The 57,671-nt window shown below is 58.3% G+C and carries 44 protein-coding genes and 1 pseudogene (1 of these 45 running past the window's edge); 27 read left to right on the top strand and 18 right to left on the bottom strand.

Annotated features, from left to right (window positions below; all coding sequences use genetic code 11):
* The 13 genes from AO242_RS05850 to AO242_RS05790 all read left to right on the top strand — a co-directional run.
* Nucleotides 1–913, top strand: partial view of an HAL/PAL/TAL family ammonia-lyase gene (locus AO242_RS05850; protein WP_099268026.1) — the 3' portion only. It extends 635 nt beyond the left edge of the window; the window shows 913 of its 1,548 coding nt (coding positions 636–1,548); the start codon falls outside the window, past its left edge; it ends in the stop codon at nt 911–913.
* Entirely contained in the window at nt 903–1,328 is a 426-nt protein-coding gene (locus AO242_RS05845) for an acyl-CoA thioesterase (RefSeq protein ID WP_099268025.1), read from the top strand. Before AO242_RS05850 ends, AO242_RS05845 begins: the two co-directional genes overlap by 11 nt.
* 188 nt (nt 1,329–1,516) lie before the next feature.
* Entirely contained in the window at nt 1,517–2,110 is a 594-nt protein-coding gene (locus AO242_RS05840; RefSeq protein WP_099268024.1) for an outer membrane lipoprotein carrier protein LolA, read from the top strand.
* Nucleotides 2,100–4,436 carry an MMPL family transporter gene (locus tag AO242_RS05835; RefSeq protein WP_176560579.1) on the top strand — a complete coding sequence of 779 codons (2,337 nt, stop codon included), beginning with the start codon at nt 2,100–2,102 and terminating at the stop codon, nt 4,434–4,436. The genes AO242_RS05840 and AO242_RS05835 overlap by 11 nt, the downstream gene beginning before the upstream one ends.
* Nucleotides 4,433–5,605, top strand: coding sequence for a sodium:proton antiporter (locus AO242_RS05830; protein ID WP_099268022.1), 1,173 nt, complete (start codon nt 4,433–4,435; stop codon nt 5,603–5,605). Before AO242_RS05835 ends, AO242_RS05830 begins: the two co-directional genes overlap by 4 nt.
* Nucleotides 5,592–6,836 (top strand): NAD(P)/FAD-dependent oxidoreductase, encoded by a 1,245-nt coding sequence (locus tag AO242_RS05825; protein ID WP_099268021.1) that lies wholly within the window; start codon nt 5,592–5,594, stop codon nt 6,834–6,836. Before AO242_RS05830 ends, AO242_RS05825 begins: the two co-directional genes overlap by 14 nt.
* The gene (locus AO242_RS05820) at nt 6,833–7,567 is read left to right on the top strand and encodes a class I SAM-dependent methyltransferase (RefSeq protein WP_099268020.1); all 735 of its coding nucleotides are present in this window, start codon (nt 6,833–6,835) and stop codon (nt 7,565–7,567) included. Before AO242_RS05825 ends, AO242_RS05820 begins: the two co-directional genes overlap by 4 nt.
* Complete coding sequence (locus AO242_RS05815; protein WP_099268019.1) at nt 7,564–8,061, top strand: DUF3261 domain-containing protein; 498 nt, start codon at nt 7,564–7,566, stop codon at nt 8,059–8,061. Before AO242_RS05820 ends, AO242_RS05815 begins: the two co-directional genes overlap by 4 nt.
* Nucleotides 8,058–9,254, top strand: a complete 1,197-nt coding sequence (locus AO242_RS05810; RefSeq protein ID WP_099268018.1) for a beta-ketoacyl-[acyl-carrier-protein] synthase family protein — start codon at nt 8,058–8,060, stop codon at nt 9,252–9,254. The genes AO242_RS05815 and AO242_RS05810 overlap by 4 nt, the downstream gene beginning before the upstream one ends.
* Nucleotides 9,251–9,706 (top strand): hotdog family protein, encoded by a 456-nt coding sequence (locus tag AO242_RS05805; protein WP_099268017.1) that lies wholly within the window; start codon nt 9,251–9,253, stop codon nt 9,704–9,706. Before AO242_RS05810 ends, AO242_RS05805 begins: the two co-directional genes overlap by 4 nt.
* The gene (gene fabG / locus AO242_RS05800) at nt 9,703–10,431 is read left to right on the top strand and encodes a 3-oxoacyl-ACP reductase FabG (protein ID WP_027901970.1); all 729 of its coding nucleotides are present in this window, start codon (nt 9,703–9,705) and stop codon (nt 10,429–10,431) included. The genes AO242_RS05805 and fabG overlap by 4 nt, the downstream gene beginning before the upstream one ends.
* Nucleotides 10,431–11,657 (top strand): beta-ketoacyl-ACP synthase, encoded by a 1,227-nt coding sequence (locus tag AO242_RS05795; protein WP_099268016.1) that lies wholly within the window; start codon nt 10,431–10,433, stop codon nt 11,655–11,657. The genes fabG and AO242_RS05795 overlap by 1 nt, the downstream gene beginning before the upstream one ends.
* 31 nt (nt 11,658–11,688) lie before the next feature.
* Complete coding sequence (locus AO242_RS05790) at nt 11,689–12,135, top strand: hypothetical protein (RefSeq protein ID WP_027901972.1); 447 nt, start codon at nt 11,689–11,691, stop codon at nt 12,133–12,135.
* Between the two features lie 236 nt (nt 12,136–12,371).
* Here AO242_RS05790 and AO242_RS30055 read toward each other — a convergent pair whose 3' ends face one another.
* The 3 genes and pseudogenes from AO242_RS30055 to AO242_RS05780 all read right to left on the bottom strand — a co-directional run bounded on the left by AO242_RS30055 (nt 12,372) and on the right by AO242_RS05780 (nt 14,971).
* Nucleotides 12,372–13,160 (bottom strand): methyl-accepting chemotaxis protein, encoded by a 789-nt coding sequence (locus AO242_RS30055; protein WP_373562196.1) that lies wholly within the window; start codon nt 13,158–13,160, stop codon nt 12,372–12,374.
* A 72-nt stretch (nt 13,161–13,232) separates the two neighbouring features.
* Nucleotides 13,233–13,994 (bottom strand): annotated as a pseudogene (locus AO242_RS30050) (MCP four helix bundle domain-containing protein); the annotation flags it as partial.
* 80 nt (nt 13,995–14,074) lie between these two features.
* Nucleotides 14,075–14,971, bottom strand: coding sequence for a LysR family transcriptional regulator (locus tag AO242_RS05780; RefSeq protein ID WP_099268014.1), 897 nt, complete (start codon nt 14,969–14,971; stop codon nt 14,075–14,077).
* A 164-nt stretch (nt 14,972–15,135) separates the two neighbouring features.
* On the opposite strand from AO242_RS05780, the gene AO242_RS05775 reads away from it, so the two are divergent.
* The 3 genes from AO242_RS05775 (at nt 15,136) to AO242_RS05765 (ending at nt 18,353) form a co-directional block, all read left to right on the top strand.
* Complete coding sequence (locus AO242_RS05775; protein ID WP_176560578.1) at nt 15,136–16,362, top strand: MFS transporter; 1,227 nt, start codon at nt 15,136–15,138, stop codon at nt 16,360–16,362.
* A gap of 78 nt (nt 16,363–16,440) precedes the next feature.
* Nucleotides 16,441–17,712, top strand: coding sequence for an AAA family ATPase (locus tag AO242_RS05770; RefSeq protein WP_099268013.1), 1,272 nt, complete (start codon nt 16,441–16,443; stop codon nt 17,710–17,712).
* Nucleotides 17,709–18,353 carry a retron system putative HNH endonuclease gene (locus AO242_RS05765; protein WP_099268012.1) on the top strand — a complete coding sequence of 215 codons (645 nt, stop codon included), beginning with the start codon at nt 17,709–17,711 and terminating at the stop codon, nt 18,351–18,353. Before AO242_RS05770 ends, AO242_RS05765 begins: the two co-directional genes overlap by 4 nt.
* A 57-nt stretch (nt 18,354–18,410) precedes the next feature.
* Here the strand turns inward: AO242_RS05765 and hemE are convergent, their stop codons facing one another.
* From hemE to AO242_RS05700, 12 genes are all read right to left on the bottom strand, one after another.
* Nucleotides 18,411–19,475: a uroporphyrinogen decarboxylase gene (hemE, locus tag AO242_RS05760; RefSeq protein WP_099268011.1), complete on the bottom strand. Its 1,065-nt coding sequence runs from the start codon at nt 19,473–19,475 to the stop codon at nt 18,411–18,413.
* 245 nt (nt 19,476–19,720) lie between these two features.
* A complete protein-coding gene (locus AO242_RS05755) occupies nt 19,721–22,873 on the bottom strand; it encodes a dermonecrotic toxin domain-containing protein (protein WP_099268010.1) in 3,153 nt (1,050 codons plus the stop codon).
* Between the two features lie 668 nt (nt 22,874–23,541).
* Nucleotides 23,542–24,960 (bottom strand): FAD-dependent oxidoreductase, encoded by a 1,419-nt coding sequence (locus AO242_RS05750; protein ID WP_027901976.1) that lies wholly within the window; start codon nt 24,958–24,960, stop codon nt 23,542–23,544.
* A gap of 121 nt (nt 24,961–25,081) precedes the next feature.
* Complete coding sequence (gene gltB, locus AO242_RS05745; RefSeq protein ID WP_099268009.1) at nt 25,082–29,530, bottom strand: glutamate synthase large subunit; 4,449 nt, start codon at nt 29,528–29,530, stop codon at nt 25,082–25,084.
* Nucleotides 29,531–29,887: 357 nt separating this feature from the next.
* A complete protein-coding gene (locus AO242_RS05735; RefSeq protein WP_099268008.1) occupies nt 29,888–31,507 on the bottom strand; it encodes an AAA family ATPase in 1,620 nt (539 codons plus the stop codon).
* Between the two features lie 9 nt (nt 31,508–31,516).
* Nucleotides 31,517–32,620, bottom strand: a complete 1,104-nt coding sequence (aroB, locus tag AO242_RS05730; protein ID WP_099268007.1) for a 3-dehydroquinate synthase — start codon at nt 32,618–32,620, stop codon at nt 31,517–31,519.
* 128 nt (nt 32,621–32,748) lie between these two features.
* Nucleotides 32,749–33,267 carry a shikimate kinase AroK gene (gene aroK, locus AO242_RS05725; protein WP_027901980.1) on the bottom strand — a complete coding sequence of 173 codons (519 nt, stop codon included), beginning with the start codon at nt 33,265–33,267 and terminating at the stop codon, nt 32,749–32,751.
* Nucleotides 33,268–33,271: 4 nt separating this feature from the next.
* Complete coding sequence (pilQ, locus tag AO242_RS05720; RefSeq protein WP_176560575.1) at nt 33,272–35,374, bottom strand: type IV pilus secretin PilQ; 2,103 nt, start codon at nt 35,372–35,374, stop codon at nt 33,272–33,274.
* Between the two features lie 56 nt (nt 35,375–35,430).
* Nucleotides 35,431–35,958 carry a type 4a pilus biogenesis lipoprotein PilP gene (pilP, locus tag AO242_RS05715; RefSeq protein ID WP_099268005.1) on the bottom strand — a complete coding sequence of 176 codons (528 nt, stop codon included), beginning with the start codon at nt 35,956–35,958 and terminating at the stop codon, nt 35,431–35,433.
* The gene (pilO, locus tag AO242_RS05710; RefSeq protein WP_099268004.1) at nt 35,955–36,578 is read right to left on the bottom strand and encodes a type 4a pilus biogenesis protein PilO; all 624 of its coding nucleotides are present in this window, start codon (nt 36,576–36,578) and stop codon (nt 35,955–35,957) included. Before pilO ends, pilP begins: the two co-directional genes overlap by 4 nt.
* A complete protein-coding gene (locus AO242_RS05705) occupies nt 36,575–37,141 on the bottom strand; it encodes a PilN domain-containing protein (RefSeq protein WP_027901984.1) in 567 nt (188 codons plus the stop codon). The genes pilO and AO242_RS05705 overlap by 4 nt, the downstream gene beginning before the upstream one ends.
* On the bottom strand, nt 37,141–38,205 hold the full coding sequence (locus tag AO242_RS05700) for a pilus assembly protein PilM (protein WP_099268003.1): 1,065 nt from the start codon (nt 38,203–38,205) through the stop codon (nt 37,141–37,143). Before AO242_RS05700 ends, AO242_RS05705 begins: the two co-directional genes overlap by 1 nt.
* Nucleotides 38,206–38,413: 208 nt before the next feature.
* Between AO242_RS05700 and AO242_RS05695 the strand changes: the two genes are divergently transcribed.
* Nucleotides 38,414–40,873, top strand: coding sequence for a penicillin-binding protein 1A (locus AO242_RS05695; RefSeq protein ID WP_099268002.1), 2,460 nt, complete (start codon nt 38,414–38,416; stop codon nt 40,871–40,873).
* 153 nt (nt 40,874–41,026) lie between these two features.
* Here AO242_RS05695 and AO242_RS05690 read toward each other — a convergent pair whose 3' ends face one another.
* The 3 genes from AO242_RS05690 to rpmE all read right to left on the bottom strand — a co-directional run bounded on the left by AO242_RS05690 (nt 41,027) and on the right by rpmE (nt 43,700).
* Complete coding sequence (locus AO242_RS05690) at nt 41,027–42,295, bottom strand: malic enzyme-like NAD(P)-binding protein (protein ID WP_099268001.1); 1,269 nt, start codon at nt 42,293–42,295, stop codon at nt 41,027–41,029.
* Nucleotides 42,296–42,639: 344 nt separating this feature from the next.
* The gene (locus AO242_RS05680) at nt 42,640–43,455 is read right to left on the bottom strand and encodes a thermonuclease family protein (protein WP_099268084.1); all 816 of its coding nucleotides are present in this window, start codon (nt 43,453–43,455) and stop codon (nt 42,640–42,642) included.
* An 11-nt stretch (nt 43,456–43,466) separates the two neighbouring features.
* Nucleotides 43,467–43,700, bottom strand: a complete 234-nt coding sequence (gene rpmE / locus AO242_RS05675) for a 50S ribosomal protein L31 (RefSeq protein ID WP_020293533.1) — start codon at nt 43,698–43,700, stop codon at nt 43,467–43,469.
* A 166-nt stretch (nt 43,701–43,866) separates the two neighbouring features.
* On the opposite strand from rpmE, the gene AO242_RS05670 reads away from it, so the two are divergent.
* From AO242_RS05670 to AO242_RS05625, 10 genes are all read left to right on the top strand, one after another.
* Nucleotides 43,867–46,086, top strand: a complete 2,220-nt coding sequence (locus AO242_RS05670) for a primosomal protein N' (protein ID WP_027901989.1) — start codon at nt 43,867–43,869, stop codon at nt 46,084–46,086.
* 295 nt (nt 46,087–46,381) lie between these two features.
* Nucleotides 46,382–48,118: an arginine--tRNA ligase gene (argS, locus tag AO242_RS05665; RefSeq protein WP_099268000.1), complete on the top strand. Its 1,737-nt coding sequence runs from the start codon at nt 46,382–46,384 to the stop codon at nt 48,116–48,118.
* Between the two features lies 1 nt (nt 48,119).
* Nucleotides 48,120–48,800, top strand: a complete 681-nt coding sequence (locus tag AO242_RS05660; RefSeq protein ID WP_099267999.1) for an SPOR domain-containing protein — start codon at nt 48,120–48,122, stop codon at nt 48,798–48,800.
* A 386-nt stretch (nt 48,801–49,186) separates the two neighbouring features.
* Nucleotides 49,187–49,717: an ATP-dependent protease subunit HslV gene (gene hslV, locus AO242_RS05655; protein WP_027901992.1), complete on the top strand. Its 531-nt coding sequence runs from the start codon at nt 49,187–49,189 to the stop codon at nt 49,715–49,717.
* A 68-nt stretch (nt 49,718–49,785) separates the two neighbouring features.
* Nucleotides 49,786–51,123: an HslU--HslV peptidase ATPase subunit gene (hslU, locus tag AO242_RS05650; RefSeq protein WP_099268083.1), complete on the top strand. Its 1,338-nt coding sequence runs from the start codon at nt 49,786–49,788 to the stop codon at nt 51,121–51,123.
* A 110-nt stretch (nt 51,124–51,233) separates the two neighbouring features.
* The gene (locus AO242_RS05645; protein WP_099267998.1) at nt 51,234–51,611 is read left to right on the top strand and encodes a gamma-butyrobetaine hydroxylase-like domain-containing protein; all 378 of its coding nucleotides are present in this window, start codon (nt 51,234–51,236) and stop codon (nt 51,609–51,611) included.
* Between the two features lie 333 nt (nt 51,612–51,944).
* On the top strand, nt 51,945–53,624 hold the full coding sequence (gene phaC, locus AO242_RS05640; RefSeq protein WP_099267997.1) for a class II poly(R)-hydroxyalkanoic acid synthase: 1,680 nt from the start codon (nt 51,945–51,947) through the stop codon (nt 53,622–53,624).
* A 243-nt stretch (nt 53,625–53,867) separates the two neighbouring features.
* Nucleotides 53,868–54,722, top strand: coding sequence for a poly(3-hydroxyalkanoate) depolymerase (gene phaZ / locus AO242_RS05635; RefSeq protein WP_099267996.1), 855 nt, complete (start codon nt 53,868–53,870; stop codon nt 54,720–54,722).
* A 151-nt stretch (nt 54,723–54,873) separates the two neighbouring features.
* Complete coding sequence (phaC, locus tag AO242_RS05630; RefSeq protein ID WP_099267995.1) at nt 54,874–56,559, top strand: class II poly(R)-hydroxyalkanoic acid synthase; 1,686 nt, start codon at nt 54,874–54,876, stop codon at nt 56,557–56,559.
* Nucleotides 56,560–56,698: 139 nt separating this feature from the next.
* A complete protein-coding gene (locus AO242_RS05625) occupies nt 56,699–57,313 on the top strand; it encodes a TetR/AcrR family transcriptional regulator (protein ID WP_099268082.1) in 615 nt (204 codons plus the stop codon).
* The last annotated feature ends 358 nt before the right edge of the window (nt 57,314–57,671 follow it).

Genomic DNA, 57,671 nt, shown 5'->3' with positions numbered 1-57,671 from the left:
GTGCCTGGCCTTCGCTCGTGCTGATTACCTACTGCAACTGGCGACGCGTATCACCGCAATGAACGTGGTCGCGCTGCAAGGCAATCCGGAGCATTTCGACGAGCGTCTGTTTGCGGCCAAGCCTCACCCGGGCCAGATGCAAGTCGCGGCCTGGCTGCGCAAGGATCTGGCCATCGATGCACCGACCGCGCCATTGCATCGTTTGCAGGATCGCTACTCGCTGCGTTGCGCGCCCCATGTGCTGGGCGTGCTGGCTGACAGCCTGAACTGGCTGCGTTCGTTCATCGAAATCGAACTGAACAGCGCCAACGACAACCCGATCATCGACGCCGAAGCCGAACGCGTGCTGCACGGTGGGCACTTCTACGGCGGCCATATCGCCTTCGCCATGGACAGCCTGAAGAACCTCGTCGCCAACGTCGCCGACCTGCTGGATCGCCAGCTCGCGCTATTGGTGGATGAGCGCTACAACCACGGCTTACCGAGCAATCTGTCGGGCGCGCCAGCGGATCGCGCAATGATCAACCATGGCTTCAAGGCCGTGCAGATCGGCACCAGCGCCTGGACTGCCGAAGCATTGAAAAACACCATGCCCGCCAGCGTGTTCTCGCGCTCGACCGAATGCCACAACCAGGACAAGGTCAGCATGGGCACCATCGCTGCCCGGGACGCCATTCGGGTTTTGGAACTGACGGAGCAAGTGGCAGCTGCCACGCTGATCGCCGCGAACCAAGGGGTCTGGCTGCGCAGCAAAGCCGCCGATGCGCGTCCACTGCCGCCCGCGCTGGCCGCCATGCACGAGCAACTGGCCGTTGATTTCCCGCCTGTGATCGAAGACCGTGCGCTGGAGGGCGAACTGCGCCTGTGCCTGCAACGTATCGCTGATCGCCATTGGAGGTTGCATGCGCAGTAAAGGCGTCATTGATGTCGACACCGAAGTCCTGGTGCCCTTTTTCGACGTCGACTCGATGAACGTCGTCTGGCACGGGCATTACGTCAAGTACCTGGAAGTCGCTCGCTGCGCATTGCTGGACCACATCGGCCACAACTACACGCACATGCTCGAATCCGGTTATGGCTGGCCGGTGATCGACATCCAGTTGCGCTACGTGCGCGGCGCGGTGTTCGGCCAACGGCTGATTGTGCGCGCCAGTCTCGTGGAGTGGGAGAATCGCTTGAAGATCAACTACCTGATTACCGACGCGGAAACCGGCGAACGCATGACCCGCGCCAGCTCGATTCAAGTCGCGGTGCACATCGAAACCCGGGAAATGCAGCTGGCTTCGCCGAAAGCCTTCACTGATGCGGTTGAGAGGGTGTTGCCATGAATAGAGCAAACCCGACACTTGTAGGAGCTCACGAGCACCGCGAGGCAGCGATAGCGGTCTGCCTGACCCTCCGTTTTACGCAACCCCAAACCACGTCCGTTGGAGCGAGGCTTGCCCGCGAACCAAGCAATTCGGTCCGTCAGGCAAACTCAGTTATCGTTCTTCGCGGGCAAGCCTCGCTCCAACTGATGAAGCGATTTTGCCTCATGGCCCTGCTCTGCCTGTCGCCATTGGCCCAGGCCTTCGACCTGCAACAGCTCAGCGATCAACTGGCAAAACCGGTCGTGGTACGTGGCAATTTCATTCAGGAAAAACACCTGCGTGCCTTGCCAACACCGCTGGTCAGTAAAGGCCGCTTTGTATTGGCGAAAGAGTTCGGCCTGTTGTGGCTGTTGAACACGCCGCTCAAACAGGACTACCGCATCAGCCCGGCCGGCATTGCCCGCCGTGACGCGGCCAACGGCTGGCAATTACTGCCGAACAAGAGCGCCGGAGCTGAACAGAACCGCCTGTTCCTGGCCGTGCTACAAGGTGACAGCAGCGGCCTGCAGCGCGACTTCGAATTGCAGCTCAAAGGCGATGCCAAAGCCTGGCAGTTGACGCTGACCCCGCGTTCGCTGTTGCTGCAACAGGTGTTCAAGCAGATCAATATCGACGGCGGCGAACTGGTACAGCGCATCGAGCTGCTGGAAACCCAGGGTGACAGTACGTTGCTGAAGATGGTCGATAGCCAGAGTGTGCCTGCCTTGAGCGATGCGGAGCGTGCTGATTTTGCGAATTGAACGTCTGTTGCCGCGCCTGTTCCTGATCATCCTGTTGGCGGTGCTGGCCCTCGCTGGCTGGCAATGGCGCGATGGTGCGCCACTGTCAGCCAACCTGATGGAACTGGTCCCCGGCAGTAGCCCCGATCCTCTGGAATTGCGCGCTGAACAGCGTATGCAAGAACCGCTGAACCGCGAAATGCTGGTGCTGGTCGGCCACGCCGATCAACAACAAGCCATCGCGCTGGCAAAGCAATTGGGCGAGCAGTGGCAAGCCAGCGGCTTGTTCGACAAGGTCCAATGGAGCCTTCAGGCCGATCTGCCTGCGCTGCGCACCCAGTTACTCCAAGGTCGACTGGCGATGCTGCCAAAGGCAGACCGGACTCAGTTGATCGACAACCCGCAGGCCTTTATTCAGCAACGCGTGCAAAGCCTGTTCGACCCGTTCAGCGGCTTCAGTCTGGTGCCGAGCCAGGATGACTGGCTGGGCCTGACCGGACGCATCCAGAACGGCATGCCGCAGCATGGCTCGGTGCAACCGGACATCGGCAGCGGTGCGTTGATCGCCAATGCTGACGGCAAAAGCTGGGTACTGCTGCGAGCCCGCACAAACGGCAATGCGTTCGACATGCATCTACCGCTGCGCGTCGCCGACTTGCTCAGCGCATCCCGCCAAAAGGCCGCGCAGGATAACGGACAGTTACTGGCAGCCAGTGGCCTGCTGTATGCCGCCGACGGCCAACGTCAGGCCAGCCGGGAAATCACCTGGGTAGGCGGCGGCGCAACAGCGGGCATTCTGCTCTTGCTGCTGTTGGCTTTCCGCCGCTGGCGCGTGTTGCTGGCGTTCGTGCCGGTGCTGGTGGGCATGCTGTTTGGCGCTGTCGCCTGCGTCGCATTCTTCGGCCATATGCACGTGATGACGCTGGTACTGGGTTCAAGTCTGATCGGCGTGGCGGTGGATTACCCACTGCATTACCTGTCCAAAAGCTGGAGCCTGAAGCCCTGGCGCAGCTGGCCCGCCTTGCGCCTGACGCTGCCAGGCCTGAGCCTCAGCCTCGCAACCAGTTGCATCGGTTATCTGGCCCTGGCCTGGACACCCTTTCCGGCGTTGACGCAAATCGCGGTGTTCTCTGCTGCTGGCCTGATCGGCGCTTATCTGACTGCCGTTTGCCTGTTGCCCGCCTTGCTCAACAATACCGAGCTGAAACCGGCTCGATGGCCGCTGCGTCTGGCCGAACGTTTGCTCGGTTGGCGCGAAGCGTTGCTGCGCCGGGTCGGCACGCCGATCCTGCTGGCTCTGTTGATGCTGTTCTGCGCTGCCGGGCTTTGGCAACTGACTACCAAAAATGACATCCGCCAATGGATCTCAGCGCCACCGCAACTGACCGAAGAAGCAAAGGCGATTGCCAAAATCACCGGTTACCAGCCCACCAGCCAGTTCTTTCTGGTGGAAGGCAAGGACCAGCAGGAATTACTGGAGCGCCAGACGGCACTGACCCAACGTCTCGATCAGCTGGTGAATCTGGAAGAGTTGAATGGCTATCTGGCGTTGAATCAGCTGGTCGCGTCGCCCTCCGAACAGGACGCCGTGCGCAAAGCTCTGAGCTCGTTGCCAGAGCACTGGCAGACACTGATCGATCTCGGTGTTCCGGCCGGCGCCCTGCAAGCGGAACTGACCCAACTGCAAGCGTCACCGATCACTGATATCGACACGGCGCTGGCCGGACCGCTCGGCGAACCCTGGCGGGTGCTGTGGCTGGGCGCCAGCAAAAACGGCGTCGCTGGCATGGTCAGCCTTCAGGGGTTGAACAACGCCGCCCTGCTGCGTTTGCAGGCTCAGGACTTGCCGGGCGTGCGGTTGGTGGATCGTCTGGGGCAACTCAACACTGTTTTTGCTGCCACTCAGATCAGCGCCGCTGAATTGAAACTAGCGTCCTGCGTGCTGATCGTACTGTTGCTGATTGCTCCGTTCGGGTTTGGCGGCGCGCTGCGCATCGTGGCCCTGCCTTTGCTTGCGGCGTTGTGCAGTCTGGCCAGCCTCGGTTGGCTCGGTCAGCCGCTGACCCTGTTCAGCCTGTTTGGCTTGCTGCTGGTCACTGCAATCAGCGTTGATTACGCGATTCTGATGCGGGAACAGATTGGCGGTGCCGCCGTGAGTTTGCTGGGTACCTTGCTGGCCGCCGTCACCACTTGGTTGTCGTTTGGCTTGCTGGCGGTTTCCAGTACGCCCGCCATCAGCAACTTTGGCCTGTCGGTAAGCCTCGGGCTGGCGTTCAGCTTCATGCTGGCGCCTTGGGCTGCCAGTCGACGCGCCAAGCCAACAGCAGAAAGCGAGGCTCATCGATGATGATTGCGCTGTTCTGGCTGATGGCCCTGCTGATGTTTGCTGGTGCAACGGGTCTTGGACGCTATTTCGGCTTGATTCCCATCGTCAGTCAGTTGCTGCTGGCAACCTTTGCTCTGCCACTGATCATGCTGTTCTGGATTGAACCGGGCTGGCAGTTGAGCGGCGCGCAACTGGTAGCGCCCGTCTGGTTGAAGACGCTGTACGGCCTGAGTTTCGCCATCGTTCTGGGGCACATTCTCAGCGACGTCATAGACGTGAAGATGGATCGCCAAAGCCTGAAAGTTGCGCTGCCGAGTTTCGCGGTGCCATTCCTCGCAGGGCTGGCCTGCGCCACCTGGTTTTTGCCCGCGCAACCGTGGATCAGCTCGCTGGCACTGGGTCTGGTGTTTGCGATTACCGCGATCCCTGTGCTCTATCTGTACCTGCGCCACATCGACTATCCGCCAGAGGCGACCCGGCGTCTGGTGCAGACCGCAATCCTCATCGACCTGATGTGCTGGAGCCTGTTCGGCATTGCCCAAGGCAGCCTGAACATCAACAGCCTTCTACTGCCGCTGCTCGGCGCCTGCGTGCCGTTGTTGCTACGGGCCCTGCAACTGCGCCAGCCGCTGGTTTACAGCGTCACGTTCTTCGCACTGCTGATGGTGGCCGAGCACTACAGGCTCAATGCGCTGATTTTCGGCATCGGATATCTGCTGTGTATGGCCCGAATCAAACAGCCATGGGTACTGCCGATCAGACGCGAATGGTTCATGGGCCTGCAAACCTGGCTGGCAATCCCGCTGATCCTGACCTCCGGCATCGTGCAGATCAACGTTCACAGCGCCATGGGCAGCCTCGGTTGGGTGCAGCTCGGAGCACTGATTCTGCTGCCGATTGCCAGCAAAATGCTCGGCAACTGGCTTGGCCTGAGCTGGGCAACACCCTCCTTCGTCGGTGCCCGTCGTTGGCGTGAAAGCGTCCTGCTGAATATTCGCGGCCTGAGCGAAATTGTCTTTCTCAATATGCTGCTGCAACAACACCTGATCAACCCGGCGCTGTACTTTGCGTTGATGTTGATGAGCCTGCTCGCGACCCTGATGCCAGCCTTGCTGGGCATGGGCCGCGCACCGATGCAGCCACCCGTAAACGCTGTCGATCCAGTAAGGAAGTCGTATGCCAGTAACTGATAGGGAAAGCCGGACAGTCGTGGTGATTGGTGCAGGTCCTGCCGGTGCAATCGCCGCAGCCTTGCTCAAGCGCAACGGGCACGATGTACTGATCATTGAGCGCCAGCAGTTCCCGCGCTTCTCCATCGGTGAAAGCCTGCTGTCGCACTGCCTGGACTTCGTCGAAGAAGCAGGCATGCTCGACGCCGTAAAGGCCGCTGGCTTCCAGAAGAAAAATGGCGCTGCGTTTGCGTGGCGCGATCAGTACAGCGCATTCGACTTCGGCGACACCTTCAGCGAAGGCCAGCCATCGACTTTCCAGGTACAGCGCGGTGAGTTCGACAAACTGTTGGCCGACCAGGCCGAATTGCAGGGCGTGGAAATCCGCTATCAGCAAGAGATCATCGCGGGCGACTTCGCCAGCCCACAGCCAGTCCTGAACGTGCGTCGCGAAGACGGCAGCGAGTATCAGGTGCAGGCGCAGTTCGTGCTCGATGCCAGCGGTTATGGCCGCGTGTTACCGCGTTTGCTGGATCTGGAAGCGCCGTCGAATTTCCCGGTACGTCAGGCTGTGTTCACCCATGTGGAAGACCATTTTCCGGCATCCTTTGACCGCGAGAAAATCCTCGTCAGCATTCATCCTGAAATGCGCGACGTGTGGTTCTGGTCGATCCCGTTCAGCAACGGCCGCTGCTCCATGGGCGTCGTCGCTGCGTCCGAGCGCTTCAAGGACAAACCCGAGGACCTCGACGCCTGCCTGCGTGAGTTCGTTGGCGAAACGCCGCACCTCAAGGAACTGCTCAAGAACGCAGTATGGGACACACCAGCGCGCACCATCGGTGGTTACTCGGCTAACGTCAAAACCCTGCACGGTCCGGGCTTTGCGCTGCTGGGCAATGCGGCTGAATTCCTCGACCCGGTGTTCTCCTCCGGCGTGACCATCGCCATGCGCTCGGCGAGCATGGCGGCAGGCGTTCTGCATCGACAGTTGCAAGGTGAGGCGGTCGATTGGCAGACCGAGTTCGCGATACCGCTCAAGCGAGGCGTGGACACCTTCCGCGCTTACGTCGAAGGCTGGTACGAAGGCACTTTCCAGGACGTGATTTTCTACCCGGAAAGCACGCGTGATATCCGCCGCATGATCAGCGCGATTCTGGCTGGATACGCCTGGGATCAGCGCAACCCGTTTGTTGCTGAACCCAAGCGCCGCCTGCGCATGTTGTCTGAAATCTGCGCGAGTCCAGCACAATGAGCGGGCCTTTCCTGAGCGACAAATACGTCGAAGAAACCCGTTTCGGCTTGTGGTTCCTGCGCAGCCACACGTGGCAACACCGCGTGCTGCGAGTGGCAATCAACGATCTGCGCAGCCTGTTTGACGGCGAGCCGCCGAGCCAGCCGGTGCTGCTCGATGCGGGTTGTGGTCAGGGCAAGTCATTCAAGCGGTTGTGCGAAGTGTTTGCGCCATCACGCCTGCTGGGTGTGGACGCTGACCCGGAAAGCCTGACCATGAGCCGCACTGAAGCCCGGGTTCAAGGCATCGACGTCGAGCTGATCGGCAGCGACTGCGCCGCATTGAAACTGACCGACGCCAGCGTCGATATCGTGTTCTGCCACCAGACCTTCCATCACCTGGTCGAACAGGAACAGGCCCTCGCCGAGTTCTATCGAGTGCTCAAGCCCGGCGGCTATCTGTTGTTCGCTGAATCCACCGAAGCCTATATCGACACCTGGGTGATCCGCTGGCTGTTCCGTCACCCGATGCATGTACAAAAGAGCGCTGAACAATATCTGCAAATGCTCCGCGATCAGGGCTTTCAGTTTGGTGCACAGAACGTGTCTTACCCGTATCTTTGGTGGAGCCGCTCCAGTGATTTCGGTTTGCTGGAACGTCTGAAACTGCGCAAGCCCGCGCTTTTTGGCCAACGCGAAGAAACCCTGGTCAACGTGGTTGCGCGCAAGCCTTTCGAGGGTGAACGAACATGATTCGCGCATTGCTGATCGCCTGCGTCCTGCTGCTGGCGGCGTGTGCCAGTAAAGCCCCGCTGCCTGTTTCGGTTCCCGAGCTACAGTTGCCGATGCAATTGCATATCCAACGCCAGCAGGCTGAACAGCGCCAGGACTGGCTGCTGGTGATTCAGCAGGAAGCCAGCGGGTTGCGCTGGTCACTGATGGACCCACTGGGTATTCCACTGGCACGTCAGCAATTGATCAACGGCCAGTGGCAAGCCGACGGTTTGTTGCCGCCCAATGCTGAAGCCCGGGAATTGTTCGCTTCTCTGCTGTTCGCGCTCACCCCGGACAACCAGTTGAGGCGTAATTACCCGACTGCGCAGCGCCGGGGCACCCAACGCATACTTGATGAACGATGGGGCGTGGAATACAGCAGCGCCGACACCTTCAGGCTGATCGTCCTCACAGGCAAAGACGGCAGAATCAACTACGCCATCAGCCCGCTGAACAGCGAGGCCTTGCAGTGAGCGCTTACCTGAACGCATTGGGCTTGATCTGCTCTCTGGGCAGTGGCCGCGAAGAAGTCGCGCGACGGTTGTTCGCTGCTGATACGTCCGGCATGGTCGATGAAGGCGGCTGGGTGCCTGAGCGCATCTTGCCGGTGGGTGCCGTGAAAACAGCGTTGCCGCCAATCCCCCAATCCCTGGCTTCTCACAACAGCCGCAACAATCGGTTGCTGCTGGCGGCTGCGCTGCAGATCGAGCCGGACATCCGTGAGGCTATAACGCGTTACGGCACCCATCGCATCGGCGTGATCCTGGGAACCAGCACGTCTGGTATAGACGAGGCAGGGCGTGGCATTGGCGAATGGTTGAGTAGCCAGCAATTCCCGGCGGACTATCACTACCAGCAGCAAGAGCTGGGCGCGGCAGCCAACTTCATTTCGGAGTGGCTGCAACTGAGCGGCCCGTCCTACGTGATCTCCACTGCCTGCACCTCCAGCGCCCGCGCCCTGCTCAGCGCCCGACGTGCCCTGGACATGGGCCTGTGCGATGCGGTGTTGTGCGGCGGCGTCGACACACTGTGCAAACTCACCCTGAACGGTTTTTCTGCGCTGGAAGCGGTCTCACAGCAGCTCTGTAACCCGTTTTCGCGCAATCGTAACGGGATCAATATCGGCGAGGCTGCCGTGCTGTTCCTGATGACCCGTGAAGCCAGCGGCAAGCATTCGATTGCGTTGCTGGGTGCGGGCGCAACGTGCGACGCGCACCACATTTCTGCACCGGAACCCAGCGGCTGCGGTGCCCGCGAAGCCATGCAGCAAGCGCTGGACAATGCCGGGCTTGCAGCCGCGCAGATTGGTTATCTGAACCTGCACGGCACCGCGACTCCACTCAATGACGCCATGGAAAGCCTGGCAGTGAAGGCTGTTTTCCCTGATGGAGTGCCGTGCTCTTCGACCAAGCCCATGACCGGTCACACACTGGGCGCGGCAGGTGCGCTGGAGGCGGCTTTCTGCTGGTTGAGCCTGGCACCGGAAAATACCGACCATGCGCTTCCACCCCACGCCTGGGACGGCGAAGCCGATCCACAGCTGCCGCCCCTGCAATGGACTGACGCCCAGACTCGTCTGGCACAGACGCCCAAGCGCTACATGATGAGCAACTCGTTTGCCTTCGGTGGCAACAACATCAGCCTGATTATCGGAGACGCCCAATGATTGCCTGGCCGCTCGCCGAACTGCTGCCGCATGCCGGCGACATGATCCTCATCGATGAGGTGCTGTCGTTCGACGAAGAACAGATTCACACTCGCCTGACCGTCACTCCGAACGGACTGCTCAATGACACCTACGGCAATATGCCCGCCTGGGTGGGTATCGAGCTGATGGCCCAGAGTGTCGCGGCCTATGCCGGTTGCCAGGCGCGCACTCAGGGCAAGCCCGTGGCGCTGGGCTTCCTGCTGGGCAGCCGCAAGTTCGAATGCAACGTGGAGCAATTTCCCGCAGGCAGCGAGCTGCACATCCACGCGCTGCGTACGTTGCAGGACGATAACGGCATGGGTGTGTTCGAATGTCGCCTGACCGGCCCGGCTATTGAAGCGTTTGCCCGCCTTAGCGTGTACTGCCCACCCAACCCCGACCAATACATGAACGAAGGAGCCCGCACATGACTGACTCGATACTGGTCACCGGCTCCAGCCGTGGCATTGGCCGCGCGATTGCGCTACGTCTCGCGCAAGCAGGTTTCGACCTGATTCTGCATTGCCGCAGTGGCCGCACGGAAGCCGAAGCCGTCCAGGCCGAAATCGTCGCCCTGGGCCGTCAGGCGCGGATTCTGCAATTCGACGTGGCGGACCGGGAAACCTGCAAAGCCATTCTTGAAGCCGATGTAGAAACCCATGGTGCCTATTACGGCGTAGTGCTCAACGCCGGGCTCACTCGCGACGGCGCCTTCCCGGCGCTCAGCGACGACGATTGGGACGTGGTGCTCAGAACCAATCTGGATGGCTTCTACAACGTGTTGCACCCGGTGATGATGCCGATGATCCGTCGCCGGGCCGCCGGTCGCATCGTGTGCATCACCTCGGTCTCGGGCCTGATCGGCAATCGCGGCCAGGTCAATTACAGCGCGTCCAAGGCCGGTATCATCGGTGCTGCCAAGGCGCTGGCCATCGAGCTGGGCAAACGCAAGATCACCGTCAACTGCGTCGCGCCCGGCCTGATCGATACCGCCATGCTCGACGAAAATGTCCCTGTGGATGAACTGATGAAGATGATTCCCGCGCAGCGCATGGGCACGCCTGAAGAAGTCGCTGGCGCGGTTAATTTCCTGATGTCCGCCGAGGCGGCGTACATCACTCGCCAGGTACTGGCCGTTAACGGAGGCCTGTGCTGATGAAGCGCGTCGTCGTGACCGGCATGGCCGGGATTACTTCACTGGGCAGCGACTGGGCGAGCATCGAAGCCAACTTCAACGCCAACCGCAGTGGCATTCGACGCATGGACGAATGGGATCGCTTCACCGAGTTGAACACCCGGCTGGCAGGCCCTATCGATGATTTCGCCGTGCCGTCGCACTGGACCCGCAAACAACTGCGCAGCATGGGCCGTGTCTCACGTTTTGCAGTGGGTGCCTCTGAACAGGCCCTGATCGGTGCGGGCCTGCTCAACGACCCGATCATCCGGGACGGGCGCATGGGCACCGCGTGCGGTTCATCCACGGGCAGCACCGAAGATGTAAAAGCCTTCGGCAACATGCTGCTCAACTCAGTGGCCATAGGGCTCAATGCCAATTCCTATGTGCGAATGATGCCCCACACCACGGCGGCCAATATCAGCATTTTCTTCGGTCTGACCGGCCGCCTGATTCCGACGTCCAGCGCCTGTACCAGCGGCAGTCAGGGCATTGGCTATGCCTATGAGGCGATCAAGTTCGGCCGCTTGCCGTTGATGCTGGCCGGTGGCGCTGAAGAACTCTGCCCCACTGAAGCCATGGTCTTCGACGCGCTGTACGCCACCAGCCTGAAGAACGATGCGCCTCACACCAGCCCACGTCCGTACGACAGCGGCCGCGATGGCTTGGTGATCGGTGAAGGCGGCGGCATGTTGGTGCTCGAAGATCTGGAACACGCATTGGCCCGTGGCGCACATATTCACGCAGAACTGGTGGGGTTCGGCAGCAACGCCGATGGCGCGCACAGCACTCGCCCGGAGCAGGCCACCATGCGCCGTGCCATGGAGCTGGCGCTGGAAGACGCCAACCTGCCGCCCGAAGCCATTGGCTACGTCAATGGCCACGGTACGGCGACGGAACAAGGTGACATTGCCGAAACCCTTGCCACCAGCAGCCTGTTTGGCTCGCGTATGCCCATCAGTTCGCAGAAGAGTTTTCTCGGCCACACGTTAGGTGCCTGCGGTGCGCTGGAGTCGTGGTTCTGCATCGAGATGCTCAATCGCGACCGTTACATCCATACCCTGAACCTGGACGAGATCGATCCGCAGTGCGGCGATCTGGACTACCTGCGCGGTGAGCCTCGGCAGATGAGCCACGAATACGTGATGAACAACAATTTCGCTTTTGGCGGAGTCAACACGTCGTTGATTTTCCGCCGCTGGTCCTGACCCTTTTACTTAATCTCAAGGAGAGATCGTTATGCGCATGAAAACCTGGATCGCTGCAGCCGCCGTCGCGTTGTCCGTTCTGCCCGCTGTCAGCCAGGCCCGCGACACGGCGCTGTTTCTGCCGTTTCAGAAGGTCATCAATGACATGACCGCCGCCGGTAAAATCGACGGCAGCGTAAAGTTCTACCTGGCGGGTGTGCAGCCCAAAGGTAAAGTCACCGTGATCAGCCCGGGCGCCGTGACCAACAAGAAAACCAACGCCTTCAACAAGACCGATACCGAAGCCTGCGAATGGGTTCTGCAATCGGCCATCCTGCAGATGTACAGCGCAGCCAAAAACGCTAACGCCAACGCAGTGACCAACATCGCCAGCTACTACAAAAGCATCGAACGCAAAGACCCGGTGAACTATGAGTGCCACGCCGGTGCAATCATTGCTGGCGTTGCGTTGAAGGGTGATTTGAGCAAGGTGGACTGATCCCACGTTGCTGATATTGGTAGGAGCGAATTCATTCGCGAAGGGGGCCGGTACATTCGCAGCCAATGTATCGTCTGAAATACCGCCTTCCCGAATGAATTCGGTCCCACAGGATGGTGAAAGCCCTGTGGGAGCGAGGCTTGCCCGCGAAGAACGATGACTCGGACTACCTGTCACTACGCGGTGACTGATTCGCGAACAAGTTCGCTCCTACCGGGGATATGTACCCGACCAGATTACAACTGAAAACGCCCGACCATGGTTTTCAGATCGTGGGACAGTCCCGACAGGGACTGGCTGGCCGAGTCTATCTGCCCGGCGCCCTCCGAGGTCTGAATCGACAGGTCGCGGATGTTGACCAGATTGCGGTCGATTTCCCGCGCCACCTGAGCCTGCTCCTCTGAAGCACTGGCGATCACCAGATTCCTTTCGTGGATCAGCGAGATAGCCTGAGCAATTTCATCCAGCGCACCACCGGCGTTTTTCGCCATGTCCAGGGTCGTGAGCGCCTGCTCATTGGTCGCCTGCATGGTATCAACGACCTTCGCTGTACCGGCCCGAATCGCCGCGACCATTTGCTCGATTTCCTGAGTCGAGGTCTGAGTACGCCCCGCCAATGCGCGCACTTCATCGGCAACGACAGCGAAACCTCGTCCGGCTTCTCCCGCACGCGCAGCCTCGATTGCGGCGTTAAGCGCCAGCAGATTGGTCTGCTCGGCCACACCCCGAATCACATCCAGAATTTTGCCGATGTCTTGGGAATGCTCGGCCAGCTCACGGACCTGCGAGGAAGCATCCTCGACACGCTGCCCCATACGTTCGATGGCCTGAATAGTCCCGTCGACGCGCTGGCGACCCATTTGCGCGGTCGTCGTCGAAGCACTGGAAGCATCCGCCGTGGAGACAGCGTTGCGGGCCACTTCCTCAACAGCCACGGTCATTTCGTTAACCGCTGTGGCAGCCTGCTGAATTTCGTCGTTCTGGTTATGCAGATCACCGGAAGTCTGAGTGGTGATCGCGGTCATTTCTTCGGCAGCAGTAGCAAGTTGGTCGGAAGAGTTACCGATAAGACGCAGGGTATCCATCAAGGCTTGCTGCATGTCACCCAGAGACTTCTGCAGATCGGCGGCCTCGTCCTTGCCATCGACCTCGATAGTCCCGGTCAGGTCTCCGCGGGCGATACGCCGGGCGGCCCCGATGGCCCCATTGAGTGGTTGCACAATGCTGCGCGTCAGCAACCAGGCCAGCCCGACGGTCAGCGCAAATACCAGCACCAGCACCCCCACGGTGGTCTGCATCGCGGTGTCATAGCGTTGCTCGGCCTGCTGGGTGTAGAGGCTGCCTTGTTCGAGGTTGATCTTGACCAGTTCGTTGAACAGATCACCGGTCTGGTTGGACAGATCCTGAATCGTGCCGTTGAGCAGCGCGGTCATCCCCGGGATATCGCCCTGCTCGGAAAGCTTCTGATAGCTATCCAGCGCCTGTTGATATTGGGCCACGACGCTTTGCATCTTCGAAAAGGAAGTGCGAGCGACTTCGGGTACGATCGGGGTATATCCGTCCAGCGCCTTGCTCAATTCGCCGCGCAGAAACACCAGACGTTGGGTGGACGGTCCCAGAACGGCGGGATCACGGTTGATCATCAGCCGGAACGTGAGCACGCGAATGCCCAGCGAGTTGTCACGAATACTGCCCAGCCATCGGGTCCCGGCGTGCGACACCTGTTCGGTGTGCACAACGGCCTCGCGCATCTGCGTGATCTGGTGCATGGAGAAGATGCCGAAGCCAAGCATCAACACACTGATGACACCAAAACTCAGAAATGCACGTGTCGAAATACGTATCTGCCGGAGAGCCATAGATCACCAAAAACGGAAAGGTCTTCAATCTGTCTCGACTCCGACCAGCAGAACTTGACCCTCCAGCTCTCAATGGGTGGCTATTTGTCCTCCGTCCGGCGCGTCACCAGCTCAACAAACGCCCTGGCCATGGGTGATTGCTGATCCTTGCGCTGCACCAGCCATACCGCACTGGTGGCGTCTGGATCGAGCAGGGTTCGGTACACCACGCCGTCGATGCGCATGCGCCGATAAGAGGCAGGCAACACCGTCACACCAAGGCCGGCCGCGACCAGACCGATGATGGTCATGACTTCACCCGCTTCCTGAGTGATCAGCGGCGTGAAGCCAGCCGCTCTGGCCAGATCCATCATTTGCGCGTACAAGCCGCTGCCATAGGTGCGCGGGAAAAACACGAACGGCTCGTTTGCCAGTTCCGACAGGTGCAAACCCTGCTCGCTGCCCTGCGCCAATGGGTGACCGGCATTGATGATCGCCACCAACGGCTCACGCAACAGTTCGACCACCACCAGTGACTCCGGCAATGCCAGAGGCCGCATGATGCCGACCTGAATAGACTCATCTTCCAGTTGCGCGGCCACTTCCATGCTGTTCATTTCCTGCAGGGCCAGGTGCACAGCAGGAAAGCGTTGCCGAAACGCGAAGATCGCCTGAGGGATACTCGACGTGAATGGCGCTGAAGTGGTGAAGCCGATATTCAACTCCCCCAGCTCTCCCAATCGCACACGACGCGCGACATCCGCTGCCTTGTCGACCTGCGCCAGCACCAACCGCGCCTCGTCGAGAAACAACCGCCCCGCTTCACTCAACTCCACGCGACGATTGGTGCGATCAAACAGACGCGTGCCCAGTTCCTGCTCCAGCGCCTGGATCTGCTGACTTAGCGGAGGCTGGGAAATACCCAGAACCTGCGCCGCCCGACCAAAGTGCAGCTCTTCCGCGACCGCTATGAAGTAGCGCAGATGACGTAATTCCATGGCCTTCCCATTAAGTCGTTTTACCTATCAAACAGGTCGAACAATATATTGGAAAGAATGATTAGCGAGCTATATTCTTTTTTCTCATCGCCCGCCAGACGTCTTTGAGGTCCACCGTGAACACTGTCGTCAGCCCTTCTGCTCCGCAAAACCAGTCGACAACGATTGAAGCGGCCATCCCCTTGGGCGACGTTTATATCGAGAAAGACACGCCGTTGTTCATGCGCACGGTGCTGGCGCTGTTCGCGGGCGGTTTCGCGACGTTTGCGCTGCTGTACTGCGTGCAGCCGATGATGCCGGCGCTCTCCAGAGAATTCTCGATCAATGCGGCGCAGAGCAGCCTGATTCTTTCTGTGTCGACCGGCATGCTGGCAATCGGCTTACTGATCACCGGCCCCATTTCCGACCGCCTCGGGCGCAAGCCGGTGATGGTGCTGGCGCTGTTTTGCGCGGCGATCTTCACCCTCGCCAGTGCATTCATGCCGAGCTGGGAAGGCGTGCTGATTACCCGAGCGCTCGTGGGCCTTTCCCTCAGTGGGCTGGCGGCAGTGGCGATGACTTACCTCAGCGAAGAAATCCACCCAAACCACATTGGTCTGGCCATGGGGTTGTACATCGGCGGCAACGCAATTGGCGGCATGAGCGGTCGAGTGATCACCGGCGTATTGATCGACTACGTCAGCTGGCACATAGCATTGATGGTGGTGGGCGTTCTGGCGCTGATAGCAGCGGCAGTGTTCTGGAAAATCCTCCCGGAGTCGCGCAACTTCCGCGCACGCTCGCTACAACCACGCAGCCTGATTGATGGCTTCGTCATGCAGTTTCGCGATGCGGGCCTGCCGCTGCTGTTTCTGGAAGCGTTCCTGTTGATGGGCAGCTTTGTGACGCTTTTCAACTACATCGGTTATCGCTTGCTGGCAGAGCCCTATCACCTGAGTCAGGCAGTGGTCGGACTGTTTTCGGTGGTTTACCTGTCAGGCATCTACAGCTCGGCAAAGATCGGCTCGCTGGCTGACAAACTCGGCCGCCGCCAGGTTCTATGGGCGGTGATCGTGTTGATGCTGGCGGGCATGGGCCTGACGATGTTCGAACCGCTGGCGCTGGTGGTGATCGGCGTTCTGATGTTTACCTTCGGCTTCTTCGGTGCGCATTCAGTAGCCAGCAGCTGGATCGGCCGACGGGCACTCAAAGCCAAAGGTCAGGCGTCGTCGCTTTATCTGTTCAGTTACTACGCGGGCTCAAGTGTGGCCGGGACGGCAGGCGGGGTGTGCTGGCATTACGGCGGGTGGCATGGCATCGGGCTGTTTATTGGTGTGCTGCTGTTGATTGCACTGGGGGTTGCGTTGAAGCTGGCGAAGTTGCCGCCGTTGGTGGTGACAGCGCAGGTTTAGTCACAACGTCGTTCTGGCGGGAATCACGGACCAAGGTACACTGCTGCACATCAGCCAGACTTGGTAAAGGAAACCGGCATGCGCCTGGACCGCCTCCACATTCAAAATTTTCGTTGCTACGAAGATGCCACTTTTGACTTTCAGCCGGGCTTCAATCTGGTGGTGGGGGTGAATGGAAGTGGGAAGACGTCATTGTTGCAGGCGGTTGCGGCGAGCTTTGAAGACTTTTCTGCCTGTATGGGCGTTTTCAGCAGCTCAATGATCGAAAAGGATGCTCGATTCGTCATAGATAACTACGGCGGCCGAGTTCGATTTGAACGCAAATACCCAATCGTGTTTAAGGCAACAGGTGACGTTTTCGGGCATAGCAAGTGGTCAAGAACCAAATTACGCTCGGAGGAAATGACTCCTCCTGACTCTGTCCTCGTAGATGCGATCAGTAAACATCTAGAAGGGTTAGGCGAAGCTAACACTACCAATTTGCCCTTGCTCGCGTTTTATCGGAGTAACCGCAGATGGTCGTCAACAAACGTATCTGCCGAGTTTTCAGCCACCCAGAAAATATCAAGGGTCGACGGGTATAGGAACTGGCATGACTGTGCTGCCAATGCTGCAGACCTTGAGAGCTGGATCATCGGTAAAACCCTTGAGCAATTACAATCCGTCCATAATTCGTCGAATGTAATGTCGATCTTTGACGACGAGTTAGCCTGGGTAAACTCGGCAATAAAATGCGCGTTACCCGAGTCGATCGGAATTCACTACAACCTTCCATTGCGCAGTCTCCTGGTGAATTTCGGACTCAACAACGTCATCCCGTTCAATGAGCTAAGTGACGGACAACGCGGCTTGATCGCACTGATCGCCGACATTGCCCGCCGCATGTGCATCCTCAACCCCCATATGGGTAAGGATGTCCTGCAAAACACCTCAGGCGTAGTCATCATCGATGAGTTGGATATCCACCTTCATCCGGCTTGGCAGCGAAACATTGTCCCCGCGCTAAAGCAGGCTTTTCCGAAAGTCCAGTTCATCGCAGCCAGCCATTCCCCGCAGATCATCGGCAGCCTGAAGCCCGAAGAAGTGATAGTCCTTAACAATGGTCAAAGCTCACATCCTCGCGTTACCTACGGCCTGGACTCCAGTAGCGTGCTTGAAGAAGTCATGGGCGTAGCGCAGCGCGAGCCAGAGATCGAGCAACGCCTCTCTGAACTATTTTCTGCCTTGGAAGATAACGACCTCGGCAAAGCAAAAGAGCTACTCGCCGCGCTCAAACATGATGCTCCGGACCTTCCAGAGTTTGCAGGCGCGGAAGCGTTGATCAGGCGCAAGGAGATCCTCGGCAAATGAAGCGAGTGCTCAAAGGAACTGAACCCGCATCATTTATAGATTGGAAAGCGACGGCGAATGACGACTGGAGCCCAACTTATCCAACCCTGCAGAATCCGCAAAAACGCGAGTTACATGAAGCGTTGCTGCTCGAACAAGGCTTCTTCTGCTGTTACTGCGGCAGAGAAATAGAGGCGTCCACCAGTCATATCGAGCACTTCAGGCCTCAGGAAGCATTTGAGGACCTGGCGTTGGACTATCAAAATCTCCACGCCTCCTGTCTGCGCGAGACCCTGCCCGGCAACCCGCTGCACTGCGGGCACCGCAAGGGCAACTGGTTTGATGAAGTGCAGCACATCTCCCCTATGGATGAAGATTGTGAGCTGCGGTTTCGATATCTCCTGACAGGTGAGATACAGCCAACAAACGCCGAAGACTTACCTGCCGCAAAGATGATTGAGATGCTGGCGTTAGATATTGCCTATCTCAACAATCGACGCCAGAACGCAATCGGCGGAGTGTTCGATGATGAGTTCCTTTTGAGCGTCAGTGACGACGACCTAAACCGTCTGATTGCCGTAATCAGATCAACCGGCATTGCAGATCAACACGCTTTCGACCACATCATTGCCCGTTACGCCGAACAACGCCTCAGTCGTTGAAAACAATCGCAAACAAAAACGCCCGGGATTAACCGGGCGTTTTTTATGAAGCCTGCATCAACCGTGATACTGCGCCGACAACTCATGCACCGCTTCAATGAAAGCACCAGCATGTGCAGGGTCAACTTCAGGCGTGATGCCGTGGCCCAGGTTGAAGACGTGGCCGTTGCCGCTGCCGTAGCTGGCGAGGATGCGTGCCACTTCGGCGCGAATGGCTTGTGGGCTGGCGTATAGGACCGATGGGTCCATGTTGCCTTGCAGCGCGACTTTGTCACCCACGCGACGACGGGCATCGCCGATGTTGGTGGTCCAGTCCAGACCCAGTGCGTCAGCGCCGGTTTCAGCCATGCTTTCCAGCCACAGACCGCCGCCTTTGGTGAACAGGATCACCGGAACCTTGCGACCGTCATTCTCGCGAATCAGGCCGTTGACGATCTTGCGCATGTAAGCCAGCGAGAACTCCTGATACGCCGCATCGGAAAGACTGCCGCCCCAACTGTCGAAAATCTGCACCGCTTGTGCGCCAGCCAGAATCTGGCCGTTGAGGTAAGCGATAACCGAGTCAGCCAGCTTGTCCAGCAGCAGGTGCATGGCTTGCGGGTTTTCGTAAAGCATGGCTTTGGACTTGCGGTGATCCTTCGAAGAGCCGCCTTCGACCATGTAGGTCGCGAGGGTCCAGGGGCTGCCGGAGAAACCGATCAGCGGCACACGGCCGTTCAGTTCGCGGCGGATGGTGCTGACAGCGTCCATGACGTAACCGAGATCTTTCTGTGGATCAGGGATCGGCAAGGCTTCGATATCGGCCATCGTGTTAACGGTTTTCTTGAAGCGCGGACCTTCGCCCGTCTCAAAGTACAAGCCCAGCCCCATAGCATCGGGAATGGTCAGAATATCGGAGAACAGAATTGCAGCGTCCAGCGGATAACGTTCAAGCGGCTGCAGCGTAACTTCACAGGCGAACTCCGGGTTCATGCACAGGCTCATGAAGTCCCCGGCTTTGGCGCGGCTGGCTCGGTATTCCGGCAGGTAGCGGCCGGCCTGACGCATCATCCAGACGGGGGTGACGTCCACGGGTTGCTTGAGTAGGGCGCGAAGGAAACGGTCGTTCTTCAAGGCAGTCATGTCGGCATCCGCAAAAAAAGTGCGGGCATTTTCTCAGACGTGGACGTAAAAGGCACGGCCAGAGCCGTGCCTTTTATCTATCGGGTCGATTTGTCGCGACAGTAACGCATATCAGACATGCGTAACGGTCTGCGCTCAAGCGCGCGAAGGTTGCGGCGTCCGCCCGCCAAACCAATGTCGCTGCGTCGCATCGCTGGAGAGCTATCTAAAGGCTGCCGTCCTGCCGCGGGCCACTCCTATGTCGCCTAACCAAATTTGAATTTATGCGTTTCCATGATTTCTTCAAGCACCAGTACCCCCCTGTTATCGGCAGGATGCCTGACTTTCAAACGCCATGCCCCAGCCCCTTTACTACCAGGTATTCCGGTCAGTCTGAACGTGAATAGCAGTTCCTTTGCGGCGTTTTTTCCTACCGTTTCAAATCCGTGACACTGATTGTTCGTCGCGAAATCTGCCTTGATCTTTTCGATGCATGCCAAAACCGCTTCCCGAATGTGCGCGTCCTTTTTTTTGAGAACCTTCATTGTTGCAAGGACCTCATTAGTGGGTAAATCCAGCCGGAAGGTAACCTCACCGCCCGCTCCGCCTGGTGGATGGTAGCGCCACACATTTTGCTCATCAGGGAACATCGGCGTTTTGCCGGGAGCATCCGGATTACGAAGATCGACCATCCTCCACACCTTGTTTTTATGATCAGCTACGACGGGATATGCTTTCCCGCTGCGCACCAGATAAAAACTGCTTACGCCACCACTGACTTGTTCATGGATGCCGTTGAAAAAACCATCGGTGCGCAACGTCAACCTTTCCGGCATCTGCGGCAGAGCGGGCCTGGCATCGAAGTTGAGGACACCCGTTTGCCTATCTATAAAAGGTTTGATCTTCCCGGGTTTTACCTTTGACGCTGCCGAAAGCAAAAGCATATCAATGAGTAAAACTGCAGCTTCGATAAAATAGCCTGCTGCATCCCCGCTCTTTCCGGTGACGGCCTTATGTATGCCTTGAGATATAACATACAGACTGCGCAGTGCAGCAATAGGCAGTACAATTTTAACGGGTAGAAAATTCAGTGCTACTTCAGCAGCAATGCTGATGACATCCCAGGCGCTCTGCCAGTTCTTTTCCGTGGTAGTCGTGGTTTGTACATCGACGCTCTCAAGAACCCTCGCAACTTTCTCTTCATACGCTCCTTCAAAGAAATTACGGCTGTAGACCTCAGTCTCAATGTCGATGAAGCGCCAGCCACTGCCAAGCAAACTTTCGATCTGGGCGCGAGACTGGAGCGCAATCAGACTCATCAGATAATCCCGGTAATCAGGACGATGCAGCAGTGCGCGCAACTCTGCGAAGTTGTTGAGTTTACGAAAGCACATACCATCTGGTGCCCAAGGCGTGTAGACCACCAGCGGCGAGCTATCGAAGGTAAATGAAGGCCTGATAATCAACAGCCCGTCCAGTGGCACGCCGCTGAGCGTAATTTTTTCAACCTGAATCTGATGGCCTTCCACCCGCGCGCGCTTTTCACCATCAACCGGATTATCCAGAATTGCCTTTACCCACTGGTAACCCAGGTCCGCCTGATCTACCGATGACTGACCGGCAGTGAGAAAATCCCCCGCGATCTTCGCTTCAAAGGCGTCCACGCGCATCTGCGCCTGCATCACATGCGCGAAGCGCTCTTTACGCCATATCCCTTCGGCAGAGGTCAGCAAACGCACTTTCAATAAGGCTGTATAAGCTGCGCCCACATCGAGATCACGAATCAGGTCATAAATGTATGAAGCTGTCAGGACACCGATGGGCTCCCCTTCGGCATTCTGAACAGTGGCTGTCGTCTGAAAGTTAACATTCGTGAACGCGATATTACTCAGGCTCAAATCCGTCAGGCTATGCTCTTGAGTCGTATGCACAGCCTCACCGCCCCCAATATTCAACCCGGGCGTTACAACGATTCCAACTATCTGGGTGTGTCGTGTCACCACGATCACCTCATCGGGCTCAAGCATCAGCCCATGATCGATGCGTAGCCGCTCACTCAGCTTCTCACGGGCATAATCACGTATCTGCCTGGGTTCGCCATACCCCTTGACCTCTGATGAGCCGGACGCCCGGGCTTCGAGTAGCGCCAGCATGGCATCCCTCCAGGCGAGCTTGTCAGCGGGTGAAGCGCGCTTAAGCCAGTCAGGCAGAAAATCCCCTTTCACACCAACGGCAAACCAGCCGCCATTGTCATCAATGGCTAGCCTGGCTACGGCACTGCGCAAACCGCTGACGTCGACATCAGACGCCAGTCCCAGAGAGGTGCGCTCGTGAGCCTGTAACTGAGAAATGATTGCCAGATAAAAACTATCGGTGTCTGTCCCGGCGGGTCTGACCCTTACAACATCCTCGTCGCCCCTCCCATAAAGACCTTTTTCGCCGTACACCAAGACCACCGGGTCGCCTTGGCCTGGAGGTCGATATTTGTGTTCCGAGTAGTGAGTCACCAACAGGCCCCGCCCCAGACGGGCGGTCAACAAGCGCCCTGCGTAGAAACGGGCCATCGTATCGCTCTTCTCGCCGTAGACCCGTGTATGCAGCAGCCCATCAATTGCGCGGTAGTTGCTCCATTCCAAACGTGACCTTTCCAGCGCCTCGTCAAAGGCATCAGGCATTATCTGGTCGCGCACCAGTGCTTTTTCCTCGGTCTGAGTCAGCGGCACCGCATCCAGCAGAGCCATCAGGCGTTCGACCGGCAAGTGAGGATTGAGCACGTGCAGGGTCGATAAGGATAGCGGCCATTCTTCTGGCGATGGCGCCCAAAAAGGCAAGTAGGGATTCAACTCAGCGTCTGGTGATTCAGACTTCGAGATATGGGAATCCGCCATCAATGCCTCAAATAGAAGTGCACGCTCTGATCGTGCAGACCTTGAGATTTGCTCACGTAACATCGCGATCCGGCTCTCGACACTAAGATCACCCGCGTAACGACCAATCTGAGACTTTGAAAGCTGGCTGAACAAAACCTGGAACAGCGACTCGGTGGAATAGGTCTGGGTGGCGCCCGGCGTGGACCAGGTACCGTCATGACGTTGAACAAAGGTAATCGTGTGCTCCACTGCTTCCCAATTGTTGCCCTGGAGATAACTGGCGACCAAGTCACCCTCGTCATCCTGAATCACAATGCCCGTGTCCGCAGGCCACTGAGGCAGCCAGGTCAGCATGGCGAACAGCAAACCGTCGCCGCCTTCGGGGAAATAGTTATCTTCCGTAAATCGCTCGGCGAACTGATCAAGAATCCGATCAGCACGCTGGCGTGCAATGTGTTCACGAATTGAGCTGATGCTCGGCTTGAATGTCCTCGCGCCGTCGGTATCTGTAGACCTGGCAGAGTTGGGTAGGGATGTATCTTGAGACATGGCTATTTCCTTATAGCGACATGTATTAAAAGGGAATCTGTACGAAAGCGTTCCCGTTAAGTCAGGCACAGATCCTAGCCCGCTCTTCGAGCAGAAATACCTCGAGGAAATAAACAGCAAAGCAGTCGGCGAGCCAGCATCTGATGGCGCGGATTGGATAAAGGAGGAGGATGAAGCTGGAGGGGTTGTTAGCGCAGGGGCTTGGTTGGCAGTTACTTCTGCCCGGGGCACGGTGCCGATTTGTTGCAGGGTTTGAAGCGGAGGCGAGGATTATGTGGAATAAGGCTTGCCCGCGATCTGTACGCGGCAGCCCTTCAGACACACTGTTTTATCGTTCATCGCGAGCAAGCTCACTCTCATCAAACAACGCAAAAGCCACTGAAATATCGGGATCTCGTAGGACCGGCCGGGCGGCGTTCCGCTTTAGCCGGGAGGACGTCGGTCCATTCGCACTACTTCTGTCGCCAGGGACATTGCCCTCCCGGCTAAAGCCGGTCCTACGACCCAGCGGCGTCTGGACGACGGGAGCGCTCCTACAGACGATCACCAAGCCTGTGGGAGTAGAGCTTGCTCGCGATGAAAGCACCGCAGGTATCAAGTAGATGGCGTCCAGCCTTATCGCAAGCAAGCTCGGCTCCCACAGGTTCCGTGGGAGCCGCGCTGCTACATCAAACGCCCAGGTAGTCCAGAATCCCCTCAGCCGCGTTACGGCCTTCGAAGATTGCAGTCACCACCAGATCAGAACCGCGCACCATGTCGCCACCGGCGAAGATTTTCGGGTTGCTGGTCTGGTGCTTGTATTGCGCCTGTTCCGGGGCGATAACACGGCCCTGGCTGTCGGTCTGAATAGTGAACTGCTCAAACCACGGTGCCGGGCTTGGGCGGAAGCCGAACGCGATGACCACGGCATCAGCCGGGATGATCTCTTCCGAGCCAGGAATCGGCTCAGGGCTGCGACGGCCACGGGCATCAGGCTCGCCAAGACGGGTCTCGACCACCTTCACACCTTCAACCTTGTCTTCGCCAACAATGGCGATCGGCTGACGGTTGTAGAGGAACTTCACGCCTTCTTCCTTGGCGTTCTTCACTTCCTTGCGCGAACCCGGCATGTTTTCTTCGTCGCGACGATAAGCGCAGGTCACCGACTTGGCGCCCTGACGGATCGACGTACGGTTGCAGTCCATAGCCGTGTCACCACCGCCGAGGACGACAATCCTCTTGCCCTTCATGTCGACGAAATCTTCCGGCGACTTTTCAAAGCCCAGATTGCGATTGACGTTGGCGATCAGGAAATCCAGCGCATCGTGCACACCCGGCAAGTCCTCACCGGCGAAGCCACCTTTCATATAGGTGTAGGTGCCCATGCCCATGAACACGGCATCGTATTCTTCGAGCAACTGCTCCATGGTCACGTCCTTGCCGACTTCGGTATTGAGACGGAACTCGATACCCATGCCGGTGAAGACTTCACGACGATGGCTCAGTACGGTTTTTTCCAGTTTGAACTCGGGGATGCCAAAGGTCAGCAGGCCGCCGATTTCCGGGTTCTTGTCGAACACCACCGGGGTCACGCCGCCGCGTACCAATACGTCGGCACAGCCAAGGCCGGCAGGGCCTGCACCAACAATCGCTACGCGCTTGCCTGTCGGCACAACCTTGGACATGTCCGGACGCCAGCCCATGGCGAACGCGGTATCAGTGATGTACTTCTCGACCGAACCGATGGTCACAGCGCCAAAACCGTCGTTCAGGGTGCAGGCACCTTCGCACAGACGATCCTGCGGGCACACGCGACCGCAGACTTCCGGCAGGGTGTTGGTCTGGTGCGACAGTTCGGCGGCGGCCAGGATGTTGCCTTCCGCAACCAGCTTGAGCCAGTTGGGGATGAAGTTGTGTACCGGGCATTTCCATTCGCAGTACGGGTTACCGCAACCCAGGCAACGGTGAGCCTGATCGGCAGACTGTTGGGGTTTGAAAGGTTCGTAGATTTCCACGAACTCTTTCTTGCGCTGACGCAGCAGCTTCTTCTTCGGATCTTTACGCCCGACATCGATGAACTGGAAGTCGTTACTTAGACGTTCGGCCATTCTCTTGAACCTCTACATGGCAGCTTCAGGCGACAAACCTGAAGCTGCCAGAATCATATTCGCAGGCAACTCGCGCACTGCTGTTAACTTGCGGCTTGAAGCTCGCCGCTTGTGGCTGCAGTTATTGCGGATTCGCGCGGGTGCTGGAGAGCAACGACTTCAACGAAGCAGCCTTCGGCTTGACCATCCAGAAGCGGCGCAGGTAATCGTCCAGGTTTTCCCAGACGTTACGGCCCCACTCGCTGTCGGTTTCCTCGACATACTCGGCCAGTACACGCTCCAGATGGCTACGATAAGCTTCCATCGACTCGCCGCTGATGCGTTGAATCTCAACCAGCTCGTGGTTAACCCGGTCAACGAAGCTGTTGTCCAGGTCGAGCACGTAGGCGAAACCACCGGTCATACCTGAACCGAAGTTGTAGCCGGTCTTGCCCAGTACGCAGACAAAACCGCCAGTCATGTATTCGCAGCAGTGATCGCCCGTACCTTCCACGATAGTGTGAGCACCGGAGTTACGCACCGCGAAACGCTCACCTGCAGTACCCGCTGCAAACAGCTTGCCGCCGGTTGCGCCGTACAGACAGGTGTTGCCGATAATGGCGCTTTCCTGGGTTTTGAACGGGCTGCCTTTTGGCGGAACGATGACCAGCTTGCCAGCGGTCATGCCTTTACCGACGTAGTCGTTGGCGTCGCCTTCCAGATACATGTTCAAACCACCGGCGTTCCACACGCCGAAGCTTTGACCAGCCGTCCCTTTGAAGCGGAAGGTAATCGGCGCCTTGTTCATGCCCTGGTTGCCGTGCAGCTTGGCGATTTCGCCGGAAATCCGCGCGCCGATGGAGCGGTCGCAGTTGCAGATGTCCAGTTCATATTCACCACCGCTCAGGCTTTCGATGGCCGGCTTGGCCATTTCAACCATGCGCTCGGCCAGCAGGCCTTTGTCGAACGGCGGGTTACGATCTACCAGGCTGAACTGAGGCTTGTCAGCCGGGATGTGGTCGCTACCCAGCAGCGGCGTCAGGTCCAGGTGCTGTTGCTTGGCGGTTTCGCCCGGCAGGATGTCGAGTAAATCGGTACGGCCGATCAGCTCTTCCAGCGAGCGGACGCCCAGCTTGGCCAGCCACTCACGGGTCTCTTCAGCCACGTAGGTGAAGAAGTTGATCACCATGTCGACGGTGCCGATGTAGTGGTCTTTGCGCAGCTTCTCGTTCTGAGTGGCAACGCCGGTGGCGCAGTTGTTCAGGTGGCAGATACGCAGGTATTTGCAGCCCAGCGCGATCATTGGCGCCGTACCGAAACCGAAGCTTTCGGCACCGAGAATTGCAGCCTTGATGACGTCCAGACCGGTTTTCAGACCACCGTCGGTCTGTACCCGAACCTTGCCGCGCAAATCGTTGCCGCGCAGGGTCTGGTGAGTTTCGGCCAGGCCGAGTTCCCACGGAGCGCCTGCGTATTTGATCGACGACAGCGGCGATGCACCGGTGCCGCCGTCATAGCCGGAAATAGTGATCAGGTCGGCGTAAGCCTTGGCCACACCGGCAGCAATCGTACCGACGCCCGCCTCGGCAACCAGTTTCACCGAAACCAGCGCCGCCGGATTGACCTGCTTGAGGTCGAAAATCAGCTGCGACAAGTCTTCGATGGAATAGATGTCGTGGTGCGGCGGCGGCGAAATAAGGGTCACGCCCGGCACTGCATAGCGCAGTTTGGCGATCAGACCGTTCACTTTACCGCCCGGCAGTTGCCCGCCCTCGCCCGGCTTGGCGCCTTGGGCAACCTTGATCTGCAACACGTCGGCGTTGACCAGATACTCAGGGGTTACGCCGAAACGGCCAGTAGCGATCTGTTTGATTTTCGAGCTGCGGATGGTGCCGTAGCGCGCAGGATCTTCGCCGCCCTCACCGGAGTTGGAGCGTGCGCCCAGACGGTTCATGGCCTCGGCCAGCGCTTCGTGAGCTTCCGGCGACAATGCGCCCAGAGAGATCCCGGCCGAGTCAAAGCGCTTGAGGATTTCCGCCAGCGGCTCGACTTCGTCGATGGACATCGGAGTGTCGAGGGTCTTGACCTGGAACAGGTCGCGAATCATCGATACCGGACGCTTGTCCACCAGCGAGGTGTATTCCTTGAACTTGCTGTAGTCGCCCTGCTGTACAGCGGCTTGCAGCATGCTGACCACGTCCGGGTTGTAGGCGTGGTATTCGCCACCGAACACGAACTTGAGCAGGCCACCTTGCTGGATCGGCTTGCGTGGGCTCCAGGCTTCGTTGGAGAGCAGCTTCTGCTCGGCTTCGATATCGACGAAGCGCGCACCCTTGATGCGGCTTGGTACGCCACGGAAGCTCAGTTCGCAGACCGCTTCGGACAGGCCGATGGCTTCGAACAACTGCGCACCACGGTACGAAGCGATGGTAGAGATGCCCATCTTCGACAGGATCTTGAGCAAACCTTTAGTGATGCCTTTACGGTAGTTCTTGAACACCTCATAGAGGTCTCCCAAAACTTCACCGGTGCGGATCAGGTCGCCCAGCACTTCGTAGGCCAGGAACGGATAAACAGCCGAAGCACCAAAGCCGATCAACACCGCGAAGTGGTGCGGATCGCGAGCTGTCGCGGTTTCAACCAAAATGTTGCTGTCGCAACGCAGGCCTTTTTCGGTCAGGCGGTGGTGCACAGCGCCTACAGCCAGGGATGCGTGAGCGGGCAATTTGCCTGGGGCGATATGGCGGTCAGTCAGGACGATCTGGGTACGACCGGCACGCACGGCTTCTTCAGCCTGATCAGCGATGTTACGCACAGCCGCTTCAAGGCCGATGCTCTCGTCGTAGTTCAGGTCGATGATCTGCCGCTCAAAGCCCGGACGCTCAAGAGTCATCAGCGAGCGCCATTTGGCCGGGGAAATGACCGGCGAGCTGAGGATCACGCGGGAAGCATGCTCAGGCGACTCCTGGAAAATGTTGCGCTCGGCACCGAGGCAGATTTCCAGCGACATGACGATGGCTTCACGCAGCGGGTCGATCGGCGGGTTGGTGACCTGCGCGAACTGCTGACGGAAGTAATCGTAAGGCGAACGCACACGCTGCGACAGAATAGCCATCGGCGTGTCGTCGCCCATGGAGCCGACCGCTTCCTGGCCCTGCTCACCGAGCGGGCGCAATACCTGATCACGCTCTTCGAAGGTGACCTGATACATCTTCATGTATTGCTTGAGCTGGTCGGCATTGTAGAAAGCCGAACCATGGTCGTTGTCTTCGATGGTCGCCTGGATACGCAGGGCGTTCTTGCGCAGCCACTGCTTGTACGGATGACGCGACTTCAAGCGGTTGTCGATGGCATCGGTGTCGAGGATCTGGCCGGTTTCAGTGTCCACGGCAAAGATCTGACCCGGCCCGACACGGCCCTTGGCGATGACGTCTTCCGGCTTGTAGTCCCACACGCCGATTTCCGACGCGAGGGTGATGTAGCCATTCTTGGTGGTGACCCAGCGCGCCGGACGCAGACCGTTACGGTCAAGCAGGCAAACCGCGTGGCGACCTTCGGTCATTACCACGCCAGCAGGACCATCCCAAGGCTCCATGTGCATGGAGTTGTACTCATAGAACGCCCGCAGATCGGGGTCCATGGTTTCAACGTTCTGCCACGCAGGCGGAATGATCATGCGCACGCCACGGAACAGGTCGATGCCGCCCGTGACCATCAGCTCCAGCATGTTGTCCATGCTCGAAGAGTCGGAACCCACGCGGTTGACCAGCGGGCCCAGCTCGTCCAGGTCCGGAATCAGTTCGTTGGCGAACTTGGTGCGACGGGCCTGCGCCCAGTTGCGGTTACCGGTAATGGTGTTGATCTCGCCGTTGTGGGCGAGGAAGCGGAACGGCTGCGCCAACGGCCATTTCGGCAGGGTGTTGGTCGAGAAGCGCTGGTGGAACACGCAGATCGCGGTTTGCAGGCGCTCGTCGCTCAGGTCCGGGAAAAATGCCGTCAGATCGCGCGGCATCATCAGACCTTTATAGATGATGGTCTTGTGAGAAAAGCTGCAGATGTAGTGATCGGTGTCTTCAGCGTTGGCGACCGAAGAACGGCGGCGTGCGCTGAACAGCTTGATCGCGAATTCCTGATCGCTCAGGCCTTCACCACCGATGAACACCTGCTCGATTTTCGGCAGACGCTCCAGCGCCAGACGACCCAGCACGCTGGTGTCGATGGGTACCTGGCGCCAGCCAACAAGGGTCAGGCCAGCAGCAAGGATTTCGCGATTCATGTTCTCGCGGGCGGCGTCAGCTCTAGCGTCGTCCTGATTGAGGAACACCATGCCCACGGCATATTGACGCGGCAGCTCATTATCAAAGTGTTCTTTGGCAATGGCGCGCAGGAACGCGTCCGGTTTTTGAATCAACAGCCCGCAACCGTCACCGGTCTTGCCGTCGGCGTTGATCCCACCACGGTGGGTCATGCAGGTCAGGGCTTGGATAGCCGTCTGCAACAGGTGATGACTGGGTTCGCCCTGCATGTGGGCAATCAGGCCGAAACCACAGTTATCCTTGAATTCATCTGGATGGTACAGACCTGCTTTCATAGACACTTTCTCACCAGGCTGCCTCTAAAAGAGACAAATTTCTTTTCAATTCAACCAGTTACCTCTCGCGCTGAACGTACGCCAGCTTAGCGGGAGCAAAAGGGAGGTCATTGTACACAGCGACACAAAGCCTCACAAATTTAACGACGAACAGTCGTAAATTCGTGTCGCATTTATGAACGTTTATAGCTGGATGCTGTGCTAGTCAAAAGCTTTTTTAGCGATCTGACCAAAACACCCTGTTTTCCAAAAGCGTCCGGGACGCAGACACCACAAGGCGCGCGGTCAATCGGACTGCACGCTTGCGGATCAAAACAGGGATGCTGGGTGAGCGGCCCGGATAAGGCCGCTGCGACTTCAGCGAGCTGCGCCGAGTTCCTGTTGGATACTGGCGACAGTACGAGGCCAAGGTTTACCAGCCTGAACCTTCGCTGGCAATACCTTGATAGCTGCAAGGGCAGCTGCGCGATCAGAGAAGTTGCCGTAAGTGATCACATACAGCGGCTTGCCCTGAAGCGTTTTCTTGAAATAACGGTACTCGCCGCCTTGCTCGGCAACGAACGCCTGAGCAGTGCTCTCGGAGCTGGTGCCGAGGATCTGCACCACGTAACGACCCGGCGCCTGACTGCCATACCAGCTGCTACCAGCTGCAGATTTCCCGGCAGCGGCCGGTGCAGTCTTGGCGGTTGCGACCTGCGTTGGAGCCTGAGCAGGCGCTGCTGGCTTCGGAGCGGTCGCAGCAGGTGTAGCTGGCTTCGGAGCAGTAGCGGCCGCTGGCGGCGCAATGGACGAACGAGGTGTCGACGGTGCTGCACCGGCCGGCACACCAGCAGGTGGCGCGGTGGTGGTCACGGTAGGTGGCTGGTCAACAGACCCGACCGGTACGCCATCATCGTCGCCATCACTCGCGCCCGCCGCTTCGGCCAGAGGGCCGCGCATGACGGGCTGAGAGTTACCCACCAACGGCAACGGCATCGGCTGCGAATTACCCGCGAACTCGATAGCCGGGCCACCGTTGTTGGACTGCTGGGCGCTTGGCGTGCCCTGCCCCAGAGGCAGTTGCGCCTGCGAGTTGGCAGGCTGGGTCGCTGGGGCACCGGAATTGCCGCCACGGCCCGGGATCAGCACTGCTGCCAATACCCCGACTGCAACCACAGCACCCAGTGCCATTACATATTTCTTCGGCATTTTGAATCCCACACTTGGGCGTTTGACCGCCGAACGGCTGGCGATCATCGCCTCGATCATTGAGTCCCGGGCAACCTGATTGATAGCGCCAGGCCATCCACCGGAATGCTCGTGAATATCGGTTATCTGCTCGGCCGTGAACAATTCGATGCCTTGTCCGGCACCTTCCAGTCGTTGCTCCAGATATTCCCGTGTTTCATCTTCCGTGTAAGGTGCCAGCTCGATGACGTGATAGCGCTCGCCCTCGGTTTGCGCTTCGGCACATAGCTGATCGAGTCGATCGATCAGTGAAGCTTCACCGAACAGAAACACATGTGGACGGCCTTCAGGACTTCCATCGGCCAGACCGAGCAGTGCTTCGAGTGCGGATTCGCCAAGTTGTTCGGCATCGTCCACCAACAAATAGACTTCCTGGCCGGTCAGCGCCAATTGCACGACCTGCGCGAGGATGGCGCGCATCTCTGGCTGGGCGACATTCAGCGCCTGGGCAACCTGACGCAGCAGACCGGAAGCATCTGCAGCACCCCGGGCCGAAACCACCACGCTCTGGACCGATTGCTTGTTGGTACTGGCAACCAACGCCTGACGCAACAAGGTTTTGCCGCTGCCCACCGGGCCGGTCACGACCAGCAATAGCTGGCTGTAACGGGCCAAATGATGCAATTGTCCCAATACCGGCTTGCGCTGGGCAGGGAAGAATTTGAAGCCAGGTACCCGCGCTGCGAACGGGTCATGACTCAACTGGTAATGGCCGAGGAAGGCCTCGTCGGCGTGCAAGCTACTCGTCATGGAATTTCATTAACCTCTGAGCTGATCCACGAGGGCGCGGTAATCCGCCGCCAGCGTGGCCTGTAAAACTTCTTTTGGATATTCGTCGGTGATCACGGCTTCGCCCATACGGCGCAACAGGACCAGACGCAGACGACCATCCAGGACTTTTTTGTCGACAGCCATGTGCTCAAGGAAATGCTCCGGGGTCATTTCCTGCGGCGGCACCACCGGCAGACCGGCGCGCTGAAGCAGGCGAATGCCGCGGTCTCGCTCCTGTTCGCTGATCCAGCCCAGACGAGAAGACATTTCCAGCGCCATGACAGTGCCTGCGCCGACAGCCTCGCCATGCAGCCAGACACCGTACCCCATGTGGGTTTCGATGGCATGCCCGAACGTGTGCCCCAGGTTCAGCGTAGCGCGCACGCCGGTTTCGCGCTCATCAGCGCCAACGATCAGGGCCTTGGCGGCACAGGAGCGTTCGATGGCGACTGTCAGGGCGGCCTGATCCAGTCCACGCAACTGGTCAACGTTTTCTTCAAGCCAGGTCAGGAACGGCTCATCACAGATCAGACCGTACTTGATGACTTCGGCGAGGCCCGCCGACAATTCCCGCTCCGGCAGCGTATTGAGGCTGGCGGTGTCGATCAGCACGACGCTTGGCTGGTAAAACGCACCGACCATGTTCTTGCCCAGCGGGTGGTTGATCCCGGTCTTGCCGCCCACCGAAGAGTCAACCTGAGACAGAAGGGTCGTAGGGATCTGAATGAAGTTCACGCCGCGTTGATAGCAAGCGGCTGCAAAACCGGCCATGTCGCCGATCACGCCGCCACCCAGGGCAATTACCGTGGTACGCCGATCATGACGGGCACCCAGCAGGCCATCGAAAATGCTTTGCAGGGTTTCCCAGTTCTTGAAAGCTTCGCCGTCCGGAAGGATGACAGGCAGGACGTTGTAGCCGGCCAGGGTGCGGGTCAGTCGCTCAAGGTAAAGAGGCGCGACGGTGGTATTGGAAACAATCGCCACTTGCCGCCCAACGATATGCGGAGCGAGTAAATCCAAACGATCCAGCAAGCCTTCGCCGATATGAATCGGGTAGCTGCGCTCGCCAAGCTCGACCTTAAGTGTCTGCATGTGTCCCCACGTTGATTACCGGATACGTCGCTGTGAGTGCTTTTGGCACTCACGCAATAGGTGGCTCAAGGCTACGCCTCGTCCTGTTTTTTATTGGTCGCAGAGGATAGCGCATTTCTGCCCAGGCTTTAACGGGGAGGAAGCTCCGCCAGGCGCGCAAGAATATCAAGAACCACCATTCGTGGCGGCCGCTCATCGGTTTCAACCACCAGATCAGCGATCTCCCGATAAAGCGGGTCACGCATCTCGAGCAGATCGCTCAAAACCTTTGCCGGATCAGCGGTGCGCAACAGCGGGCGGTTACGGTCGCGGGCAGTACGTCCGACTTGCTGCTCTACCGAGGCATGCAGATACACCACGCGCCCGCCCTGATGCAGGGCCTGGCGATTTTCGCTACGCATGACGGCACCGCCGCCGGTCGCGAGGACGATCCCGTCGACACTGCATAGCTCGGCAATCATCGCCTGCTCGCGGTCACGGAATCCGGGCTCACCTTCTTTATCAAAGATCCACGGGATATTGGCACCCGTGCGCAGCTCAATTTCCTTGTCGGAATCCTTGAACGGCAGGCGCAGCTCTTTGGCCAGCAAACGGCCGATGGTGCTTTTACCAGCCCCCATCGGCCCTACAAGTATTAAATTTCGCACAGAATCAACGACTCACAGCAATCGCCTGGTTGTTCATGATACGCGGAGTGAGGAACACCAGCAGCTCGGATTTTGCTTCCGAGACCACATCGCGCCGGAAAAGGCGGCCAACATACGGCACATCGCCGAGAAATGGCACCTTATCGACAGTTTTAGTTTGCGTATTCGAGAACACACCACCGATTACGATGGTTTCTCCATCGGCGACCAGCACCTTTGCGTTGACTTCGTTTTTACGAATAGGGGGAACGCCTTGCACCATGTTCAGGTAGTCGGGCTCATCCTTGGTGACCTTGACCTCCATGATGATGCGGTTGTCCGGCGTGATCTGCGGCGTCACTTCCAGTGAGAGCGAGGCCTCTTTGAAAGACACTGTCGTGGCACCACTGGAGCTGGATTCCTGATAAGGAATCTCGGTGCCTTTCAGAATCTTCGCGGTTTCCTTGTCGGAAGTGACCACCTTGGGCTGGGAGACGATTTCACCGTTGCCGGTTCTTTCCATTGCGCTGAGCTCGAGATCGAGTAAAGCGTTATTGGTCATGAAAGCGATACCAATGCCGGAGGTTGCATTGGCTGCGCCCAGATCGACGAATGGCACATTGGAAGTCAGCGCATCGCCCGTGTTACCGGCTTCGTCCCCATTATCATCCAGACCATAACCACTCCATTTGTGGTTGTTATTACGGTTGGTGTCGCCTGCCCAGCGGACCCCGAGCGCCTTGTCGTAACCGACATTGGCCTCGACGATTCGCGCCTCGATCATCACCTGACGCACGGGAATATCCAGCTGGGAGACGATGCGGCGCAGCTCGTCCAGACGGTCCTGAGTCTGGTAGGCAATGATGTTGTTGGTTCGGTCATCCACGGTAATCGAGCCGCGCTCATCGACTTTCGACTCGGCGCTGGTCACTGACTGGAACAGTTTGGCGATGTCCGCAGCCTTGGCGTAGTTGACCTGCAACAGTTCACGACGCAGCGGTGCCAGCTCGGCAATCTGCTTGAGAGACTCCAGCTCCTGACGCTCGCGGGCCGCAATTTCGTCGGCGGGTGCGACCAGCAAAACGTTGCCGATCTTGCGTTTGTCCAGACCTTTGGTTTTCAGCACCAGATCCAGCGCCTGATCCCACGGCACGTTCTGCAGGCGCAAGGTAATGCCGCCCTGAACCGTGTCACTGGCGACCAGATTGAGACTGGTGAAGTCTGCGATCAATTGCAGCACCGAGCGCACATCGATGTCCTGGAAGTTGAGCGACAGCTTTTCACCGGTGTAAACCAGCTTCTCTGCGTTGCGGCGGTCCAGGTCTTCGTTGGTCAACGGACGCACGCTGATGGTCAGCTTGCTTTCGGTCTGATAGGCGGAGTAATCGAAAGGCCCGGATGGCTCGATGGTGATGCTTGCCTTGTCGCCGGTCGCAGTGGCGTTAACGAACTGTACCGGCGTGGCGAAGTCCTTGACATCCAGTCGTACCCGCAGCTTTTCAGGCAACTGGGTTTTGGCGAAGTCGACGCGAATCTTGCCGCCCTGTTCCTGAATATCAGGCGCCACGCTGGAGTCCGTCAGATCAATGATCACATTGCCTTCACCCAACTCGCCCCGCTGAAAATCGACATTGCGGATCGCTTTGCCAGTTGGCGCATACGCTTTGGGTCTTGCGGGAGCAGGAGGTGGCACGGCAACACGAGCCGCGCCCTGCGCAGTACTGGGTTGCGATGCCTGCGCCGCAGTGGCGCCCTGACCGATCACGATAAACAGATTATTGCCATCAACCCGTGAGCTGTAAGGCGCAAGTGTGGTCATGTTGACAATTACACGCGTGCGATCATTGGCCTGAACCACGACCACACTGCGGGCATTGCCACTGCCCAGCTCACGGCTTTTGGTCGCCAGTTGACTGGTCACGCCGGGCAAATCGAGTGCGATACGCGCTGGCTGCTCGGTGGTATAGCCTCTGGGCGCAGGGACCGGCGCATCAAAAGTCAGCTTGAGCTCGATCCTGTCACCGGGCAGCGCCGCAACATCCAGCGTCTTGAGAGTGGCGGCCTGGAGCATCGGCGAAATCATCGCAATCCATAGCGATACACCGATAGCCGAAAGAATCCTGGTCATGATCATTTTCCGTCCTGCGAACCCGAGAGTGCTTTGCATGCTTGGCTGTGCTCGTTTCATGAGCGTTCTTTCAGGGAAATGCTGCGCGGCCTTTCCAGCCATGCCCCCTCTCCGTCAGGAACTATTTCTACGACATCAACGCGAGATTCATCGACCGAGACAATCCGGCCGTTATTGCGGCCCAGGTAATCACCGACTTTCACCCGGTATACGCCACCCGCCCCCTTGAGCAAGGCAAAGGTCCCGGTTTCATTACCCATGGTGCCGACCATCTCGAACGTCTCGATATTGAACCCTTCCAGAAACTGCCTTGGCCGTGTTTCATCCGGAGCCACCAGTCTTGACCCTTTGAGACGGTTAACCAGATCGACCTTGATCGGCGGCTGAAACGGGCTGCGCAGATTCGCAGCGTTATACGTGAAAGCTTCATAAGGACGAAACCTTGGCAGAGGTTCGATGGTGCCCGTTGGTCGGGCACGCGCCTCATCCATAAAACTGGTCAGGTCGGCAAACGACGAATCCTCGTTGCAACCGGCCAGACTGATCAACGCCACACTGGCGCACAACAATCGCGCCAGCCTCATTTATTCAGTCCTTCATCGTTGTAGCGATAGGTCTTGGCGAGAATATTCATTCGCAGCCTGGACGGATTTGAAGCTTCCACAGGCTTGATCTCGAAATCATGCAGGGTGACGATCCGCGGCAGGCTGGCGACACCACTGACGAAAGTGGCCAGATCGTGATACCCGCCCACTACGGTGATCTGTATCGGCAACTCGATGTAAAACTGCTGAGCCGCTTCCGGTAGCAGCTTGATCTCTTCGAACTCCAGCCCACTGCCCAACCCTGTGCGCGTGATGTCTTCCAGCAAGCCAGGTACTTCGGTATCGCTGGGCAACTGCCGCAACAATGCGCCGAAGGTGTTTTCCATCTCGGTCATCTGCACCTTGTAGGGCTGCAGGTTTGCGGCCTGGAAGGCCTTGGTAGTGAACTGCTCTTTGAGCGTGCTTTCATTGGCGCGCGCGCCATCAAGCTGACTCTCAAGATCCTGGATATAGAAGAAGTAACCCAGCGCCAGCACAAGCACCATCAACAGGATGCCGGTCACGAACTTGACCGCAGCGGGCCATGAGCCAAGGTTGTTGATGTCCAGATCGCCAAGGTCAATCCGGCGCAGACTTTCCAGCGTCTCGGAAAGATTCATGGCTTGACTCCATCAATGGCCGGCTGTGTCTGGCGCACTGTTAACTGAAACACGTTGGCCTGATCCAGCGCGCCAGCGGTTGTTGCCTTCACTTCGGTCAGACTCGGTGCTTCAAACCAGTCGGAAGCCTCGAGATTACGCATCAAGTCCGACACGCGATTGTTCGATTCTGCCGCGCCCGTGACACTCACCAGTTTGTCGACCATCTTCACGTTCGAGAAATACACGCCATCCGGCAGGGTACGCGCCATTTGGTCAAACACCCGGCCGATGATCGGGCGATTACCTTGCAGGTCCTGGATGATTTTCATCCGTTCCAGCAACTGCTTGCGGCGGGCTCGCAGATCGCTGATCTCTTTAATACGCTCATCGAGCTGCACGATTTCTTTCTGGATGAACGCATTGCGCGCCGCCTGATGAGTGATCGCACTGCTCAAATATTGATCAACCATGAACAATACGCCGACCGAAGCTACAAATACGCCAGCCAAGGCCATCAGAAATCGTTTCTTGCGCTCTTCGCGCAACTGTTCACGCCAAGGGAGAAGGTTGATCCGTGCCATCAGTCAAAGCTCCTCAGGGCCAGACCGCACGCGATCATCAAAGCAGGAGCATCGCTGGCCAGGGCGCCAGCATTGACCTTGGCGCTCAAGGCCATGTCTGCAAACGGGTTGGCGACCAGAGTGGGTGTGCCGACGCGCTGCTGAATCAGGTTGTCCAGCCCGGAAACCGATGCAGTACCACCGGCCAGCATGATGTAGTCCACGGCGTTGTATTGTCCTGCGGCGAAGAAGAATTGCAGCGACCGGGCAACTTGCTGCACCACGGCCTCCTTGAATGGCTGCAGCACTTCGATCAAATAGTCATCCGGCAGACCACCCTGCTTCTTGGCAAGCCCGGCTTCTTCCATTGAAAGGCCATAGCGACGCCGGATTTCCTCGGTAAGCTGACGCCCACCGAACAGCTGTTCACGGGTATAAATAATGCGTCCGTTGTGCAGCACGCTCAGGGTGGTCATGGTCGCGCCGATGTCGACGATGGCAACGGTCAGTTTGTCGTGACCGCTGCCCAATTGCGTCGACAACAACCCATAGGCACGCTCCAGCGCGTAAGCCTCGACATCGACGACCCGCGCGTTGAGCCCAGCAAGGGCCAGGGCGGCTTCGCGTACTTCAACGTTTTCTTTGCGGCAGGCGGCCAGCAGGACTTCAACGCGCTCGGGGTTGCGCAACGAATAGCCTTGAACCTCGAAATCGATTGCGACTTCTTCCAGCGGATAGGGAATGTACTGATCAGCTTCGATTTTCAGCTGGTTTTCCATGTCGTCATCCGACAGGCCAGCGTCCATCTCGATGGTCTTGGTAATCACCGCCGAACCGGCCACGGCGACCGCCACAGATTTGACGCTTGTACGCGCCTTGGCCAATACCCGCGCCAATGCATTTCCGACGCCTTCGAGCTCGGCAATGTTCTTTTCGATCACCGCGTTGGCCGGTAGCGGCTCCACCGCGTAGGACTCGACTTTGTAACGTGTGCCGGAACGACTCAATTCAAGGAGTTTCACCGATGTAGAGCTAATATCGATCCCTAGAAGGGTGTTGGCCTTCTTACCGAAGAGTTCGAACACAACCTGTTCCCTATGAGTTTCCGTCACTTACGGATAATTTGTTGTCCAACGCCGCCGCCAGCAATCCTGACAGTAGCGCAAATAACGCTCGGAGACGAAAAATGCTTATAATGCCCAGCGCTTTTTTCGTATAACCAAGCTTCAAGGCGTGTCTATTTATTAGTGCCTGCGCTTAACTCATTCTTTTTATTCTGGAAATCAAAAAGCCTTGATACGCCTGCTGAAGTTTTTCTGGTGGTCTCTCGTCGCCGTATTCTGTGCGCTGTTGCTCGGCCTCAGCGGTGCCTTTCTTTATCTGAGCCCTAACCTGCCGTCTGTAGAAGCCCTGCGCAGCATCCAGCTGCAAATACCCCTGCGCGTCTACAGCAGCGACGGCAAGTTGATTGCGGAGTTTGGCGAGATGCGCCGTACCCCGATCCGTTTTGCCGACATCCCGCCGAATTTCATCAACGCCTTGCTCTCGGCCGAAGATGACAATTTCGCCAACCACTACGGCGTCGACCCTGGCAGCCTGATGCGTGCAGCGTCGCAACTTGTCAAAAGTGGCCACATCCAGTCGGGTGGCAGCACCATCACCATGCAGGTGGCAAAGAACTATTTTCTGACGAGTGAGCGCAGTTTTTCGCGTAAAACCACCGAGATCCTTCTTGCACTGCAAATTGAGCGCCAACTGACCAAAGACGAAATTCTCGAGCTGTACGTCAACAAGATCTATCTGGGCAACAGGGCCTACGGCATCGAAGCAGCGGCGCAGGTTTATTACGGCAAATCGATCCGCGACGTAAGCCTTGCGCAGATGGCCATGATTGCCGGCCTGCCGAAAGCACCTTCACGCTTCAACCCTCTGGCAAACCCGACGCGCGCCAAAGAGCGTCGCGACTGGATCCTGGGGCGCATGTTCAAGCTGGGCAAGATCGACCAGAGCGCCTATCAGGCTGCGCTAAGCGAGCCACTCAACGCCAGCTACCACGTACCGACACCTGAAGTTAACGCACCTTATATTGCAGAAATGGCGCGTGCCGAAATGGTCGGCCGTTATGGCAGCGACGCCTATACAGAAGGCTTCCGTGTCACCACGACAGTCCCAAGCGACCTTCAGGAACACGCCAATACGGCGGTTCAGGAAGGCCTTATCGAATACGACCAGCGGCACGGCTATCGCGGCCCTGAAAGCCGCTTCCCGGGCATGACCCGCGAAGGCTGGGCGCAAGAGCTGACCAAGCAACGCACCATCAGCGGCCTTGAGCCTGCAATCGTCACCCAGGTCGACAAGACTGGCGTTCGCGTCCTGACCCGTAATGGTGAGAAGGAAGAAACTGTCGAATGGGCGAGCATGAAATGGGCGCGCCCTTATCTGAACACCAACAGCCTGGGCGCAAACCCCAAGGGACCTGCTGATGTCGCGCATGTCGGCGATCTGGTTCGCCTGCAGCGTCAGGAAAATGGCTCTCTCAAGTTCAGCCAGATCCCGGCGGCGCAAAGTGCACTGGTATCCCTCGACCCGCAAAATGGTGCAATTCGCGCACTGGTCGGTGGTTTCGCCTTCGAGCAGAGCAACTACAACCGCGCCCTGCAAGCCAAGCGTCAACCGGGCTCGAGCTTCAAACCATTCCTGTACAGCGCCGCGCTGGACAACGGCTACACCGCGTCAAGCCTGGTAAACGATGCGCCGATCGTGTTTGTTGACGAGTATCTGGACAAGGTCTGGCGTCCGAAGAACGACACCAATACCTTCCTTGGCCCGATCCGCCTGCGTGAAGCGCTGTACAAGTCGCGTAACCTTGTTTCGATTCGTCTGCTGCAACAACTGGGCATCGATACGTCAATCGACTACATCACGCGCTTTGGCTTCAACAAGAGTGATCTGCCGCGCAACCTGTCGCTGGCACTGGGCACAGCCACTCTGACACCGATGGAAATCGTCACCGGTTGGTCAGCGTTCGCCAACGGTGGCTACAAGATCAACTCATACCTGATCCAGAACATCGAGAGCCGCGATGGCGTGACCTTGTTTGAGGCCAACCCGCCAAGCGTTCCAGCGGTAGACCACCAGCCAGCACCTCATGCCAACACGGTTGCGGTACCTAATGGGCCTGCGCTGATCACTTCATCCAGTGAAGGCCCTGCACAGCCTGCTGCGCCGGTTGATCCTCAGGCACCCGCCGTTGCACCGCGCATTGTGGACAGCCGGACCACGTACATCCTCAACAGCATGCTGCAGGACGTGATCAAACGCGGTACCGGCCGCCGCGCCCTGGCGATGAACCGTCCGGATATCGCAGGCAAGACCGGTACGACCAACGAATCCAAGGATGCGTGGTTCACCGGTTACAACGCCGATTACGTGACCACGGTCTGGACGGGCTTCGATCAACCCGAAAGCCTGGGCCGTCATGAATTTGGCGGTACCGTCGCCCTGCCGATCTGGATGAACTACATGAGTGCCGCGCTCAAGGACAAGCCGCCGCATCAGCAGGCCGAGCCGGATGGCATCCTGAGCCTGCGGGTTGATCCGATCAGCGGCCGGGCAGCCACTCCGAGCACGCCTAACGCGTTCTTCGAGCTGTTCAAAAGCGAAGACACGCCGCCAAGCGTCAACGAACTGGGCGGCCAGGCACCGGGCAGCCCGCTGCCAGCGGATGAGTCGGCGCCGATAGATTTGTTCTAGGCAAGCAGCTACAAGCTTCAAGCCGCGAGCTACAAGAAAAAGCAGTGGAGAAACGGAATGCTGCGTTGTTTTCGCTTGCAGCTTGTAGCTTGAAACTTCCCCATAAAAAAACCCGGCTAATGGCCGGGTTCTTTTATGGGTCTGCTAACAACGTTAGCCGTTAAAAACGTCTTCAACGCTGGTCAGCGGGTAGTGCTTTGGATACGGCAGGGTTGCGACACCGCTTTCAATGGCTGCCTTGGCAACGGCATCAGCGATCAGACCCAGCAGGCGGGTATCCATTGGTTTCGGGATGATGTACTCACGACCGAACTCCAGCTTGATGCCGCCGTAGGCGTCGCAGACTTCCTGAGGCACTGGCAGTTTGGCCAGTTCACGCAGGGCGTTGGCCGCTGCGATCTTCATTTCTTCGTTGATGCGCTTGGCGCGAACGTCCAGGGCACCGCGGAAGATGAACGGGAAGCCCAGTACGTTGTTGACCTGGTTCGGGTAGTCGGAACGACCGGTCGCCATGATCACGTCGCTACGGGTCGCGTGAGCCAGTTCAGGAGAGATTTCCGGATCAGGGTTCGAGCAGGCGAACACGATCGGATCCTTGGCCATCGACTTCAGGCCTTCAGCGCTCAGCAGGTTCGGGCCAGACAGACCAACGAACACGTCTGCGCCATCCAGAGCGTCAGCCAGGGTACGCTTTTCAGTCGCGTGAGCGAACACAGCTTTGTACTGGTTCAGATCGGTACGGCCGGAGTGGATAACGCCGGAACGGTCAATCATGAAGATGTTTTCGATCTTCGCGCCCATGCTCACCAGCAACTTCATGCAGGAGATGGCCGCAGCGCCAGCGCCCAGGCAGACGATCTTGGCGTCAGCCAGGTTCTTGCCGACGATTTCCAGGGCGTTGATCATGCCGGCTGCCGTAACAATCGCGGTGCCGTGCTGGTCATCGTGGAAAACCGGGATGTCGCATTGTTCGATCAGCGCTTTCTCGATCTCAAAGCACTCAGGCGCCTTGATGTCTTCGAGGTTGATACCGCCGAAGGTGATGGAGATGCGTTTTACGGTATCGATGAAAGCCTGTGGGCTTTCCGAATCCACTTCGATATCGAATACGTCGATACCGGCGAAACGCTTGAACAGAACGCCCTTGCCTTCCATCACTGGCTTGGATGCCAGTGGGCCCAGATCACCCAGGCCGAGGATCGCGGTGCCATCGGAAATAACTGCTACCAGGTTGCCTTTGCCGGTGTATTTGTAAGCCAGCTCAGGGTCACGGGCGATTTCACGCACAGGCTCGGCAACCCCAGGGCTGTAAGCCAGGGCCAGGTCGCGAGCAGTAGCGGTGGGCTTGGTGAGTTCTACGCTCAGTTTCCCCGGACGAGGATTGGCGTGATATTCAAGCGCGGCAGTTTTCAAATCAGACATGTGGGCATTCCGCTTTTTTTACTGTGGGAAGACGGACCGCCGAGGATACGCAAGATGCAAAGTCCTAACAAGACTGGCCAGTCACAACTGTCAATAGGCGGGGAGTTAGACTTTACGCTTAGAGCGGAGGAGTTGCATCAGGCTCCACCTGATTTCACTCAGATCCCTTCAACGAGCCATCTTGCAGCAATACACGGGATCTGTTGGAGCGAGGCTTGCCCGCAACCCAGCCGACACGGTATCCCAGACACACTGCGCTACAGCCCTTCGCGGGCAAGCCTCGCTCCAACAGAAATCCGGTTTAGCCAGATCGTGATGCGGTGCCTGATGAGATGCCGGTGCTGTCAGAGGGTCGATGAATCAAGCATCGCCGGATGGGTAATCGGCATCATCCAGCGTGCCTGCCCATCCTTGAGGCCGCTCCGTCGAGATCGATCAACGACCCAGCCACGCGCTTCGATACTCTGGCCCTTCATGCGGCTCAGCTGTTTGGCGTCAAACTGGCTGACAAGGGCCGGGGCGATACGCAGCACCAGCGAACCCTGCAGCTCAATCCATATGCCGCCGCCATTACGCTGCACATCGACGATTTGCCCTGAGACCAGCGCAAAACCGCCCTTATCGATCTGACCAGCCGATTGCACCGGCGAGTTGCGCCACAGACCAAGGCCAGCCTGACGGGCTGTACGCTCAGCCGCTTGCTGACAATCGACCAGCGCTACGTTAGGCGAAACGGCAACCAGATAACCCAGGCCCTCGCTCAACAGCTGCGCTTCGAGATTGGCACCGTCGCGACCATAGACATTGGCCAGCACGCGACCATAACGATCCTTGGCCTGTTGGCCGATCAGCAAACTGACGGTGCCATCGCTTTCAGCCACCAGTGTTTGCAGACGACTTTTGGCAGCCTCGGCAAACGGCTCGGCGGAACGGCTTTTCTTTCCCGTCTCTGGAGTGTTGATCCCGACCATGCGTACGTTGCGCCCATCTTTAAGGCGCAGGGTATCGCCATCGACCACACGCTCGACCTGAGCAACCGGAAACGAGGATGGCGCAGGGCAAAGAGCCTGAGCGGCAGGCAGCCAAATCGCGGCCACAAAAAAGGCGCCCACAAGGGACGCCTTTTTAAGCAGCCTGGATAAACCCGTTGGATTTTCCAGATCGGCCAACCTTACTCTGCAGCAGCAGGAGCTTTGGTAGCACCGAACGCACCGAAGCGCGACTTGAACTTGTCAACACGGCCGCCAACGTCAAGAGTCTTCTGCTTGCCGGTGTAGAACGGGTGGCACTCGTTGCAAACGTCAAGGCTCAGAGGCTTGGCGAGAGTCGAACGGGTTTTGATGACATTGCCGCAGCTGCAAGTAGCGTCAATGGCTTCGTAAACTGGATGGATATCAGCTTTCATCGGTACTTCCTCGGGCTAGCGTGCCGCCATCCAACACTATTGTTGAATACCGCACGTAAATAGGCCGCGAATATTACCAGACAATCCAGATCACGCAAGCGGGGCTTTACGCCGGTCGTCTGCTAAGATCGCGCATCCGTCACATACCGTAACAGGGAAACCCCGCGTGCCCGACGCCATTCTGCGCCTTGCCCTGCCTTCGCCACTGCGGCGCCTGTTCGACTACCGAGCACCTGCCGGAGTGCTGCGCAGTGCCTTGCAGCCGGGCATGCGCCTGCGAGTGCCCTTCGGCCGTCGGGAAATGATCGGCATTCTGATCGAGATCGCCGATCACAGCGAAGTGCCCGCAGACAAACTCAAGCCCGCCATCGCCCTGCTCGATGAGCAAGCCCCCCTGCCGCCCGCGCTGTTCAAGCTGTGCCTGTGGACCTCTCAGTATTATCAGCACAGCCTCGGCGACACCTTGAGCTGGGCGCTGCCAGTCCTGCTGCGCCAGGGCGAACCGGCCGAATCGCGCCAGGAGCGCTTCTGGCAGGTTGCGCCGAATGCCAGCGTCGATGACCCGCGCATTGCCCGGGCACCCAAGCAACGCGAAGCACTGACCACCCTCGCCCAGCATCCACACGGTGTTGCGCATCAGTTGCTGAGCAAGCTGATGCTTAATAAAGAAAGCCTCAATTTGCTGCTGGCTAAAGAGTTGGTGCAGGTTGAAGTGCGCAGCCATGCACCTTCCGCGCGTCATGAACACTGGCTGGCCCAGCCGGAACTGCCCCTCAACACGGAACAACGCGCGGCCTGCGAGGCGATTCGCGCCGGGTTCGGCAGCTTTCATGCGTTCCTGCTGGCGGGCGTTACCGGCAGCGGCAAGACCGAAGTCTATTTACAGCTGATCCGCGAAACGCTGGAAGCCGGTAAACAGGCGCTGGTGCTGATCCCGGAAATCAACCTCGGGCCGCAAACCCTGGCGCGCTTCGAACAGCGCTTCAACGCACGCATCGCCCTGCTGCATTCGGCAGTCAATGATCGTGACCGGCTGGATGCCTGGCTGGCAGCGCGGGATGGCGAGGCCGATATTATTATCGGTACTCGTTCGGCGCTGTTCACGCCGATGAAGAATCCCGGCCTGATCATCATCGACGAAGAGCACGACGGCTCCTATAAACAGCAGGAAGGCCTGCGCTATCACGCACGGGATCTGGCTTTAGTGCGTGCACGCCAGGAAAACATCCCCATTGTGCTCGGCTCGGCCACGCCTTCGCTGGAAAGCCTGCACAACGCCTACACCGGCCGCTACGGCCTGTTGCGCCTCAATGAGCGTGCGGGCGGCGCGCAGCAACCGAAATTCATGCGGCTGGACGTTAAAAGCCGTCCGCTGGACAGCGGTATCTCCGGACCGATGCAACAAGCCATCGGCCAGACTCTCGAAGCCGGTCAGCAAGTGTTGGTCTTCCTCAACCGACGCGGCTTTGCGCCGACGCTGCTGTGCCACGATTGCGGCTGGCTGTCGGGCTGCCCGCGATGTGATGCGCGAATGACTGTGCATCAGCGCTCCGGGGAATTGCGCTGCCACCACTGCGGCCACGTCGAACGCGTACCGCGCCAGTGCCCGTCCTGCGGCAAAGTGGATTTGCGCCCGGTTGGCGCAGGCACCGAGCGCGCCGAAGAGCGTCTGGCGATTCTGTTTCCGGATTACCCCGTATTGCGGGTTGATCGCGACAGTACCTCGCGCAAAGACGCGATGAATCAACTGTTCGCGACCATTCAGCGCGGCCAGCCGTGCATTCTGGTGGGCACACAGATGCTCGCCAAAGGGCACCACTTCCCGCGTGTGACACTGGTGTCGATTCTGGATGCCGATGGCGGCCTGTTTTCCGGAGACTTCCGTGCCAGCGAGCGCATGGCTCAGTTGATCGTTCAGGTTGCCGGGCGGGCCGGACGGGCTGAAGAGCCAGGCCGGGTGATCATCCAGACGCACCTGGCGGATCACCCACTGCTGATTCAGCTTACCGAACAAGGTTACTTCGCCTTCGCCGAGCAAGCCCTGAGCGAACGTCGCGCGGCTGGCTTGCCACCTTTTGCGCATCTGGCACTGTTACGGGCCGAAGCCCATAAACCGGGTCAGGCCGAAGGTTTCCTTGATGAAGCCTGCTCGGTTGCCGAGCAATTATTGAACGACATGAATCTGGGCGGCATTGAATTGCTTGGCCCCGTCCCGGCACCGATGGAGCGCCGCGCCGGTCGATATCGAGCACAATTGCTGCTGCAATCCAGCGCCCGAGCGCCACTGCACCGGCTGCTTGCTTCCTGGCTGCTGGCGCTGGAGCAAATGCCGAGCGGCAGGCAGGTCAGGTGGTCGCTGGATGTGGATCCGGTGGATTTGTATTGAAGCGACACTGCGAACAACGCTCTGTGGCGAACTCCATGTCTACCAGCAAGCTTGCTCCCAGCCCCTTGACCTTGTAGGACTGGCTTTAGCCGGGAGGGCAGTATTTCTGGCCAAGGAGATTTGTCGAATGTTCCAATGCTCTCCCGGCTAAAGCCGGTCCTACGGGATTGCGTAGGAGGTAATTCACAACCGCACATCCAACGCGGTTGGCAAGGTGGCTCCGGCAACGGATAATGCCCAGTTTTTCCACCCGCGCATCCAGGCGCTGCCGCGCTTGCGGTCGAAAGAGAGCATCATGAAAGACACCATTCGCCAGCTGATCCAACAAGCCCTGAGCCAACTCGTCACCGAGGGCGTCTTGCCAGAAGGCCTGTCGCCAGCGATTCAGGTGGAGAATGCCAAGGATAAGACCCACGGCGACTTCGCCAGCAACATCGCCATGATGCTTGCCAAGCCAGCCGGCATGAAGCCCCGTGATCTGGCTGAAAAGCTGATCGCCGCGCTGCCAGCCGACGAGCAGATCAGCAAGGTGGAAATCGCCGGTCCAGGCTTCCTGAATTTCTTCCAGAACACTCAGGCCTTGGCCGCACGCCTTGATGCCGCCCTGGCCGACGCCCAATTGTCGGTGCGCAAGAACGGCCCTGCACAGCGCACCGTGGTCGACCTGTCGGCCCCGAACCTGGCAAAAGAGATGCACGTGGGCCACCTGCGCTCGACCATCATTGGCGACGGCGTTGCCAGCGTTCTGGAGTTTCTGGGCGACACGGTCATCCGCCAGAACCACGTGGGCGACTGGGGTACGCAATTCGGCATGCTGTTGGCTTACCTGCAAGAGCAGCCAGCCACCAGCGACGAGTTGTCGGACCTGGAAGACTTCTACCGCGCTGCGAAAAAGCGTTTTGACGAATCCGAAGAGTTCGCCGACCGCGCCCGTGGGCTGGTGGTAAAACTGCAGGCCGGTGACGCCGAATGCCTGAGCCTGTGGACCAAATTCAAAGACATCTCGCTGTCGCACTGCCAGAAAGTCTACGACCTGCTGAACGTCAAACTGACCCCGGCAGACGTGATGGGCGAGAGTGCTTATAACGATGATCTGGCCAACGTAGTTGCCGATCTGAAAGCAGCCGGCCTGCTGGTTGAGAGCAACGGCGCACAGTGCGTATTCCTCGAAGAATTCCGCACCGCAGACGATACCCCGCTGCCGGTCATCGTGCAGAAAGCAGGTGGCGGTTATCTGTATGCAACCACCGACCTGGCAGCTATGCGCTACCGCAGCAACGTACTCAAAGCTGATCGCGTGCTGTATTTCGTCGACCAGCGTCAGGCGCTGCACTTCCAGCAAGTCTTCGAAGTCGCGCGCCGCGCCGGTTTCGTTCACGAAGGCATGCAACTGGAACACATGGGCTTCGGCACCATGAACGGCGCCGACGGCCGTCCGTTCAAGACCCGCGACGGTGGCACAGTCAAACTCATCGACCTGCTCGAAGAGGCCAAGGAGCGCGCCTACACCCTGGTGAAGGAAAAGAACCCGGAGTTGCCTGAAGACGAACTGCGCACCATCGCCCAGGCGGTGGGTATCAGTGCGGTGAAATACGCCGACCTGTCCAAGCATCGGGCCAGCGACTACAGCTTCAATTTCGATCAGATGCTCAGCTTCGAAGGCAATACCGCGCCTTATCTGCTCTATGCGTATACACGGGTTGCGGGTGTGTTCCGTAAACTCGGTACGCCGTTTGATGCCAGCAAGGGCCAGATCGTCCTTGAGGCGCCACAGGAGCAGGAGCTGGCTGCACGTCTGGCGCAGTTTGGGGAAATCCTCAACAACGTCTCCGAAAAGGGCACGCCTCACGTTCTGTGCGCTTACCTCTACGACCTCGCGGGGTTGTTCTCCAGCTTCTACGAGAACTGCCCTATCCTGGCTGCCGATAATGCCGAACAACAGCAGAGCCGTTTGCGCCTTGCTGCATTGACTGGCCGCACCCTCAAGCAAGGCCTGCAACTGTTGGGTCTGGAAACACTGGAGCGTATGTAAGTTGGCTGCCGCGAAAAAGAAACCTGCTCCCAAGCGCGGCGCCAGCCGTTATCAGGCACCCGCGAAGAAGCCGATTCCTGGATGGCTGTGGCTGGCGATCGGCCTCAGCGTCGGTGCATTTGTCGTCTTCCTGATGAAGCTCGAACCCGGTGGCGATGACATCAAGCGGGTCCGGGCGGATGCCAAGGCAGCAAAAATTGCCGAAGCGAACAAGACGCCGCCGAGCCCGACAGCACCGGTGAAGCCCAAGTACGACTTCTACACGCTGCTGCCGGAATCGGAAGTCATCGTGCCTAACGAGGCCGTGCCTGAGAAAACTCCGCCACCTGTGGTTGCGCCGGTCACGCCTGAACAGGCAGCGAAGATTGATACCGCACGCGCACAAGCGGCACTTAGCGGCCTGACGCCGCCACCGGCCCCGCCCGTGGTGAAACCGGCTGCAGTGACGCAGTTCTTCCTGCAAGCGGGCTCGTTCCGCAAGAAAGAAGACGCCGACAAGGTGCGCGCGCAGATCATTCTGCTCGGCCAGACCGCCGCCGTGGAATCCGGCACCGTCAAAGAGGAAACCTGGTACCGCGTACTGGTTGGCCCGTTCAGCAACCGTGAGCAACTGACCGTTGCCCAGAAGCAGTTGGCGACCGGTGGTTTTAGTAACTTGTTGTTGCAGCAGCGTAGCAAGTAGCAGCCAAACGCAGATCCCCGTGGGATCTGATTCATTCGGGAATGGCGGTACGTCTTGCATCATAGGTGCCTGACAAAACGCCTTCGCGAATGAATTCGCTCCCACGGACACTGCCGAAATGCTTGTTCTGTAGGAGCACCCCCGTCGTCCAGACCCCGCGATGCCGCGCAGTAAACACGGACCCTGTAGGAGTGAGCTTGCTCGCGATCCGATTTCATGGCCGACGAATTTATCGCATGAACTGACGCCATCGCGAGCAAGCTCACTCCTACAGTTGTCATGCTCGCCCTTCACCACCACTCATCCCCCACGGTTGAAATCCCTTCCCACACCCCCATATGAGTTTTCACCAGGGCATTTTCGCCCCGCTGTGTGGAGACTCTCCCTTGACCACCATCGTTTCAGTTCGCCGCCACGGCAAAGTCGTCATGGCTGGCGACGGCCAGGTTTCTCTGGGCAACACCGTCATGAAAGGCAACGCCAAGAAAGTGCGTCGTCTGTATCACGGCGAAGTGATTGCCGGTTTCGCTGGCGCTACGGCCGACGCGTTCACTCTTTTCGAACGCTTTGAAGGGCAACTTGAAAAGCACCAAGGTCATCTGGTGCGTGCCGCCGTTGAACTCGCCAAAGACTGGCGGACCGACCGCTCCCTGAGCCGTCTGGAGGCCATGCTGGCCGTCGCCAACAAAGACGCTTCATTGATCATCACCGGCAACGGCGACGTTGTTGAACCCGAAGATGGCCTGATTGCCATGGGTTCTGGCGGTGCTTTCGCACAGGCCGCTGCCCGCGCCCTGCTGCAAAAGACCGACCTGTCGGCGCGTGAAATTGCCGAAACCGCATTGCATATCGCTGGCGATATCTGCGTGTTCACCAACCACAACATCACCATTGAGGAGCAGGACCTCGCTGAGTAAGCCTTGATATGGCCGCTGCTATCAGCGGCCATATCGACCTTGAATCAGCTGGAGGACCGCCAAATACCATGTCAATGACTCCCCGTGAAATTGTCCACGAACTGAACCGCCATATCATCGGCCAGGACGATGCCAAGCGCGCCGTTGCCATCGCCCTGCGTAACCGCTGGCGCCGGATGCAGTTGCCGGAAGAACTGCGCGTTGAAGTAACGCCCAAGAACATCCTGATGATCGGCCCGACTGGTGTCGGTAAAACCGAGATCGCGCGTCGTCTGGCCAAGCTGGCCAACGCGCCGTTCATCAAGGTCGAAGCGACCAAATTCACCGAAGTCGGTTATGTCGGCCGCGACGTTGAATCGATCATTCGTGATCTGGCCGACGCGGCGATCAAGCTGCTGCGCGAACAGGAAATAATCAAGGTTCGTCACCGCGCTGAAGACGCCGCTGAAGACCGTATCCTCGACGCCCTGCTGCCTCCAGCCCGCACAGGTTTTCAGGAAGAAGCCGCGCCGAGCAACGATTCCAATACCCGTCAGCTGTTCCGCAAGCGCCTGCGTGAAGGTCAGCTGGACGACAAGGAAATCGAGATCGAAATAAACGAAACCGTTGGTGTCGACATTTCCGCGCCACCAGGCATGGAAGAAATGACCAACCAGCTGCAAAGCCTGTTTGCCAACATGGGCAAGGGCAAGAAGAAGAGCCGCAAGCTCAAGGTCAAAGAAGCGTTCAAGCTGGTGCGCGAAGAAGAAGCGGGTCGCCTCGTTAACGAGGAAGAACTCAAGGCCAAGGCGCTGGAAGCCGTCGAACAGCACGGAATCGTGTTCATCGACGAAATCGACAAGGTCGCCAAGCGCGGCAATGTGGGCGGTGCCGATGTATCCCGCGAAGGCGTACAGCGCGACCTGCTGCCGCTGATCGAAGGCTGCACGGTCAACACCAAGCTGGGCATGGTCAAAACCGACCACATCCTGTTCATCGCGTCCGGCGCTTTCCACTTGAGCAAGCCGAGCGATCTGGTGCCTGAGCTGCAAGGCCGTCTGCCGATCCGTGTTGAACTCAAGGCGCTGTCGCCACAGGATTTCGAACGTATCCTCAGCGAGCCACATGCGTCCCTGACCGAGCAATACTGCGCGCTGCTGAAAACCGAAGGCTTGAACATCGCGTTCGAAGCCGACGGCATCAAGCGTCTGGCCGAGATTGCCTGGCAGGTCAACGAGAAGACCGAGAACATCGGTGCCCGTCGCTTGCACACCCTGCTTGAGCGTCTGCTTGAGGAAGTGTCGTTCAGCGCCGGTGACCTGGCGACTGATCCGGATGCAGCGCCGATCCGCATCGATGCCGAATACGTGAACAGTCATCTTGGCGAACTGGCCAAGGATGAGGATCTGTCGCGGTATATTTTGTAAAGTGAAGAATCGTTGGAGCGAGGCTTGCCCGCGAACCGGACGACGCAGTATATCTGGTACACCGCGTCGTCCGGTTCGCGGGCAAGCCTCGCTCCAACAGAGTTTCTGACATGCCCAAGTTACCTACAGCCATCCAGCTCCACAAAGCCTCGAAAACCCTGACACTCAAGTACGGGCCGGACGAGGAATATCACCTGCCTGCTGAGTTCCTGCGGGTACATTCGCCGTCTGCCGAAGTTCAGGGCCACGGCAAGCCGATCCTGCAATTTGGCAAACTCGGGGTTGGCCTGACCAAGGTCGAACCGGCTGGTCAGTACGCACTGAAATTGACCTTCGACGACGGTCATGACAGCGGACTGTTCACTTGGGAATACCTCTACGAACTGGCGCAACGCCAGGAAGACCTGTGGAATGACTATTTGCTTGAGCTGAAAAACGCAGGCAAATCCCGCGACCCTTCCGAGCAAGTCATCCGGCTCTTGCTCTAACCCGTGCTCCACAGCCGCCCGGCGTTTTAGGACGCGCTTTCTAATTCCTTTTGTTTGAATGTGCCGCGCAGCGGCCAATGACGGGTGCTGCTTGCGATTTTTCGCAATCTCGCGTAACCAATGGTTCTGGCAAGTTCCCTGCATCTTCGAATGCAGTGAAAGGGTGAGCGGTAAAGCCGTCGTATAAAGCGCAGCGCTTGTTACGAATAAACGCGGCCCCAAGGGAAATTGATTTCAGCCATCATGGTTCACCCGAGCAGTAGTACCGGCATTTGCCTGTGTCACTGATTCACAGGGAAGCGGTACTCACATCAGGACAATGGAGCGTCGTGAATGAGTAGCAGAAACAACGATGACCTGCAGCAACAAGCCTCGGAACACACACTGGGTTTGAACCCGGTCGTTGGTCTGCGGCGCAAGGACTTGCTGACCACTGCCCGCATGGTCCTGCGCCAAGCCCTGAAACAACCCTTTCACAGTGCAAAGCACGTCGCCAGTCTGGGCGTTGAACTCAAAAACGTGTTGCTGGGCAAATCAGCGCTCCAGCCAGCCCCGGAAGACCGACGCTTCAACGATCCGGCCTGGAGCCAGAATCCGGTTTATCGTCGTTATCTGCAGTCCTACCTGGCGTGGCGCAAGGAGCTGCATGACTGGATCGGCGACAGCAATCTCTCTCCTCAGGAAATCAGTCGCGGGCACTTCGTCATCAATCTGATGACCGAAGCCATGTCGCCCACCAACACCGCCGCCAATCCGGCCGCGATCAAACGCTTCTTCGAAACCGGCGGCAAAAGTATTCTTGATGGCCTGTCACATCTCGCCAAGGATCTGGTGCATAACGGCGGCATGCCCAGTCAGGTCAACATGGACGCCTTCGAAGTCGGCAAGAGTCTGGGCACCAGCGAAGGCTCGGTGGTGTTTCGCAACGACGTGCTGGAGCTGATTCAGTACAAGCCCATCACCGAGCAAGTGCATGAACGGCCGCTGTTGGTGGTGCCGCCGCAAATCAACAAATTCTACGTATTCGACCTGAGCCCGGAAAAAAGCCTGGCGCGTTTCTGCCTGCGCAGTAACGTGCAGACGTTCATTATCAGTTGGCGTAACCCGACCAAGGCGCAGCGTGAATGGGGCCTGTCGACGTACATTGATGCGCTCAAGGAAGCTGTCGACGTAGTCACCGCCATCACCGGCAGCAAAGACATCAACATGCTCGGCGCTTGCTCCGGCGGCATTACCTGCACAGCCCTGCTGGGACATTACGCGGCGCTGGGCGATCAAAAAGTCAATGCTCTGACCCTGCTGGTCAGCGTGCTCGATACCACCCTGGACACCGACGTCGCCTTGTTCGTCGATGAGCAAACCCTGGAATCGGCCAAGCGCCATTCCTATCAGGCTGGCGTGCTGGAAGGCAGTGACATGGCGAAAGTATTCGCCTGGATGCGCCCCAATGACCTGATCTGGAATTACTGGGTCAACAATTACCTGCTGGGTAACGAACCTCCGGTGTTCGACATCCTGTTCTGGAACAACGACACCACCCGCCTGCCCGCCGCGTTCCATGGCGACCTGATCGAGATGTTCAAGAACAACCCACTGATCCGCCCCAATGCCCTTGAAGTGTGCGGTACGCCTATCGATCTCAAACAGGTCACCAGCGATGTGTTCTGCCTGGCCGGGACCAACGATCACATCACGCCGTGGGGCTCCTGTTACAAATCCGCACGACTGTTCGGCGGAAAGACTGAATTTGTTCTGTCCAGCAGCGGCCATATCCAGAGCATTCTCAACCCGCCCGGTAACCCCAAGGCACGCTACATGACCAACAGTGAAATGCCGGTTGATCCAAAGGCCTGGCAGGAAAACGGCACCAAGCACACCGATTCCTGGTGGCTGCACTGGCAGGGCTGGCTGAGCAAGAGATCTGGAAAGATGAAGAAGTCTCCTGCGAGCCTGGGCAACAAGACCTTTGCGCCCGCAGAAGCATCTCCGGGGACCTATGTGCATGAACGCTAAGGGCTGATGCGACGGGTGGAGTCAGGAATGGCTGGGCGAGGCCGTTAAACCGGTTAGGGCTATCGCCGCGTTCCGAGACTGTTACGTCGCACAGCAAACACAGCCCCGTAGGACTGGCTTTAGCCGGGAGGACATTTTTCTGATCCAGAATATCCAGTGGATGTACCGGCCCTCTCCCGGCTAAAGCCGGTCCTACGACGTATGCATAACTGCACCAGCGGTTTAACCCACAGGGCTTCGCGCATGCCGCAACCGTTTATTTTTCGCACTATCGATCTGGATGGCCACAGCATCCGAACCGCTGTACGCCCTGGCAAGAGTCACCTGACTCCTCTGCTGATTTTCAATGGCATAGGCGCCAACCTGGAGTTGGTGTTCCCGTTCGTTGATGCGCTGGACCCGGATCTGGAAGTCATCGCCTTTGATGTGCCCGGCGTCGGTGGCTCCTCGACGCCCAGTCGCCCGTACCGCTTTCCCGGTCTGGCAAAACTGGCGGCGCGCATGCTCGATTATCTGGACTATGGCCAGGTCAACGCTATCGGCGTTTCATGGGGCGGCGCGCTGGCTCAACAGTTCGCCCACGACTACCCCGAGCGCTGCAAAAAGCTGGTTCTGGCGGCGACGTCAGCCGGTGCGGTGATGGTGCCCGGCAAACCGCGAGTGCTCTGGTTGATGGCCAGCCCGCGGCGTTATATCCAGCCTTCCCATGTGATCCGCATTGCACCGGAAATTTACGGCGGCGCATTTCGGCGCGATCCTTATCTGGCCGCCAACCATGCGGCAAAGGTCCGTTCGTCCGGCAAGCTGGGCTATTACTGGCAACTGTTTGCGGGCATGGGCTGGACCAGCATTCACTGGCTGCACAAGATCCATCAGCCTACATTGGTACTGGCCGGTGACGACGATCCGCTGATCCCGCTGATAAATATGCGCCTGCTGGCTTGGCGGATCCCCAATGCCCAGCTACACATAATCGATGACGGTCATTTGTTCTTGATCACCCGTGCCGAAGCCGTTGCGCCGATCATCATGAAATTCCTCCAGCAGGAGCGTCAGCGAGCCGTGATGCATCCGCATCCGACACCCAGCGCAAGCTGATCATCACAGACAGAAAAGGATTCCCCGCACCACAAATAAAGCGTCACTGACTGCGCCGGTTGAATGGAAGTTGTTCGGCGCAAAACGACGCATGCCCCGAGGAGCATGCGTCCGCAAAGATGTATCGGCACGACGAAGGAGTGTTGCCCCCATGCGAGAACGATCAGCCAAAAGCGCCGAGATCACACCGGCGACTTACATCAATGCACAAAGTGCGATCACCGGCCTGCGTGGCCAGGATTTGTTTTCAACATTACGCAAGGTTGCCGCCCAAGGTCTGCAGCATCCATTGCGTAGCGCCCGCCACGCATTGGCCCTCGGCAAGCAAGTCAGCCGTGTCGTGCTGCTGGGGGAAACGCCCTATCAGTTGCCCGCCCGTGATACCCGTTTCACAGACCCTACATGGACGTTGAATCCGCTGTACCGTCGCGGCTTGCAAACGTATCTGGCGTGGCAGCATCAGGTTAAACACTGGATCGATGACACCGACCTGTCCAAGGATGATCGCGACCGGGCGCACTTCATTTTCTCGCTGCTCAACGATGCGCTTTCTCCGTCCAACACCTTGCTCAACCCCATGGCCGTCAAAGAGCTGTTCAACAGCGGCGGCAACAGCGTGGTCAAGGGCATTGGCCACATGTTCGATGATCTGTTGCACAACAACGGCCTGCCCCGACAAACCACTAAAAACGCCTTCGAAGTGGGTCGCACAGTGGCGGCCACCCAAGGCTCGGTGGTGTTTCGCAATGAGCTGCTGGAGCTGATCCAGTACAAGCCGATGAGCGAAAAACAATACGCCAGGCCGTTATTGATCGTGCCGCCGCAAATCAACAAGTTCTATATTTTTGACCTGAGCCCGGCCAACAGCTTCGTCCAGTACTGCCTGAAGAACGGCTTGCAGACCTTCATGATCAGTTGGCGCAATCCGGATGTCCGGCACCGTGAATGGGGCTTGTCCACCTACGTTCAGGCCACCGAAGAAGCGATGGCGGCATGCCGGTCAATCACTGGCGCCAAGGACGTGAATCTGGTCGGTGCTTGTGCAGGTGGGCTGACCATCGCCGCGCTGCAAGGGCACTTGCAAGCGAAGCGGCAACTGCGCAAAGTCGCCAGCGCGACTTACATGGTCAGCCTGCTGGACAGCCAGATCGACAGCGCTGCGACGTTGTTCATCGATGAAACGACTCTTGAAGCTGCCAAGCGTCGCTCGTATCAGCAAGGCGTGCTGGACGGTCGGGACATGGCGAAAATCTTCGCCTGGATGCGCCCGAATGATTTGATCTGGAGTTACTGGATCAACAATTACCTGCTGGGCAAGGCCCCGCCCGCTTTCGACATTCTGTACTGGAACAACGACAGCACCCGCCTGCCCGCCGCATTGCACGGCGATCTGCTGGACTTCTTCAAACACAACCCGCTGACTCACCCTGGCGGACTGGAAGTCTGTGGCACCCCCATTGATCTGCAGAAGGTGACCGTGGACAGCTTCAACGTCGCAGGCATCAACGATCACATTACTCCATGGGACGCGGTCTATCGCTCGACACTGCTGCTGGGCGGCGACCGGCGCTTTCTGCTGTCCAACAGTGGTCACGTGCAGAGCATTCTCAACCCGCCGGGTAACCCTAAAGCCAACTATGTCGAAAACAGCAAACTCAGCAGCGATCCACGGGCATGGTATTACGACGCGCAGAAACATGAGGGTAGCTGGTGGCCTGCCTGGCTGGAATGGATACAAGCCCGGTCCGGCACCCAGCGCGAAACCCAAACGGCGCTGGGTAACGCAATGCATCCCGCGCTGGAAGCCGCGCCGGGGACTTATGTGCATGTTCGGTAAAGTGCCCGACACTAATCCCTTGTAGGAGCTGCCGAAGGCTGCGAAAGCGGTGTGTCATGAATGCCCGATTCGCAGCCTTCGGCAGCTCCTACAGATGTATACATTTCCCTTCGAAATCATCTGCCAACAAGAAGACCGGATGAAAACCCGCGACCGAATCCTTGAATGTGCCCTGACGTTATTCAATCAACAGGGCGAGCCCAATGTCTCCACGCTGGAAATTGCCAACGAACTGGGCATCAGTCCCGGCAATCTTTACTACCATTTCCACGGCAAAGAGCCCTTGGTGCTGGGTCTTTTCGAGCGCTTCCAGGCAGAGCTTTCGCCCCTGCTGAACCCGCCCGAAGACGCGCAACTGGCCGCCGAAGATTACTGGCTGTTCCTGCACTTGATCGTCGAGCGACTGGCCGACTACCGCTTCCTGTTTCAGGACCTGTCCAACCTGGCGGGGCGATTGCCCAAACTGGCTCGCGGTATTCGTAGCCTGCTCAATAGCCTCAAACGCACGCTGGCGTCGTTACTGGCACGCCTGAAAGCTGAAGGCCAGGTGGTCAGCGACACCCAGGCTTTGGGGCAACTGGTGGAGCAAATCACCATGACCCTACTGTTCTCGCTGGACTATCAACGGATTCTGGGGCGCGAAGCTGAAGTACGGGTGGTGGTCTACCAGATCATGATGCTCGTCGCACCACACCTGACAACGGGCTCACGGCATGCGGCGCAGCAATTGGCGATGCATTATCTGGAGGAGTGATTTCTCGCAGTACTGACAGTTCTTCAGGAAGCGGCTCTGCCTCTGACACTCTGCGTTGGCGCAACAAACACATCCCCCTGTGGAAGATTCTACGTTCACCCGCAATCCCGTAGGACCGGCTTTAGCCGGGAGAGCGGTATTTCTGACGAGGAATATGTAGTGAACGTCGCGACACCCTCCCGGCTAAAGCGGAGCGCCGCCCGGCCGGTCCTACGGAATAGCGCAATTTCATGTGGGAGATTCTATGTTTGCTTGCAATCGTAATTGGATGGACTCGCCCAAGCCGAGGCGTCAGTAGCGCCACGGTGGCATTCTTAAGAAGCCAACGACAGCGAGGGCGAGTCCATGAAAAAGCATA

Origin of the sequence: Pseudomonas sp. ICMP 561, assembly GCF_002699985.1 — a bacterium.
GTDB classification, from domain to species: Bacteria; Pseudomonadota; Gammaproteobacteria; order Pseudomonadales; family Pseudomonadaceae; genus Aquipseudomonas; species Aquipseudomonas quasicaspiana.
The sequence above is the reverse complement of the archived record's forward strand: the minus strand, read 5'-3'. Positions and strand labels throughout refer to the sequence as shown.

Coding starts and splice junctions, on each gene's coding strand:
- AO242_RS05840 (WP_099268024.1), top strand. CDS start 1,517: ATGAAGCGATTTTGCCTCATGGCCCTGCTCTGCCTGTCGCCATTGGCC.
- pilP (WP_099268005.1), bottom strand. CDS start 35,958: ATGAGGCTGGCGCGATTGTTGTGCGCCAGTGTGGCGTTGATCAGTCTG.
- AO242_RS05765 (WP_099268012.1), top strand. CDS start 17,709: ATGAAGCGAGTGCTCAAAGGAACTGAACCCGCATCATTTATAGATTGG.
- AO242_RS05815 (WP_099268019.1), top strand. CDS start 7,564: ATGATTCGCGCATTGCTGATCGCCTGCGTCCTGCTGCTGGCGGCGTGT.
- AO242_RS05645 (WP_099267998.1), top strand. CDS start 51,234: ATGCCCAAGTTACCTACAGCCATCCAGCTCCACAAAGCCTCGAAAACC.
- AO242_RS05770 (WP_099268013.1), top strand. CDS start 16,441: ATGCGCCTGGACCGCCTCCACATTCAAAATTTTCGTTGCTACGAAGAT.
- pilQ (WP_176560575.1), bottom strand. CDS start 35,374: ATGACCAGGATTCTTTCGGCTATCGGTGTATCGCTATGGATTGCGATG.
- pilO (WP_099268004.1), bottom strand. CDS start 36,578: ATGAATCTTTCCGAGACGCTGGAAAGTCTGCGCCGGATTGACCTTGGC.
- hemE (WP_099268011.1), bottom strand. CDS start 19,475: ATGACTGCCTTGAAGAACGACCGTTTCCTTCGCGCCCTACTCAAGCAA.
- phaC (WP_099267997.1), top strand. CDS start 51,945: ATGAGTAGCAGAAACAACGATGACCTGCAGCAACAAGCCTCGGAACAC.
- AO242_RS05845 (WP_099268025.1), top strand. CDS start 903: ATGCGCAGTAAAGGCGTCATTGATGTCGACACCGAAGTCCTGGTGCCC.
- AO242_RS05690 (WP_099268001.1), bottom strand. CDS start 42,295: ATGTCTGATTTGAAAACTGCCGCGCTTGAATATCACGCCAATCCTCGT.
- AO242_RS05795 (WP_099268016.1), top strand. CDS start 10,431: ATGAAGCGCGTCGTCGTGACCGGCATGGCCGGGATTACTTCACTGGGC.
- AO242_RS30055 (WP_373562196.1), bottom strand. CDS start 13,160: ATGACCGCGATCACCACTCAGACTTCCGGTGATCTGCATAACCAGAAC.
- AO242_RS05750 (WP_027901976.1), bottom strand. CDS start 24,960: ATGGCCGAACGTCTAAGTAACGACTTCCAGTTCATCGATGTCGGGCGT.
- argS (WP_099268000.1), top strand. CDS start 46,382: ATGAAAGACACCATTCGCCAGCTGATCCAACAAGCCCTGAGCCAACTC.
- phaZ (WP_099267996.1), top strand. CDS start 53,868: ATGCCGCAACCGTTTATTTTTCGCACTATCGATCTGGATGGCCACAGC.
- rpmE (WP_020293533.1), bottom strand. CDS start 43,700: ATGAAAGCTGATATCCATCCAGTTTACGAAGCCATTGACGCTACTTGC.
- AO242_RS05625 (WP_099268082.1), top strand. CDS start 56,699: ATGAAAACCCGCGACCGAATCCTTGAATGTGCCCTGACGTTATTCAAT.
- AO242_RS05735 (WP_099268008.1), bottom strand. CDS start 31,507: ATGACGAGTAGCTTGCACGCCGACGAGGCCTTCCTCGGCCATTACCAG.
- AO242_RS05820 (WP_099268020.1), top strand. CDS start 6,833: ATGAGCGGGCCTTTCCTGAGCGACAAATACGTCGAAGAAACCCGTTTC.
- AO242_RS05790 (WP_027901972.1), top strand. CDS start 11,689: ATGCGCATGAAAACCTGGATCGCTGCAGCCGCCGTCGCGTTGTCCGTT.
- AO242_RS05830 (WP_099268022.1), top strand. CDS start 4,433: ATGATGATTGCGCTGTTCTGGCTGATGGCCCTGCTGATGTTTGCTGGT.
- aroB (WP_099268007.1), bottom strand. CDS start 32,620: ATGCAGACACTTAAGGTCGAGCTTGGCGAGCGCAGCTACCCGATTCAT.
- fabG (WP_027901970.1), top strand. CDS start 9,703: ATGACTGACTCGATACTGGTCACCGGCTCCAGCCGTGGCATTGGCCGC.
- AO242_RS05780 (WP_099268014.1), bottom strand. CDS start 14,971: ATGGAATTACGTCATCTGCGCTACTTCATAGCGGTCGCGGAAGAGCTG.
- gltB (WP_099268009.1), bottom strand. CDS start 29,530: ATGAAAGCAGGTCTGTACCATCCAGATGAATTCAAGGATAACTGTGGT.
- AO242_RS05805 (WP_099268017.1), top strand. CDS start 9,251: ATGATTGCCTGGCCGCTCGCCGAACTGCTGCCGCATGCCGGCGACATG.
- phaC (WP_099267995.1), top strand. CDS start 54,874: ATGCGAGAACGATCAGCCAAAAGCGCCGAGATCACACCGGCGACTTAC.
- hslU (WP_099268083.1), top strand. CDS start 49,786: ATGTCAATGACTCCCCGTGAAATTGTCCACGAACTGAACCGCCATATC.
- AO242_RS05825 (WP_099268021.1), top strand. CDS start 5,592: ATGCCAGTAACTGATAGGGAAAGCCGGACAGTCGTGGTGATTGGTGCA.
- AO242_RS05705 (WP_027901984.1), bottom strand. CDS start 37,141: ATGGCACGGATCAACCTTCTCCCTTGGCGTGAACAGTTGCGCGAAGAG.
- AO242_RS05755 (WP_099268010.1), bottom strand. CDS start 22,873: ATGTCTCAAGATACATCCCTACCCAACTCTGCCAGGTCTACAGATACC.